Annotated in this window: 32 protein-coding genes and 1 pseudogene; 14 read left to right on the top strand and 19 right to left on the bottom strand. The window is 72.1% G+C overall.

Annotation, left to right across the window (positions count from 1 at the left end; translation table 11 throughout):
• The 12 genes from ACWD6N_RS28655 to ACWD6N_RS28600 form a co-directional block, all read right to left on the bottom strand.
• On the bottom strand, positions 1–1,169 hold a 1,169-nt coding region (locus ACWD6N_RS28655), incomplete at its 3' end, for a LamG-like jellyroll fold domain-containing protein (protein ID WP_450005339.1).
• 28 nt (positions 1,170–1,197) lie between these two features.
• Positions 1,198–2,259 (bottom strand): hypothetical protein, encoded by a 1,062-nt coding sequence (locus ACWD6N_RS28650; RefSeq protein WP_354966763.1) that lies wholly within the window; start codon positions 2,257–2,259, stop codon positions 1,198–1,200.
• A 63-nt stretch (positions 2,260–2,322) separates the two neighbouring features.
• Positions 2,323–2,955, bottom strand: coding sequence for a hypothetical protein (locus ACWD6N_RS28645; protein ID WP_354966764.1), 633 nt, complete (start codon positions 2,953–2,955; stop codon positions 2,323–2,325).
• A gap of 24 nt (positions 2,956–2,979) precedes the next feature.
• Complete coding sequence (locus ACWD6N_RS28640) at positions 2,980–6,165, bottom strand: family 43 glycosylhydrolase (RefSeq protein ID WP_450005337.1); 3,186 nt, start codon at positions 6,163–6,165, stop codon at positions 2,980–2,982.
• A gap of 68 nt (positions 6,166–6,233) precedes the next feature.
• Positions 6,234–10,949, bottom strand: coding sequence for a galactose-binding domain-containing protein (locus ACWD6N_RS28635; RefSeq protein WP_450005335.1), 4,716 nt, complete (start codon positions 10,947–10,949; stop codon positions 6,234–6,236).
• Positions 10,950–11,068: 119 nt separating this feature from the next.
• Positions 11,069–12,991, bottom strand: coding sequence for a glycoside hydrolase family 127 protein (locus ACWD6N_RS28630; RefSeq protein WP_354966766.1), 1,923 nt, complete (start codon positions 12,989–12,991; stop codon positions 11,069–11,071).
• 2 nt (positions 12,992–12,993) lie between these two features.
• Positions 12,994–13,905 (bottom strand): carbohydrate ABC transporter permease, encoded by a 912-nt coding sequence (locus ACWD6N_RS28625; protein WP_450005332.1) that lies wholly within the window; start codon positions 13,903–13,905, stop codon positions 12,994–12,996.
• Between the two features lie 5 nt (positions 13,906–13,910).
• Complete coding sequence (locus tag ACWD6N_RS28620; protein WP_354966768.1) at positions 13,911–14,828, bottom strand: carbohydrate ABC transporter permease; 918 nt, start codon at positions 14,826–14,828, stop codon at positions 13,911–13,913.
• A gap of 115 nt (positions 14,829–14,943) precedes the next feature.
• On the bottom strand, positions 14,944–16,239 hold the full coding sequence (locus ACWD6N_RS28615) for an ABC transporter substrate-binding protein (RefSeq protein WP_450005330.1): 1,296 nt from the start codon (positions 16,237–16,239) through the stop codon (positions 14,944–14,946).
• A 576-nt stretch (positions 16,240–16,815) separates the two neighbouring features.
• The gene (locus tag ACWD6N_RS28610; protein WP_354966770.1) at positions 16,816–18,276 is read right to left on the bottom strand and encodes a GTP-binding protein; all 1,461 of its coding nucleotides are present in this window, start codon (positions 18,274–18,276) and stop codon (positions 16,816–16,818) included.
• Entirely contained in the window at positions 18,273–20,129 is a 1,857-nt protein-coding gene (locus tag ACWD6N_RS28605) for a dynamin family protein (RefSeq protein ID WP_354966771.1), read from the bottom strand. The genes ACWD6N_RS28610 and ACWD6N_RS28605 overlap by 4 nt, the downstream gene beginning before the upstream one ends.
• Positions 20,130–20,244: 115 nt before the next feature.
• A complete protein-coding gene (locus ACWD6N_RS28600) occupies positions 20,245–21,135 on the bottom strand; it encodes an IniB N-terminal domain-containing protein (RefSeq protein WP_354966772.1) in 891 nt (296 codons plus the stop codon).
• A gap of 300 nt (positions 21,136–21,435) precedes the next feature.
• Between ACWD6N_RS28600 and ACWD6N_RS28595 the strand changes: the two genes are divergently transcribed.
• From ACWD6N_RS28595 to ACWD6N_RS28540, 12 genes are all read left to right on the top strand, one after another.
• Positions 21,436–22,701: an Hsp70 family protein gene (locus ACWD6N_RS28595; protein WP_354966773.1), complete on the top strand. Its 1,266-nt coding sequence runs from the start codon at positions 21,436–21,438 to the stop codon at positions 22,699–22,701.
• A gap of 5 nt (positions 22,702–22,706) precedes the next feature.
• Positions 22,707–25,283 (top strand): LuxR C-terminal-related transcriptional regulator, encoded by a 2,577-nt coding sequence (locus ACWD6N_RS28590; protein WP_450005329.1) that lies wholly within the window; start codon positions 22,707–22,709, stop codon positions 25,281–25,283.
• A gap of 43 nt (positions 25,284–25,326) precedes the next feature.
• Positions 25,327–27,318, top strand: a complete 1,992-nt coding sequence (locus tag ACWD6N_RS28585; RefSeq protein ID WP_450005327.1) for a nitrate- and nitrite sensing domain-containing protein — start codon at positions 25,327–25,329, stop codon at positions 27,316–27,318.
• The gene (locus ACWD6N_RS28580) at positions 27,315–27,764 is read left to right on the top strand and encodes a roadblock/LC7 domain-containing protein (RefSeq protein WP_354966776.1); all 450 of its coding nucleotides are present in this window, start codon (positions 27,315–27,317) and stop codon (positions 27,762–27,764) included. Before ACWD6N_RS28585 ends, ACWD6N_RS28580 begins: the two co-directional genes overlap by 4 nt.
• Positions 27,742–28,122, top strand: a complete 381-nt coding sequence (locus ACWD6N_RS28575; RefSeq protein WP_354966777.1) for a DUF742 domain-containing protein — start codon at positions 27,742–27,744, stop codon at positions 28,120–28,122. Before ACWD6N_RS28580 ends, ACWD6N_RS28575 begins: the two co-directional genes overlap by 23 nt.
• 106 nt (positions 28,123–28,228) lie before the next feature.
• Positions 28,229–28,930 carry a cellulose binding domain-containing protein gene (locus ACWD6N_RS28570; protein ID WP_387326521.1) on the top strand — a complete coding sequence of 234 codons (702 nt, stop codon included), beginning with the start codon at positions 28,229–28,231 and terminating at the stop codon, positions 28,928–28,930.
• Between the two features lie 106 nt (positions 28,931–29,036).
• Entirely contained in the window at positions 29,037–29,789 is a 753-nt protein-coding gene (locus ACWD6N_RS28565) for an ABC transporter ATP-binding protein (RefSeq protein WP_354966779.1), read from the top strand.
• Positions 29,789–32,326, top strand: coding sequence for an ABC transporter permease (locus ACWD6N_RS28560; RefSeq protein ID WP_449940687.1), 2,538 nt, complete (start codon positions 29,789–29,791; stop codon positions 32,324–32,326). Before ACWD6N_RS28565 ends, ACWD6N_RS28560 begins: the two co-directional genes overlap by 1 nt.
• A gap of 102 nt (positions 32,327–32,428) precedes the next feature.
• On the top strand, positions 32,429–33,646 hold the full coding sequence (locus ACWD6N_RS28555) for a sensor histidine kinase (RefSeq protein ID WP_354966781.1): 1,218 nt from the start codon (positions 32,429–32,431) through the stop codon (positions 33,644–33,646).
• Complete coding sequence (locus ACWD6N_RS28550) at positions 33,646–34,290, top strand: response regulator transcription factor (RefSeq protein ID WP_354966782.1); 645 nt, start codon at positions 33,646–33,648, stop codon at positions 34,288–34,290. The genes ACWD6N_RS28555 and ACWD6N_RS28550 overlap by 1 nt, the downstream gene beginning before the upstream one ends.
• 109 nt (positions 34,291–34,399) lie before the next feature.
• Complete coding sequence (locus ACWD6N_RS28545) at positions 34,400–36,316, top strand: glycerophosphodiester phosphodiesterase family protein (protein ID WP_449940690.1); 1,917 nt, start codon at positions 34,400–34,402, stop codon at positions 36,314–36,316.
• Between the two features lie 144 nt (positions 36,317–36,460).
• Positions 36,461–37,519, top strand: coding sequence for a zinc-dependent alcohol dehydrogenase family protein (locus ACWD6N_RS28540; RefSeq protein WP_354966784.1), 1,059 nt, complete (start codon positions 36,461–36,463; stop codon positions 37,517–37,519).
• On the opposite strand, the gene ACWD6N_RS28535 is transcribed toward ACWD6N_RS28540, so the two are convergent.
• Together ACWD6N_RS28535 and ACWD6N_RS28530 are read right to left on the bottom strand one after the other, a co-directional pair.
• Positions 37,494–39,146, bottom strand: coding sequence for a glycoside hydrolase family 10 protein (locus tag ACWD6N_RS28535; RefSeq protein WP_354966785.1), 1,653 nt, complete (start codon positions 39,144–39,146; stop codon positions 37,494–37,496). The two genes, ACWD6N_RS28540 and ACWD6N_RS28535, sit on opposite strands and share 26 nt — an antisense overlap.
• A 215-nt stretch (positions 39,147–39,361) precedes the next feature.
• Entirely contained in the window at positions 39,362–40,438 is a 1,077-nt protein-coding gene (locus ACWD6N_RS28530) for a glycoside hydrolase family 19 protein (RefSeq protein ID WP_354966786.1), read from the bottom strand.
• Between the two features lie 180 nt (positions 40,439–40,618).
• Here ACWD6N_RS28530 and ACWD6N_RS28525 point away from each other — a divergent pair, with 180 nt between their 5' ends.
• A complete protein-coding gene (locus tag ACWD6N_RS28525) occupies positions 40,619–40,951 on the top strand; it encodes a putative quinol monooxygenase (RefSeq protein ID WP_354966787.1) in 333 nt (110 codons plus the stop codon).
• Positions 40,952–41,105: 154 nt separating this feature from the next.
• On the opposite strand, the pseudogene ACWD6N_RS28520 reads toward ACWD6N_RS28525, so the two are convergent.
• The 3 genes and pseudogenes from ACWD6N_RS28520 to ACWD6N_RS28510 all read right to left on the bottom strand — a co-directional run bounded on the left by ACWD6N_RS28520 (position 41,106) and on the right by ACWD6N_RS28510 (position 43,160).
• Positions 41,106–41,725 (bottom strand): annotated as a pseudogene (locus ACWD6N_RS28520) (serine protease).
• Positions 41,726–42,062: 337 nt separating this feature from the next.
• Positions 42,063–42,803 (bottom strand): GNAT family N-acetyltransferase, encoded by a 741-nt coding sequence (locus tag ACWD6N_RS28515; protein WP_354966789.1) that lies wholly within the window; start codon positions 42,801–42,803, stop codon positions 42,063–42,065.
• 63 nt (positions 42,804–42,866) lie between these two features.
• Positions 42,867–43,160, bottom strand: coding sequence for a substrate-binding domain-containing protein (locus tag ACWD6N_RS28510; RefSeq protein ID WP_354966790.1), 294 nt, complete (start codon positions 43,158–43,160; stop codon positions 42,867–42,869).
• Between ACWD6N_RS28510 and ACWD6N_RS28505 the strand changes: the two genes are divergently transcribed.
• Entirely contained in the window at positions 43,098–43,469 is a 372-nt protein-coding gene (locus ACWD6N_RS28505) for an AbfB domain-containing protein (RefSeq protein WP_354966791.1), read from the top strand. The two genes, ACWD6N_RS28510 and ACWD6N_RS28505, sit on opposite strands and share 63 nt — an antisense overlap.
• A 97-nt stretch (positions 43,470–43,566) precedes the next feature.
• On the opposite strand, the gene ACWD6N_RS28500 is transcribed toward ACWD6N_RS28505, so the two are convergent.
• On the bottom strand, positions 43,567–45,084 hold the full coding sequence (locus tag ACWD6N_RS28500) for a VCBS repeat domain-containing M23 family metallopeptidase (protein ID WP_354966792.1): 1,518 nt from the start codon (positions 45,082–45,084) through the stop codon (positions 43,567–43,569).
• Between the two features lie 20 nt (positions 45,085–45,104).
• On the bottom strand, positions 45,105–45,450 hold a 346-nt coding region (locus ACWD6N_RS28495; protein ID WP_449941709.1), incomplete at its 5' end, for an FG-GAP-like repeat-containing protein.

Genomic DNA, 45,450 nt, shown 5'->3' with positions numbered 1-45,450 from the left:
GCGGTACCACCCTCCTCCTCGAACCGGTACCAGGCGATCGACCCGCCGGCGGTGCTCCCGGTCGGCGAGTCCAGCATCGACCGGACCTCCGCCTGGCTCAGGGCCCGGTCGAAGATGTGGAACTCGTCGATGCTCGCGTCCAGGAACGCATCGCCGTACTGCGACCGCCCGATCCACCGGTTACCGGGATTCCCGAGGTTGGCCGGGCTCAGCGTCATGGCCGTGTTCTGGCCGGCCTGCTGACCGTTCACGTACAGCGTGCCGGTCTGCTGGGTGAGCGTGACGGCCAGGTGCACCCACTGGTTGGTCGGCAACGCCGCGTTACCGTCGATCCGTTGCTCGCCACCGCTGCCGCTGACCGTGATCGCGAACCGCGGCACGTTTCCGGTGACACCGGCACGCGGAGTCAGGAACATGTTGACCGTGGTGTTCTGACCGAAGTCGAACAGCCGGCTCCAGTTCTGGGTGGCCGCGAGGTTCACCCAGGTGGCGATCGTGAAGTCGGCGAGCTGGCTGATCGCCTCCTGCGGAAGGGTCACATGCTGCGCCCGGCTGGGGCCATTCAGGCGGAGCGCGCTGCCGAAGCGGCCCGGCACCCGGCCGATCTGCGGCTCCTGCGGCTCCTCACCGCCCGGGCCGCCATCGCCCATCCGCGCGGTGATCGCGGCCTGGCACGCCGCGAGTTCGCCGACCATCCAGTCGAGCTTGGTCTTGAAGATCGGCTCGCCAAGGTCGGCGTAGCCCTGCGCCAGGGCCGTCATGAAGTGGCCGGCCCAGTGGCCGCTGAGCAGACCGCCGTCCTCCCACCCGCCAGGGACGGAGACGCCCGCCGGGTTCGGCCGACCAGCCTGGTTGTTGAACAGCACAAGGAAGCGCCGCTCGTCGAACTGCCGGAGCCAGGCCTTCATGCGGTCGCGCTTCTCCTGGAGCAGTCCGTCGCCCAGCTTCACCTCCCGCAGCTGGAACGGCCTGACCGGGGCGGTGCCGCCGGGACCGGGATCGGCCGGGGTCGCGCCCAGGGCGGTCGCGCCGGTCGTCGTCCCGGTGGCTGTCGCCGCCTCGGCGGCGGTCGCCGGGAGCGCGCCCGCGGTGGCCACGGCGGCGGCGCCAATGGCCGATGCCTGAAGTACCTGACGTCGGCTGACGGGCATCTTGTCGGATTCCACCATTGCGGATCGTCCTTTCGGGCAGGGGGATTTACGGGGCCTTCGGCGCGTTGCCAGCCAGTGCCGAGGTCCGGGCTTCCGCCCGGCCCTCGTTCCGGGCGTCGGCGAGCAACTGCACGAGTCGCCGCCGGCGTCGGCGGACGGTGCTCCGGAGGGCAAACGCGAGGGCTGCGAGGGCTGCGGCCAGGGCCAGTTGCGGCCACGGCAGCGCCCAGATGGTGACGGTGGCGGTGGCGGGCCTGATCTCGGCGCCGGCGGGGCCACCACCGAGGACGGCCGGGGTGAGGTCGACGCGGGTCTGGAGCCGTCCCACCGCCCACACCCCGTCGAGGCGGGCCTCGACCTCCCGGGTGCCTCCGGGAAGCGTCTCCTCGACGTTCGTCGCGATTCGCCGTGTGGCCAGGTCGAACGGACCGGTGGCCGCCGTCCGGCCGGTGCCGGTCACCGCGACGTTGCCGTCGTTCGTCGTGGTGTACCTGAGACGGACGGTGCCGGCCGAGAAGGGATTCCACGAGCGCTCGTACCTGGCGGTGAGGCCGCTCACCGCCAGAGACGCGGTGACCGTGCCGCTGGCCCGCAGCATGACCCGGAACCCGACCCGACTCTCGACGGCGACCGTGCCTCCCGTGCTCGTGACCGCCGCCGCGATGCCGGCCGGGTGGTCCCCCGGCGTGGCGTCGCGGGGCACGGCGATGGTGAACGGCACCACCTTCGTCTGCCTCGGCCCGACGCTGACCGTCTCCTGCACCCTGATCCAGGTGCCACCGTCCACCGACTTCCGGTTGGACGGGAGCATGTTGAAGCGTCCCTTGTCGGTGAGGTAGCCGTCGGCCGCCTTCAGCGCGAAGACCACCGTGCCGTCGCTGAGGTTCCGCACGGCCAGGTGCTCGGTCACTACCTGGCCCGGGTCGAGCGTGCGCTCGACCCACCGGCGGCCGTCCGGGCCCTGCTGACTGGCCGGCTGGACCGCCCAGGTCAGCGTCGGGCTGGTGGGTTCCGCCACCGCGGTGGCGGGTGCGATCGGCACGGCGACGAACACGGCGGCCAGCACGGCGAGCAGTCGCAGCGGCGTCCGCGGCAAGGTCCGGATCATCGGGGTCCTTCGACGGAGGGATGTGATGGTGGGGGCCACGGCGACGCGGCCCCCACCCGTGCGTCACTCGAACAGCGAGAGGGTCAACGTCGAGGTGTACGAGCCGGCGGCGACATCCGCCGGGGTCCGCAGGTACAGGTCGGCGTCCACCGAGTACGCGTCGCCGGTGACCGCCTCGGAGTCGAACGTCGACACCAGCAGCTCCTGGTCGACGAGGCCCACGTTGTTGCCGGGCTGGGTCGGCTCGTCCAGGACGGTCACCACCTCCTCGCCTTCGGTGACCAGGCCGCTGTCGCCCCCGTCGAGAAGGCGCGGCTTCCAGCCGAGATGGCCGGCGCTGATCGGCGCCTGGCCGGCGCCGCCGACGAAGTCGGTGGCGCTACCCAGCACGGCCCAGGCCGCGTTGTCGGGCACCTCCTCGGCCGTACGGGTGTCGGTGACCGTCACCGTCGGCAAGCTGCCGACGAACTGACGGACCAGCAGGGTCGAGCCGTCCTCGGACAGCGCGACGGAGTTGCCGGCGATCGACATGGCGAGCACGCCGGGTTCGGCGATCTCCTCGATGTCGACCGTCACCCGCACGTCGGCGCTGTCGCCGGGCTCGGCCTGGACCGGCGCCTGCAACGCCACCGTCCCGACCAGCACCGCACCCGCGGCACCGGCCGCGAGCAACCGCCTACGGTTTCCTGTGTTCATCTGCTACTCCATCGTCGCTAGTGGTTACGGGGCCTGACGGGGATCGCCGGCACAATCGGCGCCGGCGTGGTCTGCGGTGCGGACGGTCGTCACGTCCACACCGTTGATGGGCCCGGTGGCGCGGACGGTCGCCGAGCCGGCCGGCACCGAGGGCGTCCGGGTGGCGAACGACTGGTAGGCGTTCGCACCGGGTGCCACGTCGGCGACGGAACGCTGGCCGTAGGCCGTCTCCAGGACGATGTCCACGGGCGCGTCGTGCTCGTTGCGCGCCTGCACGGCGACGTACGCCCTACCGCCGACGCACCGCGCCTGGACGCTGACCGTGACGGGCAACGCGGGTTGGACACCCGGGTCGTCGGCGACGACCCGCCACTCCGTGATCGCGACCGCGGAGTAGGTGGTGCCGTTCCCGTCGGCCCGGATCGTCGCCCGCACCCGAGGTGTGGTGACCGGATCGAAGGTGACGGTGTTGAACGCGGTGGTGCTCGTGCCGTAGGCGGACGCGCCGGTCACGTCACGCCAGGCCGAGGTCCCCTCGTCCCAGTACTGCAGCACCCACCCGTCGGGTTCGGCGACGCCGTCGCCGGTGCCGCGGTTGGAGTCCCGCCAGAACTTCAGCTCCGTCCCGGTGACGCGCACCGGTCGGGCCCAGTCGTACTGGACCCACTGGGTCGCCGGGCGGGTCCCGGACCAGGTGCCCCAGAGCTGCGCCTGGCTCGGGTTCGCCGGGTCGGCGCCGTCGTTGAGGGCGGTGAGGCTGTTCCAGCCCGCCGTGTAGGACGCGCTCGGGGTCGCGATGGGCCCGATGTTGCCGGTCAGCGGCCCGGACAGGTCCGCCGGGATGGTGACCGTCTTCGCGGTCTCCTGGTTCCCGGCCGTGTCGAGCGCGCGGAACGACACGGTGTGCCGGCTCGAGTCGGGCGCCGCGATGGCGCCGCTGTAGGCCGTCCACGGGCCGGCGTCGATGGCGTACTCGACACGGGCGAGACCGGAGGTCGCGTCGCTCGCGGTCACCGTGACCGCCCGGGTCGTGCTGTCCACGGTGGCCGTGCTGACCGGTGCCGTCGCGTCGATGCGTACGGCCAGGCTCGCGGGCTCCGAGGTGTTGCCCGCGCGGTCGGTCGCGGTCGCCCGGACCGCGTGCTGACCGTCTCCGGAGACGGTCACGTCGACGGACCGCACGGCGCTCGCGACGACCGGCTCGCCGTCGTCCACCCGCGACTCGATGGTCAGCCGACCGCCACCGTCGTCGACACCGGCGATACGCACCCGCACGGCGGACCGGAACCAGCCGGCACCGCCGGCGCTGCCGCTGGGTGTGAGCGTCAGCGTCGGCGCCGTCTCGTCGCCCTCGGTGTCATCCGGTGAGATGACCCTGACCTGGGCGGAGACGCGACCGGCGGCGTAGCCGAGCACGCTGCCCCCGATCGTGAACGTCCCGGGCGTCGCGACGTCCTCCGGCGTGACCGGGTCCCAGAAGACCGGCACCCGCAGCGTCTCGGCGCCGAACGACACCGGGAGGCTGTCGGGCAGCTCGGTCTCCCCCACCTCCACCGTCATTCCCGGCGGGGTGACGGACTCGGGCTGAGTGGCGAGGATCTTCCACTCCTCGACCGCCACTCCGGAGTAGGTGCTGCCATTGGTGGACGCGTCGAACACGGCGCGGACCTGCGTCGTGCTCACCGGGTCGAACGTGGTGTCCTGGAAGCCCTGCGTGCCGGTCGGGAAGCCGCTCGGGCTCGGCACGTCGGCCCACTGTCCGCTGTCGAGATTCCAGTACTGGAGGCGCCAGCGGGCGGGGGCCGCGACGCCCGCGCCGGTGCCCTGGGGCTGGTCGTTCCAGAAGTCGATCTGCGACCCGGAGATCCGCATCGGCTGGTCCCACGTGTACTGCGCCCACTGCTGGGGCGGGTTGTTGCCGGTCCAGGTGCCCCACATGTCCGGTGGCAGCGGGTTCGACCGGACGATCTCGTCGTTGAGCGCCTTCACCCAGTACTGCGTGGGCACCGGCACGTTGGAGACAGTGACCGTCGCCTCCTGGGCGATGTTCGCCCGCGGGGTGCGATCAGGCCCCCTGACCGGCGTCGGCGTCACGAGCTTCAGCCTCGGCGGGTTCTGCGTGTCGTCCCACTCGACGGGGTCGATCGCCACCGAGCGGCGGAAGTGGCCGCCGCCCACAGCGTCGGCGGTGTGGTACGCGATGTACCACCGGCCGTCGAACTCCAGGATGCCCGGGTGGCTCGTCGTCGAGGAAACCGGCCGGAGCATGGTGCCCCGGTAGGTCCACGGCCCCTCCGGCGACGACGCCGTCGCGTACGCGATGCAGGCGTGGTAGTTCGCCGGGGTGCACTGCGAGGTCGGACCGGCGTTGTTCCCGGCGTACGCCATGTAGTAGGTGCCGTTGCGCTTGAACGCCCAGGCCGCCTCGAAGAAGCCGGTCAGGCCGGTGACCGAGCGCTGGGTGGTGACCGGGGTCTTCATGTCCTGCTGGAGCTCGATCATCCGCAGCTGGCTGAACGAACCCCACCAGAGGTACACCCGCTGGTTCGGTGCCGTGCCGTCGACGAGGATCGTCGGGTCGATGTTGTGGATGGTGTTGGGCGTGGGCACCCGCTGCGAGATGATCGGCCCGCCCGCGTGGTCGGTCCACGGGCCGGTCGGGCTGTCCGAGACGGCCACGCCGATCGCGAACTTGTCCGAGGCCGGGCTGTCCCGTTCGTTGATCGGTACGTACCAGTAGTAGCGTCCGTCCACGCCCCGGACGACCTGGCCGGCGTACGCGCGCCCCGGCGTCGCCCAGGCGAAGACCTGTTCCGGGCGCATCAGCGACGGGTAGTGGGTCCACTCCCCCGCCTCGACGTCCGTGGTCCGGAAAGCGCCCCACTCGTTCATGACGAAGTCGTTGGTGGACGGCCCGGCCTGGTCGTGGCCGGTGTAGATGTAGAGCTGGTCCTGGCCGCTGTCGTTGCCGGGTGCGCCGCTCGGCACGACGACCGGCGCCGGGTCGGCGGAGTAGTAGCTGCCGTCGCCGAGGATCGGGTTGACGGTGTTGGTGAAGGTGTACGAGTCGGCGGCGTGCGCGGGCGCGGCGACCCCGACCAGGCCGGCGGCGACGAGCCCGGTGACCGCCGCCGCGGCGACCACCCTGCGGAGCCGGCGCACGGGCCGGCGGGTTGGTGGGGCGGCGCCGCGCACCACGGTGGTGTTCACGGTGTCGATCTCCTCACTGTTGTCCGGAGGTGGTGGCGGCGCCGGTGCGGCGCCGCCACCACGAAGGGTCAGCCGCAGGCGAGCGCGCCGAACGGCGCCTCGAACGCCGCCGTCACCGGCTGGCCGTCCACGCTGCCGGTGGCCTTCACCGTCGCGACCCCGGCCGGCACCGACTCGGCGCGGGTGGTGAACGCCTGGTAGGCGGACTTGCCGGGGGCGACGCCGGACACCGTGCGCGAGCCGTACGGCGTGATCAGCTCGATGGTGAGCGGCACGTCCTCGGCGTTGCGCGCGTTGACCGAGACGTAGGCGCGGGTGCCGATGCACTGGGTGCGCGCCTGCACCTCGACGTCCCACGTCGGGGTCTCCGGGGGGTCGCCCACGGTGAGGGTCAGCGTGGTCCGCGTGGCGCCGGCCTGGCTGACGTAGTCGGGCAGGATCAGGTTGCCGATGATGGTGTAGCGGCCGGGGGTGTCGACGATGTCCTCGTCGAACTCCCAGTCGACGCCGATGGCCTGGTTGTCGCGGGAGCCGTCGTTGTAGGAGACCTCCACCTTGTCCGGCAGGTGGGGCAGCTCGCCCACGTCGACGGAGCGCTCGAACGTCTCCGCGCCCTGGATCGAGATGCCGCCCGGGGCTGTCTCGGGACGCACGTACACGCGGGCCTCGGCGATCAGGCCGTACGCGTCGTTCGTGCCGTAGACCACGAACGGTTCGACGTTGGTCTCCGCGACCATCGCCGGCGTGATCTCCTGCCAGTTGAAGGCGACGGTGCCGCGCGCACCGCTGGCGTAGACCGCGTCGAGCGTGCTCGGCAGGGTGGGCACAGCGCCCACGGTGGTCCGGATGAGCACCGGAGAGCGCACCGAGTCGACGGTCTCGCCGTTGGCACGCCACCGCAGCACGCCGGTGCCGGCGCCGCTGCCCATGAGGCCCCAGATGCGGATGCGCAGATAGCTGGTCGTGACCGGTTGGAAGTCGAAGTGGTTGTAGGTGTTGGTGGCGAGCCCGTCGGCGTACGTCGAGTCCCCGGTGAGGGTGACCGGCGTCCAGGTGGTGCCGTCCGCGGAGCTCTCGATGGCGTACGTCGTGCCCGTGGGCCGGCGGGTGCCACCGTTGTCGTCGTACCAGTAGATGTCGGTCGACGACAGCCGCACCGGTGCGGTCCACCGGTACTGGATCCACGCCTCCCGCTCCGGGCTGGTGCCGTTCTGTGTCTGGCCCCAGTTGCCCCAGCCGTTCCCGGCACCCGGGTTCGAGCTGTTCGGGGTGGTGCTCTCCTTGACCCGCTGGTGGTTCTCCCACGACGCGGTGCCGCTGGTGCTGACCGTCGCCGAGGAGCCGAACTCGGCGACCACCTCCCGCTTGGCGAGGGTCACCGCCACGGTCGCCTCCGACCGCTTCTCGCCGTCGCTCGCGAAGAGGCGGAACACGTAGTCACCCTCGACCGTGCCGGTCACCCGGGTCGTCAGTGCCTTCGGGTCGGAGAAGATGACGCCCGCTCCGGGCGGGGCCGAGACGGTCTCCCAGCCGAAGGTGAGCTCGCTGTCGTAGGGGATGCCGTCGTCGGACGCCGTGCCGACCAGCCTGGTGGACAGGTTGCCGTCCGCCGAGCCGTCGCGCGCGGCGGTGACCACGGGGGCCTGGTTGGAGACCTCCGGTACGTCGCGTCCCGAGTCGAAGACCTGGACCTCGGAGATCGCCGTGTAGAACGTCGGGTTGTTGGTGAAGGCGATGCGCAGTTTGCTCGACGTCACGGTGTCGAACAACGCCTCGTTGAACTTCGCCGACGGGACGGTCGGGTTCTTGAACTGGCCCGGTACCTCCTTCCAGCCGCCGTCGCCGTCGGGCACCTGCACCCACCAGCGCGCGGGCTCGCGGTAGCCCCCGGCCTGGCGGTCGCTGACGGCGTACACCTTGACGTTGTCGAAGGATTTCGCCGACCCGAGGTCCAGCTCGATGTAGCCGTTCTTGTCGGTCGTGCCGTAGTTGCCCCAGTACGGCTCGTTGGCGGTGACGCCGTCGGTCACGGCCGCGAGCGACACGGGCCGCTCGGTCTCCTTGATGGCGCCGGGTGTGTAGTTCATCGAGGTGGTGCTCCAGCCGGGCGTGTGGAACTGCCGCCACGGCGTCGGCCGCACGCCCTGCTGGCTGTACGACGAGCTGAGGTTGGCGCCCGCGGCCAGGTTCGGCGCGTCCTCGGTGAGGTCGATGCCGGCCGTCTTCAGGTACTCGACGACGCGGGTGTCCTCGATCGGGGTGTCGACCGCGCTCGGGACGTCGGCCCCGGTCGTCGCGGTGAACGTGACGGTCAGGCCGGCCTCGGCCTGGACCTGGTTGGTGCGCGGGTCGTAGGTGAGCTTGCCGATCTTGTCGGTGCTGACCTTCTTCTCGCCGTTGAGGAACAGGCTGTAGCCGGCGCCCAGGCCATACTTGCTGCCGTCGGGGTCCCAGACGATGGTGACGTCCTGCCCGTGGTAGCGCAGGTTGTTGGCCATGAAGTGGTCGTAGCCGAATTTGATCGGCGATAGCTCGATCTTGTCGTCGGAGCGCGGCTGGAGGCCGGCCATGTCCTCGACGAAGATGTAGTTCATGTTGCCGAGCATCACGTGGTTCGGGTTGTTGCGGTTGTAGGTCTTCGCGGTCGGGTTCCAGTTGGAGTAGTACTCCGCCTGGTTCGGGGCGCGCAGGTCCGCGTTGGGGTAGATGCTCCAGGCCATCCAGTCCAGCAGCCGCTTGGCGTACGCCGGGGTGATGTACTTCTGCTCCGGGTCGTAGTGGCGCAGCGCCGAGCGGACTCCGCGGTACTGCACGGTGAAGTTGATGTTGGAGAAGTTGTTGGAGCCGCCGATCCCGTAGGCCGTCCGGTCGTACTGGTTGGCGGTGTAGAACGGGAAGATCGGGAAGTTGTCGCCGTAGGTCAGGAAGCGGTACCCGTCGACGTAGTTCTGCCACTGGTCGTACGGGATGAGGTTCTCGGCGTAGACGTCGTAGAGGTTCGACTCCCGGGCCGGGATCAGGTCGCGGGACGTCGCGGGCAGCGGGTTGGGCCGGCCGTTGGCGCTCGCCGCGCTGGTGGCGCCGTGGGAGGTGCCGGCGAGGAACATCCGCATGTCGGGGCTCCACAGCCGGTCGAGGATCGCCGCGCGGATCGCGTCGGCGCCGCCGGCCATCTCGTCGACCTTGCCCTGGTCGGCGCCGGCGAGCTGGTAGAGCTGGCGGGCGGCGTCCAACGCGCCCCACACGTACGCCGACTCGGGGCGCTCGATGGTGCGCGCCCCGGGTGCGCCGGCGTTGCTCTTCGGGTAGCCGAAGGTGATCGCGTCGGCGTCGTTGCCCGGCATGTAGTTGGTGTCGTAGGCGATGAGCTTGTCGTCGTTGCCGTCGTAGTGCTCGAGCTGACCGACGCCGTCGCCCTCGAAGTAGCGGGCGAACTTCCGGGCGATCTCCTTGCCGCCGCCGTGCACGTTGTAGGCCTCGAGCCCGGCGGTGCCGATGTACTGCGAGTAGTGGTTGTTCCAGCTCGTGTGCCCCGGGCTGTCGAGGAAGGCCGACGAGCCGGACAGCTCGCCGATGTTGAGGACCTGGCCGTACGGCAGGTAGGGCGTGCGCAGCCACTTGGTGTCCTGCAGGTGCATCGGCTGGGTCAGCGCCACGGCGTTCTGGTAGAGGTTCACCCCCTCGATCGTCGTGGGGTACTGGTAGACGTGGCCGGGCGCGTTGGCGTCGAGGGTGTTGTACCGCTCGCCCCACCAGCGGTAGACGATGGCCTTCTCCAGCGCGGGATCGGGCACGTTGATGTAGGGCACGTCCTGCGCCCAGCGGCGGTTGAAGGCGGTGATGCCGGTGCGCACGGCCGTGGCCGGCGACATCTCGGCGTACTCCTGGTAGCTCTGCACGGCCCTGGTCAGGCTGGCCGAGGAGACGGCGCCGACCACGGACAGCGACACCGAGCCGCCGGCCGGCACGGTGATCTCGCGGTCCAGGTTCGCTCCGGTACGACTGAAGCCGGCACCGGTGACGTCGACTCTGATCGAATCCCACGCCGTGTCGACGAGCCCGTTGTTGGCGCCACTGGTGATGGTGCGCGTGCCGGTCAGCGCGGCGGCGCCCGGTCCGGCCTGGGTGGCCAGCGGGGACGCGGCGCGGACGGTGAAGGTGGCCGACGCGTCGCCGGGGTTGTCGAAGTCGAGGGCGGTGACGGCGACGTTGTCCTCGGTGATGAACTTGGTCTGGTTGGCGGTGACTCCGGTGGTCCCGATCGTGTACCGGCTCTTCGCGTGGCTCGGCGCGTTGAACCGGTTGGCGTTGACCTCGGCGACGGTCTGCCCGGGCACCGTGACGGTGTACAGGTTGCCGAGGTTGTTCGGGCCACCGACGTACGCGCTGCCGGCGAAGCCCATGACGGTGAAGTTGTTGTTGCTCGCGCCGCGCATGTAGAGAGAACGGCCCCGGCTCATCAGCACCGCCGACCCGATCGTTCCGGGGACGCCCAGCACGCGGTCGAGGTAGTAGTCCGTGCCGCCGGCGGCCAGGTCCTTCTCGAAGATCGACTGGTGCATGTTCCCCGCGGTGAACGGCACGCCGGGCTTGAGCTGGTTGGCGACGTCACCGACGTTGCTGTAGGTCGGGTCGCCGATCTCCATGGCATGGTTCTGCCCGTTGGTGTAGACCCCGACGTCACCCTCGTTGCCCGGCAGGACCGGGCTGGCGGCGTGGGCCGGAGACGGTACGCCGACCGCCCCTCCCAGCACCAGCGCGCCCAGGGCGGCCCAGAGGGGCACCCTCCTCACTCTTCTATGGATCATGTCGTTTCCTCCCTGTCGTCGGTGCGGCTGAACGGGCGAGGCGCGTACGGGCGTTAGCGCTAACATCAGGGAGCCGGTCGGCCCCTGACATCTCGTCAATGCTCTGTCGGGAGCCAGACGCGCATGGTCGAGGGCCCTCGGTTGGCCCAGTCGTGGTACTCCACCAGCGCCACCTCGTCGACGCCCTCGTCGACCACCGGCGCCGACTCGGCCGCGTCGGTCCGGTACGGCCAGTCGTGCTCGCGTGGATGGACGCGCCGGCATTGCACGGTGACGCGGCCGTCGACGAGGCGGGGCGGTTGGCTGGTGTCGACGCGGAGCTCGTCGACCGTCTCGACGTCGGGCACGTCCACCGACTCCAGGGCGAGCACGAGGGGGCCGTGCTCCACCGCGACGCAGCCACGGACCGCGTCGATGCGGGCGTCCGGGTAGGTGAACCGGGGCGCCATCGGCAGGGACAGAACGACCTCGTCGTCCCGTCGCCACGTCCGGTTCTCCGTGACGAGGCCGGGACCGACCGCACGGGTTTCTCCGTCGACGGTCAGCGTCGCACCCTGGCCCGCCCAGCCGGGCACCCGCAACGACAGCGACCAGGGGCGGTCGTCGTCGCTCTCGATCCGCACCCGGACCTGCCCGCTGTGCGGGTAGTCGGTCGCGATGCGCACGCACAGGTCGCGCCCGTCGGCGAGGCGGTGCTCGACGGTGCCCGGCAGGTACTGGTGCAGTTGCAGACCCTCGTCGTCGGACGTCGCGACGTAGGCCGCCAGGCTGGCCAGGGTGCGGGCGACGTTGGTCGGGCAGCAGGAGACCTCGAACCAGGGCGCCCGCAGCGAAGCCGCCGCGCGCAGGCTGGGCCGGTCGGCGTCGGGAAGGCTGCCGAGCTCGCGGCGGTGCAGCGTGTTGGTGTAGAAGAAGCTCCGTCCGTCGGCCGACGGCGAGGTCGACACCACGTTGAACAGCGTCCGCTCGATGACGTCGGCGTACCGGGGGTCGCCGTCGGCGAGCAGCAGCCGCCACGCGAGCATCACCGAGCCGACGCCGGCGCAGGTCTCGGAGTAGGCACGGTCGGGAGGCAGCACCCAGTCCTCGCCGAACGCCTCGTCCTGATGCCGGGAGCCCTGCCCGCCGGTGACGTACGTGCGCCGGGCCAACCCGTTGCTCCACTGGGTGCGCACCGCGTCCAGCAGGCTGGCGTCCTTCAGTTCGACGGCGACGTCGGCGGCGCCGGCCGCGAGGTAGTTCGCCCGTACCGCGTGCCCTCGCAGGACCGTCGCCTCCCGGACGGGCCGTTCGTCCTGGAAGTACTCCCGCCCGAACTCCACATCGCTGAGCCGGCCGTGACCCCGCCGGTCGACGAAGAGCGCGGCCTGGGTCAGGTAGCGGTCGTCACCGGTGACCCGGGCGAACTCCACCAGCGCGGTCTCGATCACCGGGTGCCCGCAGATGCCGTCGACGCCGTCCGGCCCGAAGGTCTCGCAGACGTTGTCGGCGGCACGGCGGGCGACCTCGAACAGCCCGTCGTCCGCACCCGGACGCGTTCGGGCGCGGGCGACCGCGGCCTGCAGGAGATGACCGACGCAGTAGAGCTCATGACCCCATTCGAGGTCGGACCACCGGGGCGCCTGCCCCGGGCGACCGAACCTGGTGTTGAGGTAACCGTCGGCCTCCTGCGCCGCGGCCACCCGTCGCACGAAGGCGCGAAACCGCGACTCGAGCCCCGCATCGCCGGTCCGGCCGATCTCCCACGCCGCCGCCTCCAGGAACTTGTAGATCTCCGAGTCGGAGAACTCGCGTCCACGGCGATCGCGTGACAGGTCGCCCCGCACGGCACGGTCGAAGTTGCCGATCCAGCCCGCACGCTCGAGCCAGTGCGCGATGTGCGGCAGAGTCGCGGCGGCGTTGATCGACTGACGCTCGGCCCAGAATCCCCCCGTGATCCGGACCTGGTCCAGCCCGAGCGGCCGGAGCCGGCCACGGATCGGCAGGACAGGGGCGGCCGTAGGTGCGGTGCCGCTCATGGTCATCCTTTCATCGCGCCGGACATGAAGCCGCGCACGTAGTGTCGTTGGAGCAGCAGGAACAGGACGATGCACGGAAGGGCGAGAACGACGACGCCCGCTTCGGTCGCCCCGTAGTCGACGACACCCTGGACCTGGCCCCGCAGGTTGGACACAGCGAGCGGAAGGGTCATGCGCTCGCTGTCGTTGATGAGGATCAGCGGTGCCATGAAGTCGTTCCACGCGGTGAGGAACGCGAACAGCCCGACGGTGATCAGGCCCGGCTTCACCGCGGGCAACAGCACCCGCCACAGAGCGCTGAACGTCGAGCACCCGTCGACCATCGCGGCCTCGTCCAGTTCACGTGGCACCGCCTCGAAGGAGATACGCATCAGGAAGGTGGAGAACGGCAGCTGGAACATCGTGAGCACGAGGGCCACGCCGACGAGGGAGTTCTCCAGCCCCACCTGGTTGAGCAGCACGTAGAGCGGGATCAGCAACGTCGCGTACGGGACCATCAGGATGGCGAGCGTGACCAGGAACAGGATGTTCTTGCCGGGGAAGCGGAACCGGGCGAACGCGTAACCACCGAAGAGCGAGATCAGCAGCGTCAGGGCGACCGCGAGCAGGGCGACGAAGGCCGTGTTCGCGAGGTAGCGCCAGATGCCGGCCTGATAGTTCGCCAGCGTCTCGTAGTTGCCGAAGCCCCAGCCGTCCACCTGGTTGGTGCCGGCCCGCGGGCCCACCGAGGCGACCGCCGTCCAGAGCAGCGGAGCCAGGAAGATGAGGCCGACCGCGCCGGAGAACACCCAGTACGGCGTGCGCAGCGCGATGCCGGCGATGGTGACGCCCCTGGGTCCGCCGCGGCGACCGGGCGCCGCGGCGGGTGGCGGAGCTCCGCCGGGATCGACGCGGGAACGGGATACGGCGACCATCGGGGTCAGCTCTCCTCGGATCGGAAGGCGCGCAGTTGCAGCGCGTTGATGAGGACCAGGGCCAGCAGCACGATGAGGGAGAGGGCGGCCGCCACACCGAGGTCGTTCTGACCCTGGAACGCCACCATGTAGATGAGCTGGACGACGGTGATCGTGCTGTTGTCCGGACCGCCCTTGGTCAGGATGTAGAACTGCTCGAAGGCGAGCAGGGAACCGGTCACGCACAACACGGTCGTCAGCGCCAGGGTCGGACGCAGCAGGGGCAGGGTGATCTTCCGAAAGGTCTGCCAGCGGGTGGCACCGTCCGCGCGGGCGGCCTCGTACACGTCCGCCGGGATGCCCTGGAGGCCGACCAGCATGAGCACCATGTAGAAGCCCGCGTAGCGCCACACGATGAGGAAGGTCGTCGAGATGAGCGCCGCGGTCGGTGAACCGAGGAAGGTGACGCCGAGACGGTCCATCACCGGCGCCAGCGGGCTCGCGTACGGCGAGTAGAGCACGTAGAACAACAGGGACGCCGACGCCAGCCCGAGCGCGCTGGGAATCAGGAACGACGCACGGAGCAGGTTGTTCCACCGGCTCGACTCCTGCACGAGCAGGGCCAGCCCCAGGCCGAGGGCCAGGAGCAGCACGGTGGCGAGCACGGTGTACTTGACGGTGAACACCACCGAGTCGGTGAAGAACCGGTGGTTGACCGCCTTCACGAAGTTGTCGGGAGCGTTGATCCCCTGGTCGCCGGTCAGCAGCGGCCATCTCGACACCGACATCCTGATGACGAGCAGCAGCGGTACGGCGAACAGCGCCACGACGAACACCGCGGTCGGTGTCGCGTAGAGCCAGCCCAGCAGGGCCTGCCGGCCGCGTGGGCGGGCACGGCCCCGCGTCGCCGCACTGGGCGGGCGAGACGGTGCGGTGACTCTCATGGGAACCTCTCGGTCGGTCGACGGCGGGCGGTCGTGGACACGCGGGGACGTGTCCCGCCGCGGGCGTGTGCCGGCCCGGGAAAGCCGTTGGTCGGCACACGCCCGCGATGGGCAGCTACTGCTTGAGCACGGCGGTGATCTCGCCGTTGTCCTTCTGCAGGTCGCCGCTGCCGTTCAGCACCTGATTGCGGACGAGGGTCAGCCATGGGCTGTTCGGCGCGTTGAACGCCTGCTGGAAGTTCAGCGCGACGGGGGTGTCGCCCTTGCCGGCCGCCTCGTTGATGGTGACCAGTCGCGGGTCCTCGGCGGCGTACTTGTTGGCCGCGAGGTCGGCGCGGGACACCACGTCCTTGTTCTTCGCCAGCACCTCGACCTGGGCGTCCTCGGACATCATCCAGCCGAGGAAGTTCCAGGCCTGAGCCGCCTTCTTCGAGTCCTTCGACACGCCGATGCCGTCCCCGCCCACGAAGGTGGAGCCACCACCGCTGGGGCCGGGGATCGGGGCCACGCCGACGTCGAACGGGGTCGAGGAGAGCAGCGTCGCCGGGTAGAGCATCAGACCGACCTTGCCCTCGGTGAACGGGGCGGTCCAGGTCGGACCCGTCTCACCGGCCGAGGCGGGCAGCACGGCTCCGGACTTCCACAGGTCGTTCCACGTGCGGTAGACCTTCTGGGCGGTGTCGTCGGCGAGCTTGGACTCGGTGCCATCCTCGCTCAGCACCTCACCGCCGCCGGCCCAGACCGACGGGAACCAGGTGAAGACGAGGCAGCCTCCGCAGTTCAGGCCGGTCGCCGTGCCGTAGACGCCGTTCTTCTTGGTCGCCTGGACCGCCTTGGCGGCAGCGGCGTACTCCTCGAGCGTCGCCGGGGCCTTCTCCGGGTCCAGCCCGGCGTCCTTGAACAGCTGCTTGTTCCAGAACAGCATCGACAGGTCCAGCACGAAGGGCAGGACGTGCTTCTTGCCGTCCACCGTTCCGGCCGAGAGGTGCCCCTTGTTGATGGAGTCCTTGAAGCTCAGGCCGTCGATGTTGGCGCTGAGGTCCTGGAAGAGGCCCTGATTCACCCAGTTCGGCACGTAGACGATGTCCGCGGCGAAGAGGTCCGGAAGGCCGTCCGAGCCTGCGGCCGCGCCGACCTTCGCGACGTAGTCGTCGTTGGGAACCACGGTCAGCTTGACCGTGTTCTGGTGGCCGGCGTTGTACGCGTCGACGAGGAGCTTCGCCTGCTTCTCCAGCGGCGCGCGGGTCCACAGGGTGAGCTCACTGCCGTCGTCGACGCCGTTGGGGCCGGCCTCTGCCGCGCTCGTGCCGCCGTCGTCGCTGCTGCACGCGGCCGTGGCCACGGTCAGCGCGGCCACGAGGACTCCTGCCAGTGAACGCAGAGCGGTGCGCCTGCCCAAGGTTCTAATCATGGTTCCTCTCCTAGGGGTTCATCGTTCGGAGAAAGCCGCTACGCGGGTCCCGCGAGCGAGGATCAGTCCGGTTCCTTGGTTCGTTCGTGTCGTCGGGGCGGGCCGCAGCCGCTACACCAGAGCGATGACGTCGGCCACCGCGGTCGATCACGGTGGCCGCCGGGCGGGTCCCGCGGATCGGGTCGGCAGCAGTGCGGACCGGTCCACTACGGACCATCCGGCACGTCGCGAGATCGCTGGTCCTCATCGCGCCCCCCGCCTCCCGCCGGATCCGGCGCGGCTCGTGCAGCACGTCGTTACCGCCGCGACCGGGGTGGTGGATGTCACGTTCCGCCGCTAGCGTCGCGCACGAAAACGGTTTCGGCAAGATGTCAGGCGGGTAAAACCTGAACCGCTTTCGCTGGCGTCCTTACCGTCCTACGTGGGCAGACTGGGCACCTGGCCTGCCAGGGGTCGGAGTCCGCGAGTGACTGTCGGGTTCCCTGAAAAGCTTGCGAAAAGGTTTCGGTAGACCGGCAGGCAGGTCGACCAGGTGTCCGCGGATCCACACGGCTCCGCGTCCCACGCCGTCGGTTCTCACCGACCGCCAGCGGCCAGCTCGGCGAGCATCCCCTCACAGCTGCGGACGACGACCTGCGCGCCGCGCCGCTGGGCCAGTGGGAGCAGCGGGTCCTCGGCCCGGTCCCGCCACCGCCACTGCGCATCGGCGGCGACCTCCCAGAGCCGCTGCACCGTCGCCTCGTGCTCGACGCCGAGGCGGGCCGCCAGCCCGACGCCGTCGCCACCGATCAGCCGCTGCGCCTCGGCGACCAGCTCGGCGTCGAACCCGAGCCGGCTGTTGCGTAACGCCACCAGCAGACGAAGCTCCCGAAACTCGTGCGCACCGGCGAGGATCTGCTCAATCGTGCCGACCAGCTCGTCGGCGCCCCGGACGGGCTCGGCGCGCACCAGCGCCTCCACAGCGGCCAACGCCGACCGGGCCTTCAGCGTGTCGCGGCGATCGATGAAGCAGCGGGTCATCGACTCGCGCAGCTCGGTGAGCCCGCTACGCCGGATGAGTTCGGCGGACAGCTTCACCCGACTGTCGAACCCGCTACGGACCAGGACGGCCGCCAACCGGATCCCGAAGAGCCCGAACCGATCCAGCAGTGCCGCGCGCACCTCGGGGTCCAGCCGTACCGGCAGCTCGCCACCGAGGAAACGGTCGGCGGAGAGCAGGTGCGGCTCCAGCTCCGCTCGGGGCACCCGGGCCAGCGTCGCGAGCGCCACGAAGTCCGACTCGCTGAGCATCCGACCCGCCAGACCGATCGCCCCGCTGCACGCCACCACGTTCACACAGAGCGCGCCGACCCGCGGATCCCGGTGGTGGCGGCGGGCGAGCTGGCGGGCCGTGAGCAGCCCGTCGATCCGGCCACCACCGGTCTCGTCGGCCCGGGACAGCACCATGATCACATTCACCGGCGCGGCCTGCCCGACCGCACTGTCCCGGCCGGACTCCAGCACCCGCAGATCACTGTCGCGACCATCGCGGGTCAGGTACAACACCGCGTCCGCGTCCCGCAGCACCCGGTCCATCACCGGCACGCGACCCTGCTCCCCGGTGCCGGCGACCGCCGGAGTGTCGATCAGGGTCACCTGGCGCAGTGCCCGGGTCGGCCACCGCACCACGATGTCCCGCACCTCCCCCGCGCCCCAGCCGAGGTCCACCCGCATCCCGGTCGCGGATTTGACCACCGTCAACTCCTGCGGAGGCTGGCCGGCCGGGTAGGCGGTGGCGCGCGGTTCGACGCCGTCCTCGTACCAGGTGAAGACGCCGTCGGCTCCCTCGACCGGCGCGACCTCCTCCCCCATCAGCGCGTTCAGCACCGTCGACTTGCCGGAACGCCAGGGACCCGCGACCGCGATCCGCAACGGTTGCTCCAACCGGGCCACCTGATGCCGCAACTGCCCGACGACCCGGGGATTGTCCTGGTAGAGGTCGATGGCCTGGTGCAGCAACCCCCACGCGGCCTCGTCCAACCGCAGCCCGACGGTCACGCCCGAGGCTCCAGCAGCACCGGGGCCGCGCGGGTGCCGCTCAGCTGCTGAGCCTGCTCGTAGAGCGTGGCCAACCGGGTCATCTTCAGCCGGATCTCGCGCTGCCGCTGGTCACGCAGGGCGGCATCGGTGTCCGCCTCCTGCTTTGCGCTGCGGAACGACTGGACGATGGCCTCCTGCAGCTCCTCGGTCAGCCCCGTGAAGTGGTCCCGCAGCATCCGCTGCACCTGCCGGGCGGCGTCCCGGCAGTCCCTGATCATCCGGACGAAGAAGTCGTCGACATGCCGCTGGATCGCCGTCTTGACGGTCGCCTGCCGGCGACGCAGCAACTGCTTGCTCTCGTCGCGGATGCTCTTGCCGCCGAAGAGCGCCCCGATGCCGACCGAGACCGGATTGATCATCGGCATCCCGGCCAACGTCGTCGCCAGACCGAACATCAGCATGCCGCCGTACGAGCCCTTCATGCCGGTGAACAGCTTCTGACCCGTGGTGAACCGGTCGATCTTCGGCCGTTCCAGCTCCGGCAGCCGGCCACCGATGTCCTCCGGCATCGTCATCGACCAGGGCGGCAACACGTCGTAGCCGTACCGGGCGAAGTTGGCGGCCACCCGCCGGGCTATCCAGTCACAGCGCTGGATCAGCCACTCGTGATTCGCCTCCGCCGCCTCCACCAGGCTGCGCTCCAGCCAGTCCTGGAAGGTGTCCCAGGCGACCAGCGGATCGGCCGTGTCGAACGCCTCGTCCACCGTGCGCAGGATCTGCCGGGTCCGGTCGCGCAGGTCGTACTCGATGTCCGAGAGCAGGTCGGCCATCTCGTCGGTGAGGGTGTTCTGCCACCGGGTGGAGCAGCGGCGCAGCTCGTCGACCTCACGCTGTGCCGCGTGCAGCCGGGAGATCGGCCCGGACTGCTCCGCGGCCTCCTGGGTCGCCAGCTCGGCGCGCAGCGGCGCGGCCAGCTGCTCCACCACCGTCCGGGCCACCCCCTGCACCGAGGCCCGGGCCAGCTGATCGGCCTTGCCGGACAGGTCCCGCTGCAACCGGGCGATCAGCGCGGGAAAGCCGGACTCGGCGTTGAGGCCGCGGTCGTCCGCCGCGGCCGCGCGCAGCCGCAGGGCCGCCGAGACCGGGATCACCGGCGCGGGGACACCGGCGTCGGCCAGGTGCTGGCGGTTGCGCTCGGCGATCGCGCGCCAGTCCGCCACGAGATCGGTCTTGCTCTGCACCACGACCACGTTCGGATGCGAACGCATCACGTGCAGCAGCATGTTCAACTCGGTGACCGAGAGCTCCCGCGTGGAGTCGGAGACCAGCAGCACGGTGTCCGCGCGGGTGGGAGCGGCGACCGCAGCGTTGCCGCCCAGCGCGGCGATCTCGTCGGCGCCGGGAGTGTCCACCAGCACCAGTCCGGCACCGAGCAGGGCGCGGGGCAGCCCGATCTCGACGTACGCCGGGCCACCACCGGGCCGACGCCCGACCGCGCCGGCCACCCCCGCCGCGACCTGGTCGAGCGCCACCGGCGATCGCTCGAGGATCGCCGCGGGCGCGGCGCCGGCGGGCCGGCCCGGAGCCGGTGGCGGCGCCTGGATCACGGCCGCGGACGGAACGTCGGCGTGCTGCACCACGGTCGGCAGGACGGTGGTGCGGCCGTCGCCGACCGGGCACGCCGGCGCGTTGATGATCGCGTTGATCAGCTGACTCTTGCCCTGGTTCGGCTCGCCGATGACCAGGACGCGGAGCTTCGGATCCAGCAGTTGGGCGCGCTTCTGCCGCACCGTCTGGAGCAGGTCACCTCGGCCGTGTGCGTTGCACGTGCGGGCGATCTCGTCCAGCACGTCCAACCAGATCCCCGCCATCACCGCACCAAGTGTGCGGATTTCGGCTCAATTATCAAGAGGGACCGGATGTGGAACCGGAGAGGGCCGGACCGCCCAGGGCGATCCGGCCTCCCGCTCCTACCGGGAATCCCCGTCAGAGCAGACCGCCGGTGATGCCCAGCAGTCCGTTGTCCGACGCGGCGTGCCCGCCGTCGTGCGAGTCGCCCAGCACGCCATCGGTGAGGCCGCCGGTCACGTCGCCGACCGTGCCGGTGACACCGGGCACAAGCCCGTCCACCTGGTGCGTAACGCCGCCCACCACGGACGGCACGTCGAGCGGCGGGACCACGCCGCCGACACCGTCACCGTGACCCAGGCCCAGCCCGCCCAGGGTGTCGTCGACACCGAGGGAGCCGACGACGCCGTCGAGCTGACCGCCGGTGCCGGAGAGGAGCCCACCGGTCAGGTCGCCACCGTGCAGGCCCGAGTCGGCGGTGCCGACCAGGCCGGTCGGGTTGCCCACCGTGCTGGTGACGTCACCGAGCACCGGGTCCACGATGCCGTCCACCGGCGCGACCACGTCGGCGTCGAGGGTGTGCGCCACGTCGTTCACACCCGTCAGGTCGGTGTCGAGCCCGTTCGGGCCGACGCCGAGGCCGATCCCGGGCAGCACGGTGACCCCGGCGGCGACCGTTGCCGGATCGACCGCGATGGCGCCCAGCACGCCGGCCTTGACGTCCAGGCCGGTGGGAGCACTGGTGATGCTGATCTGCTGCGCCACGCTCTGGAGCTGGCCGACCACATCGGTGGCGTCGGTCACCAGCGGGTCGAACCCGAGCTGCCCGACCGGGGACAGCGGCGCCAGGCCCTGCCCCGGGGCGTAGTCGACCACCAGCGGAACCACGTCCTGCACGTCGGCCGCGGTGATGTCGGTGAGGCCCGCGGCGTTCAGCGCGCCCTCCGGGTCGAGGTCGAAGGCCGACCGCGCGTCGGGGTTCGTCAGCAGGTCGAGCACGAAGTCGTGGAGGGTCTGGTTCGAGTCCATGTGCCGGTTTCTCCTCGGATGTGGCGTCAGCGACCGTCGTTCGTCGACAGTGACGTTATTGCGGGGAGCCACACCGGACATCGGGGCTCGGCCCGCATCCCGTCCCGCTGCATTAGGGTCTCCGCAGCCTCGTACGTTAGGGGGACTGGGGGAAACCGTCCCGGTCAGATTAGGGTCCCGACCAGGGAGCGATCTCTGGTACGAACGTAGGAGCCCGCGGGGGTTCGCCGGGGGTGGGTCGCCGGGCAGCGCCGAAGCGGTCGCCACCGGCCGGCCAACTCACGGGGAGAGATGAGACGGATGCCGTACGTCCTGGGGATAGACATCGGAAACACCAACACCGCCGCCGCCGTGGCGCGGCGACACGGTACGACCTGGACGCGTCCCGAGGCGGTCCCCCTGCACGCCGGCTCGGCCCTCGTACCGTCGGTGCTGCACCTGTCGGAGGACGGCTCGCTGCACGTCGGAGAGCCCGTGACCGACGACGGCAGCCGCACCACCAGGGACTTCGTCCGCCGGATCGGCGATGATGTCCCGCTGCTGCTCGGCGGCGAAGCGTGTGCGCCGCAGACGCTGACCGCCGAGTTGGCGACGTGGGTGGTGGAACGGGTGTACGCCTTCGAGGGCGGCCCGGCCGACGCGATCGTGCTCAGCCACCCGGCGGGCTGGCGCCCGTACCGGCGGGAGTTGCTGCACCGGGCGCTGTTCGACCTCGGTCTGCGCAACGTGACGCTGCTGCCCCACACGGTCACGGTGGCCGAGAGCCACGCGGCGCGCGGGTTCGCGGGCACCACGGCCGCCGTCTACGCGCTGGGTGGCAACAGCTTCGAGGCGGCCCTGGTGCGCCGCACCCCGCGCGGCACGTACGAGAGCTTCGGCGTCCCGCAGGGTCTCGATCCGATCGGCGGGACCGACTTCGACGAGGCGCTGGCCGGGCACGTACGGACCGTGCTGGCCCGGGAGCTGGCCGGCACCGCACGCCGGGGCGCCCAGGCCGCCCTGCGCGGGCTCCTCGCCGAGTGCGACCGGGTCAAGCGGGAGCTGACCGTCGACCTCGCAGCCGATGTGGTGCTGGCCCTGCCGACCGGCCCGGCGCGGGTCCCGGTGACCCGGGCGCAGTTCGAGGCCATGATCCGCCCGACGGTGCAGGCCACCGTGGACCTCCTGCTCCGGACCGTGCAGGGCGCCGGCCTGGCGCCGGCGCAGCTCGACGGCGTCCTGCTCGCCGGCGGTTCCGCCCGCATCCCGCTCGTCACCGAGCTGATCACCGCGGCCCTCCCGGTCCCCGTCGAGGTGGAGCCGGACGCACAACTCACCGCTGCCACCGGGGCGGCGATGGCCGCCTGCCAGGTGGTGTCGCCGCGCCCCCGCCCGCCGGAGCCGGTACGCGAAGCAGCGCCGACCTCCGGCGCCGGCCGGGCCACCATCCCGGCGACGCGCCGCCCTCACCACGACACCATCGTCCCGGGCGATCCGCCACCCCGACCCCCGGTCCGGATCCTCCCACTGGAACTGCCGAAGGCGTCCCGCCTGGCGCTGGCCCGAAGCCGGGGACGCGAAGGATGACCTTAATGATCATGAATGACGTCGCCGGGTCCCGGCTGGTCCTGGGCAAGGGGCCGACAGCCCTGCTGGAGATGGTCGCCGAGGACCCGACCGGCCCGCTCACCGTCGGCCTGGCCGGGCCGGGCGGCCATGGCAAGACGGCGCTGCTCGCCGAGCTGGCGCGGGTCCACCAGCAGGCCGGCATCGCGGTGCGGATGGGCGTCCCGGAGCCGAGCGAACCGGTCGACCCCGACGCATTGGTGCTGGTCGACGACGCGCACCTGCTCGACGACGCGCGGCTCGGGGCGCTGCTGCGTCTGGTGGCCACCCGCCGGCACCGGCTGGTGGTCGCTTACCGCCCGTGGCCCCGGTCGGCGGCCCTCATGGAGCTGGCCGACGCCCTGCGTCGCGACGGGCGGGCCCTGCTGCTCACCGCGTTCACCCGGGAGCAGACCGCGGCCCACCTCGCCGCCGTGCCCGAGCTGGGCCGGCGGAGTGACCTGGTCGACTTCGTGCACGCACAGACCGCCGGCGTGCCCCGGGACGTCGAGCGGCTGGCCCGCGGACTGCGCGGGCCGGAGAACGGCGCCGGCGTACCGGTCGAACCACCCCGGTCCGTCGTCCTGGAGTTCGGGCCGGACCTGGAGGTCCTGCCGGCCGATGTCCGTCGACTGCTGCTCGCCGTCGCGGCGGGCGTGCCACTGCCGGTGAGCATGCTCGGCGCGCTCCTCGGCCGGGAGCCCGAGGCGGTGGACGAGTTGATCGCGACGACCAGGGCGGCCGGGCTGCTCGGCGCCGATGGCCGGCTCGCACCGATCGTCCGGCGGGCCGTCACCGCGCTCAGCCCGGCGACGGACCGCACCGCCGTCTGGCGCCGGCACACCGAGTTGCAGCTCGCGCGGGGCGGCGCGGTGCTGCCCCTGGTCCGGTCACTGCTCGCCGTCGGCGTGCTCGGTGACTGCCCGGCCCCGACGTTGGCAGCCGCCGCGGAGGAGGCACTGGCCGATGAGCCGGCCTTCGCCGCCGAGTTGTTCGCGGCCGCCAGGGCGGCCGGGTGGCCAGCCAGCGCCCGGCAGGCGCTCGCCGCCGCGCTCGCCGGCAACCTCGACGGCGCCCTGCGGCTGGCGGACCGCCTCCTGGCCGCAGCCGCTCCCGCCGACCGCACCGAGGCCGCCATCGTGGCCGCGACCGCCCTGGCGCACCGCGGTCACGCCGACCGCAGCGTGGAGCTGTACCGGTGGGCGGGCACCTCCTCGTCGATCGCGTTCGCCACCGTTGGGGGGCTCGCCACCGGCGACCTGGCCGCCGCCACCGAGCCGCCGGCGGGCGACCCGGCCGGCGAACCACCCACGCTGCACGCCAGCGCCGCCCGCCTGATGGCCGACGGGGTACGGGAGAGCGTCGCCGGCACGCCCACCGGGGCGCTCTCCGCGCTCGTGCAGGCCGCCGCGCTGCTGGAACCGGACGGGCGGGCCGCGCTCCTGCCGGACAGTCCGGCCGCGCTGGCCGCCCTGACCGCCGTGCACTGCGGTGAGCTGGAGATCGCCGAACGGGTGCTGCACCGGGCCCTCGCGGCCGGTGTCGGCGGCCCGCTGATGGCGCGCCGTCACCGGCTGTTGCAGGCGTGGATCTTGATGGTCCGGGGTCAGACGCTCGCCGCGGCCGAACACCTCGCCACGGTCGCGCTCGACGGGCGACCGCTGGAGTCACGCGACCAACTCTTCGCCGCCGCGCTCCAGATGGGCATCGGCCGGCGCAACAGCGACCTCGGCGCGCTCAAGCGCGGCTGGGGGCAGGCGCTGGAGGCGGTCGTTCGGCACCCCGTCGACCTGTTCGCGCTGCTGCCGCTGGGCGAGCTGACCATCGCGGGCGCCCGGCTGGGTGACCTGGCCCGCCTGGAGCCGTACCTGCGGGAGGGCCGAACGCTGCTCGGCCGGCTCGGGGAGCCGGCACTGTGGAGCGTCCCGCTGCACTGGAGCGGGCTGCACGCCGCGATCCTGACCGACGAGCCGGCGACCGCCGACGAACACGTCGCCGCCCTGCTCGCCGCCGCCGGCCACAGCCGGTACGCGGCCGTGGTCGCCGCGGCCGCCGAGAGCTGGGTGGAGGTGCTGCGGGGTGTGGTCGACCCGGTCCGGGTGGAGGCCGCCGCCCGGGGGCTGCACGACACCGGGCTGTGCTGGGACGGCGCTCGCCTCGCCGGGCAGGCCGCGATCCGCACCTCGGACCGGCGCGCGATGACCAGCCTGCTGGAGTGCGCCCGAGTCCTGCAGGGCCGCCCGGCCGGCGCCAACGGCGGGCAGCGGCCCGCCACCGGCGAGGGCGCCACCCAGGTCGCCGACGCCACCACCGGCCCCACCCAGCAGGGGCTCAGCGACCGCGAGTACGAGGTGGCCGAGCTGGTGCTGGCCGGGCTGACCTATCGGGAGATCGGCGACCGGCTCTTCATCTCGGCCAAGACCGTGGAGCACCACGTGGCCCGGATGCGCAACCGGCTCAACTGCGCCAACCGCGCCGAGCTGCTGACTCTGCTTCGCGCGATGGTCGCCGACCGCGCCAGCAACGCGGCCGGCCAGCCGTGGCCGCAACGGACGGCCCGATGAGGCGGCGACAGGGTCCACGCCGGCCGGCCGAGCGGAGCGGAACGTGACGGGGCCCGAGGACCGGCGGACGCGGACCCGGCTCGTCGCGCTGGCGGCGATGCTGGTCACGCTCTGGTCGTACGCGGCCTACCTGAGCGTCCAGGACGCGGCTGACCTGCTGCGGGTTCGGGCCCTGGCGGACACGCTGGGCCAGCCCATCGACCGGCTGATCCTGAACCTGCAGACCGAGCGTCGGCTGACCGCCGAGACGATCGCCGGCGCTGAGGGGCCGGGGACCGCGCTGGCCGGGGCACGTGCGGGCACCGACCGGGCGGCCGCCGAGGTCCGCGCGTTCATCGAGGGCCGTGACCTCCGGCTGCTCACCGCCGGCGCGGTCCGCGACCGGGCCGACGAGCTCGGTCGACGGCTGAACGGCCTGGGCGCCGTCCGGTCCCGGGTGGACGCCGAGCGGCTCGACCGCGCCGAGGCGGTCGACGGGTACGACCAGCTCGTCGACGCGGCCTTCGCCGTGTACGGCCCGGAGTGGGGCGCGTACGAGAGTGCGCTCGCCGCCGACACCCGCGCGGTGATCGGCCTGGCCCGCGCCCGGGAGCTGCTGGCCCGGGAGGACACCCTGGTCAGCGCCGCCCTGGCCGGCGACCGGATCTCACCCGACGAGCGGCGCCGCCTGGCCGAACTGGTCGGCAACCAGCGGTACGCGGGCGCCGAGGCGACCGTCGGGCTGCCGGCCGACGGCCCGGGAGACCATCAGCGACTCACGCAGGGCCCGCGGTTCGCGAACCTGCTCGCCCTGGAGGACGTGCTGCTGCGAACGGGCAGCGCGAACCCCCTGAGCGGAATCACCGGGCCGGCCTGGCGGGCGGCCGCGGACGCCGCCCTCGGCGCGCTGCACGAGCTGGTGACGACGACCGCCCGCAGCAGTGTCGAGCGGGCCACGCCGGGTGCCGCCGTGATCGTCGCGCGTACCGGCGCCGTGGTGGGGCTCGGCCTCATCGCGGTGATCGTGGTCCTGCTGGGCTGGGCCGCCGCCGTCCGCCGGCTGACCGACCAGCTGGCCCGTTCGGGCATCGACCGCCGCTGGCCGGAGCCACCGGCCGGCGCGGCGCTCGCCGGCCCCGACCCTTCAGCGGGCGTCGAGACCTCGGCCCGGCCCCGGGGTGCCACGGCGACCGAGCACGCCACCCGGGACCTGTTCCTGCGGCTCACCCGACGCAACCAGGTCCTGCTACGTGATCAGCTCGGTCTGCTGGACGGTATGCAGCGGCGGGAGCGGGCCGCCGAGGAGGCCGACGAGCTGTTCCGGCTCGACCACCTCACCACCCGTGTCCGGCGCAACGTGGAGAAGCTGATCGCCCTGGCCGGCGCGGCGCCGGCCCGCCGGTGGCGGCATCCGGTGCCCCTGCTCGACGTCGCGCGCGGTGCGGTCGCCGAGGTGCCGGACTACCACCGGGTCCTGATCGCGCCGCACTGGCCCTGGTCGCTCGCCGGCCCCGCCGTCACGGACGTCATCCACCTGCTGGCCGAGCTGATCGAGAACGCCCTCGCCTTCTCGACGACGGAGACCACCGTCCGGGTCGCCGGCGAGCACCGGCCGCAGGGCTGCGCCATCCTGGTCGTCGACGACGGCCCAGGCCTCGACGCGACCGCGCTGGCCGGGGCCAACCGGTTGCTCGGCAACCCGCCCCCGGGCGGCCCGCCCGCCGGCCAGGCCGGGCTGTACACCGTCGCCGTGCTCGCCGCCCGCTGCGGCGCACGGGTCTTCCTGCGTCACAGCCAGCGCGGTGGGACGACCGCGGTCGTGCTCCTTCCGGCCAGGCTGGTCACGGTCACCGGAGCCGTCGGCGGACCGGCCGCGCCGCCCCCCGACCCCGCGCACCGACCGGCCCGGGCCGGAGCCGACGGGCCGGGCCCGGGCGACCACGGCGAGCTGCCGGTGCGGACCCGCCAACCCGGTCCGACCGGGCCCGAACCCGGCACCCCCGGCCCCGAGACCGTCGAGTTGCCGGTCGCGAGAGCAGCAAGGAGACATCGATGACGCATGCAGTGGTCACCGGAGACAGCCTGACCGGCGCCCTGGACCGCCTGGTCGCCCGGGTGCGTGGCGCGGAGTTCGCCGTGGTGCTCTCTCCGGACGGGCTGCCGTTGGGCGGGTCCCGGCATGTCGAGGCGAAGCTGGCCGAGCAGATCTCCGGCGTGGTGGCCGGCCTACTGGCGCTGGGTTTGGCCGCCACCCGGACCTGCGACGCGGGCGGCCTGCGCCAGATCGTGGTGCAGATGTCGCGGGCGTTCCTGTTCGTCGCCACCATCCGCAACGGGACCATCCTCACCGTTCGGATCGCCGGAGACGAGGCCGAGATCGGGGACATGGCGTACGAGGTGGCGCTGTTCGTGGGGCAGGCCGAGCGGCACCTGCCCGTCACCCTGGAACCAGCCTCCGCGGCGAGGAGCGGGGACACAGGTGCACACCTCCGACACCGCTGACGAGGCCTGGTACGACGACGACGCCGGCCCGGTGGCGCGTCCCTACACGATGACCGGCGGGCGCACCGCATCCGATCGCGGGCGATTCGACCTGATCTCACTGGTCGTCGCCCGGCGGGGCGTCACACCCGATGCGCCGCTCTTCCCCGAACAGGCGCGGATCGTCGAACTGTGCCACCATCCGATGTCGGTGGCTGAGGTCGGCGCCGAGTTGGACCTGCCCCTGGGGACCGTCCGGGTTCTCCTCGGTGACCTGCTCGCGGCCGGGCTGATCGAGACGCACGAACCGCCGGCGCTGTCGGAGCTGCCGACCGCGGACCTGCTTGAGGCGATACTCGTCGGGCTTCGCGCGCTGTGAACTGGACGGTTGGCCCCCGACCGGGGGGCGCAGGCGCGTGTCCGGTGACGAATTGAACGGGAGACCTGTAGTGCCGGCAACACCGCCCCAGCCACGGCGAACTGTGGTGATCGTTCTGCTGGACCGGATCGTGGCCGTCGCCGCGTCCGTACGGCTGGTGCTCACCGGCCGGGGCGACGTTTCCCGGGCCACCTGGGTGGCCGTCATCGCGGCCCTCGGGGTGCTGATCGCCACGGCGGTCTCCGTCATCGGGGTGCTGCGCACGCCGGAAGGGCTGACACCGGTGGCCCTCGACCCGCCGCCATCCGCCGACCAGGTGGGCACTATGCCGACCGACACGCCCAGGGCGGGGCAGGCGAGACCGGCGGCCACCAGCCCGACGAGGCCGGTGCCCCCGCAGGCCACGGCAGCCCCGCCGACCCCTGAGCCGTCGACGAGCACGACCGCGCCGACCCCCGTGACGGCCCCACCCACACCGGCCGCCCTGCGCGCCGACTTCGCCATCGCGGAGAACGCTCTGCTCAGCTACGGCGCCGCCGTGACCATCAGCAACCCCGGCGAGGCGCCGGTGGCGCGGTGGAAGCTGGCCATCACCCTGCCCAGGGAATCGCTGCGCGTCAGCTCGGTCGAGGGCGCGACGGCCAGCCAGGACGGTGCGGTGTGGACGTTCGTGCCCGACGGCAGCGCCGGGCAGGTGCCCGGCAGCGCCTCGGTACGGGTGACGTTCCGGGTCAACGGCTCGTCGATCGGCTCCACCCCCACGGCGTGCACCATCGACGAGGTCGCCTGCACCGGCCTGCCGCACTGACCGGCCTTCCCGGAGGCGGGCCGGTCCCTCGGTAGGGGTTTCCCCACCGCCGAGATCATGGGTCGCCGTGTGGTCCGGAAACGTCGCCTCGACCAGGCTTTCCGCTATGCGAAACAGCGATGTGACCCCCGCTCGCGGGCTGGTCGTCGAGGTGCTCGACGTGACGAAGACCTATGCCGGCGGGGGCGGTGTCCGGGCGTTGAATGGCGTGTCGGTCGCCTTCGAGGCCGGTTCGTTCTGCGCCGTGATGGGCCCGTCGGGCTCGGGCAAATCGACGCTCCTGCACTGCGCGGCGGGCCTGGATCGGCCGGACAGCGGCCGCGTGCTCCTCGCCGGTCAGGACATCGGCGGGCTGCGTGAGCCCCGGCTCACCGAGGCACGGCGGCAGCGGGTCGGGTTCGTCTTCCAGTCGTACAACCTGATGGACTCGCTGTCGGTCTGGCACAACGTCCTGCTCCCACAACGGCTGGCCGGAACACGACCGGACCGGGACTGGGCGCGGGAGGTGATGCGCCGCGTCGGGCTCACCGGGCGGGAAGACGACCGGCCCGGCCAACTGTCCGGCGGTCAGCGGCAGCGGGTCGCGCTCGCCCGCGCGCTCGCCAGCCGGCCGGAGGTCATCTTCGCCGACGAGCCGACCGGCGCGCTGGACCTCTCGACCGGCCGCGAGGTGCTCGGTCTGCTGCGTGAGGCCGTGGACCAGACCGGCACGACGATCGTCATGGTGACGCACGACCCGGCCGCCGCGGCGTGGGCCGACCGCGCGGTGTTCCTCGCCGACGGGCGGATCGTCACCGAACTCGCCGACCCGACCGCCGAGAAGGTCGCGGCGCAGATGACGGCGGTGACCGTCCGATGATGCGGCTCGCTCTCGGCACCCTGCGCCAGCACCGTGGCGCCTACGCCGGCACGTTCTTCGCCGCGCTGTTGGCCGTGGCCCTGCTCGCCGGCGGCGGCCTGCTGCTCGCCTCCGTGCTCACCGCGAAGCCGCCGGCCGACCGGTTCGCGGCAGCGCCGATCGTCGTTTCGGGCGACCGCGACGTGACCCTCGAGAAGGTCACCACCAAGCAGAAGAAGGACAAGGCCAAGGTCAAGCGGAAGGTCAAGTCCGAACGGCTCACCGGGGCCGGCTCGCTGCCGGTGGACCTCGCCAGCCGACTGGGTGGCCTCCCGGGTGTCGCGGCCGCGGTCGCGGACGTCGCCTTTCCGATCCAGGCGAGTACGCCGGACGGACGTCCACTGCACGGCGCCGACGAGGCTCCGGTGATCGGACACGGCTGGGCCTCCGCACCGCTGACGCCGTACGCGCTGCGCGTCGGCGAGGCGCCCGGCCGGGGCCAGGTGGTCATCGACGCCGACCTGGCTCAGCGGTCGGGCACCGTGGTGGGTGGGCGTCTCGTCGTCACCACGAAGACCGGGGTCCACACCATGGTCGTCTCCGGCGTCGCCGCGCCGGCCGGCCGGGACGGGCTGCCCGCCCAGGGCGCGCTGTTCGTCGCCGACGGCGAGGTGGCCGCGGTGTCCGGGCTGCCCGGTCCGACCGCGGTGGCCGTCCTCACCCGACCCGGCACCGACCCGGTCGCGCTCCGCGACGCCGTCCGGGGGGTTGCCGGGAACGCCAAGGTGCTCACCGGCGCCGACCGTGTTCGGGCCGACCTGCCCGGTGCTCTGCCGGACTACATCGGACCCATCTCGATCTTCGGGTTCGTCATCGGCATCACCGCGTTCGCGGCCGTCTTCGTCCTCACGGGCACGGTCACGCTCGGCGTCCGCCAGCGGCTGCGCGAGCTGGCCCTGCTGCGCACGGCCGGCGCGACTCCCGGTCAGTTGCGCCGCCTCCTCGGCGTGGAGAGTCTCCTGCTCGCCGGGGCCGCCGCGCTCCCCGGCGCGCCGCTGGGTGTGGTGTTCGCCCACGTGGTGGCCGCCCGGTTCCGCGAGCTGGGCGCGGTGCCGGCTCAGTTCGTCGTACGGACCAACGTGATCGTGCTCGTCGCCGCCGCGGCAGCCGGGATGCTGGTGACCTTCATCGGTGCCCGGATCGCCGGACGTCGAGCGGTGCGGATCGCCCCGACGCAGGCACTCGCCGAGACCGCGAGCGCACCGACCGGCGGACTGGTCCCCCGGACAGGCGTCGCGCTGGTGACCACGGCCGGCGCGATCGCCCTGCTCACCTTCGTTCCGCTCGACGGGCCGCTCGGAATGGGCATGACCTTCGTGTCGTCCGCCCTGCTGCTGTGCACGGTCGCGGCCCTCGGACCGCTGCTGGTCCGGGCGCTGACGACGCCCGTGTCCCGCCTCGTCGGCGCCGGCGGCGCGACCGGCTGGCTGGCCGGCCTGGTCACCCGGGCCGAGCGGCGACGGGTCGCGGCGGTCGCTGTCCCGCTCGTGCTCATGTTCGCGATCAACGCCACCATGCTGCTCAACAGCGCCCTGCTGGGCCAGCTGGCCGGGCGGGAACAGGCGGAGCGGACCGCGGCCGCGACGGCGCAGGTGACCGCACCGGGCGGGCTTCCGCTCGGTACCGTCGAACGGCTCGTCGCTCTCGACGGGGTGACCGGTGCGGCGGCGACGCTGCCGACCCGGGCGATCGTCGAGCAGGGTGGCAAGCCCGAGGACTTCGCCGGCCAGGGCCTGCTGATCGCCGGCACCGAGGCCGCGCTCGACCTCGACCTGCGCGCCGGGACGCTGCCCGGCACGGGCACGTTCGCCGCCAGCGAGTACCTGACCGGTCAGTACGGCTGGCGGATGGGCGACGACGTGCGGATCTGGCTCGCCGACGGCCACCAGGTCGACCTGCGTCTCGCCGGGGTGTACGCCCGGGCTCGTGGCTTCGGCGACCTGGCGCTGCCCGCGGACCTGGTGGCGGCACACGACCCACGCGGACTGGTCAGCACGGTCGGGCTGCGCTACCGAGGCGACGTCCCGGGCCGGATCGCCGCCTCGTGGCCCGGCCTGCGGCTGACCCCCACGCTCGGTGCGGCACCCGCCGGTGACGCGCAGAACCAGCAGGGCGCCTGGGAGCTCATGGTGGTCGTCTCCCTCGGCTTCACGGCGATCGCGGTCGTCAACACCTTCGCCATCGCCACCGTCGCGCGCCGCCGCGAATTCGCTGAGCTGCGGCTGGCCGGGGCGACGACCGGGCAGCTGCACCGGCTGGTCGACCGCGAGGCGGTGATCACGGTCACCGTCGGGCTGGTGCTGGGCGCACTGGTCACCGGGATCGTGGTCGGCGCGTTCAGTGCCGCGCAGGACGGCACGTTGCGGGTGTTCGTCGACGCTGGCACGTACGCGGGGATGCTCGGCGGTGTCGCGGCACTGGGGCTGGTCGCGGGTGCCGTGCCGGCCCGGGTCCTGCTGCGGCGGCGCAGCCTGCCGGCCCTGAACGACGGACGCTGACAGGTGCTTCCGAACGGATCGCCGCTCGGACCCGTCCTCCGGATCGTCCGGGGCCGGGTCCGGCCGGTGGCCGTGGGGGGTGCCGCCGATAGGATCGCCAGGATGATCCGCACAACCGCGTCGGCGCTGGCGTACCTGCTCAGCAGCCTCGTCGCCGGTGTCGTCGGCCTCGCCTGGAGCCTCGCGTCCACCCTCGCCGTCGGCCTGCTGTCGGTCACGCAGCTCGGTGGCCCGGCGTTCCTCGGCGCCACCTGGGTCACCCGGCGCCTCGCGGACCTGGAGCGGCACCGGGCCGGTTGGGTGCTCGGCTCCGCCATCGCCGCGCCGTACCTGCCGATCGAGGGCGGCAGCGTCCGGCAGCGGGTCCGCGCGGTCGCCGTGCAACCGGCCACCTGGCGTGACCTGGCCTGGCTGGTCGCGGTTTTCCCGCTGGGCCTGGCGGGCGGCATCGCCACCATCGTGGTCACCGTCGTCGATCTCGCCGCCGTCGTGGCGCCGGCGTGGGCGTGGGCCGTGCCGAACCCGCACGCACCGTTCCCGATGCGTCCGCTCATGACGACGGTGCCGGGCCGGTTCGGTCTGACCGTCCTCGGCGTGCTGCTGTTGCCGGTCACCGCGTGGTTTCTACGGACCGCCGGACGCGCCCAGGCCCGCGCGGCCCGGGGCCTGCTGGCGCCCGGCGCGCACCGACAACTCGTCGAGGAGGCCGCTCGCCTCGCACAGACCCGCCGTCGGGTCGTCGACGCCCAGGCGGCGGAGCTGCGTCGGATCGAGCGGGACCTGCACGACGGCGCCCAGGCCCGGATCGTGGCCGCCGGAATGACGCTGGCGCTGGCCGCCCGCAAGCTGCGGACCGGTGCGCCCGCCGCATCCGACGTGGACCTCGCCCGCCGGCAGCTCGACGACGCCCTCACCGAGCTGCGCCGGCTGGTGCGCGGCATCCACCCGCCGATCCTCACCGATCGGGGGCTGCACGCCGCTGTCGCCGCCCTGGCCGGCGACAGCCCACTCGCCGTCGAAATCCGGGGCGACCCGGACGACCGGTTTCCACCAGCGGTCGAGTCGGCGGCCTATTTCGTCATCGCGGAGGGTCTCGCCAACGCGGGCAAGCACGCCGAGGCCCGGACCTGCGTCGTCACCCTCGCCCGAGGCGCCGGTACGGTCACCGTCACGCTCACCGACGACGGGCACGGCGGCGCCGACCCGGCCGGCTCCGGGCTCGACGGCCTGCGGCGCCGCGTCGAGGCACTCGACGGCCGGCTCACCATCACCAGTCCACCCGGCGGTCCCACCGTCCTGTCCGCGGAGCTGCCCCACTGATGCGTATCGTGATCGCCGAGGACCTGTTGCTGCTCCGGGACGGCATGGTGCGGCTGCTGACCGACACCGGCCACACCGTCGTCGCCGCCGTGGACACCGCACCCGCCCTGCTGGCGGCCGTCACCGAGCACCGGCCCGATCTGTCCATCGTCGACGTTCGGTTGCCGCCCGGCTTCCGCGACGAGGGGCTCCGCGCCGCCCTGACGCTGCGGGCCACGGACCCGGACTCCAAGGTGCTCATCGTCTCCCAGTACGTCGAACGGGCCTACGCCGTGGAGCTGCTCGCCGACGGCCGGGGCGGCGTCGGTTACCTCCTCAAGGACCGGGTCACCGCCCTGGACGACTTCCTCGACGCGGTGCAGCGGGTCGCCACCGGTGGCACCGCCCTGGACCCCGAGGTGGTACGGCAACTGTTCACCCGCAACAGCCGCAACCACGGCATCGACGGGCTCACCGCACGGGAACGTGAGGTGCTCGGCCTCATGGCCCAGGGCCTGTCCAACGCGGCCATCTGCGCCGCGCTCGTCCTGGCGCCGGTCTCGGTGGAGAAGCACATCACCAACATCTTCGCCAAGCTCGACCTGCCGCCGGCCGAGGACGCCAACCGACGTGTCCGCGCGGTCCTCGCCTACCTCAACCACTAGCGACTCCCCGCGGGCCCCGGCCCCCGCTCCCGGTCGGTACATCCAGCGTTCGGGCGGCAGCCACGCTCGATTGATCATGAGTTCGGGTCCGCTTCGTACCGTCCCGAGCATGACTGTCCTATCCGCATCATCGCCGCTCGGCCGCGCCGCGACGAGGCTCGTCGCCGTGCGTAGCCGGACCACCGCCACCATCGCCGCGCTCGCCATCACCGGCGCTGCCGTCGCGGTGGCCGTCGCGACGTCGTCGCCCGCCACCGCGGAGCCGGGCAACGTCGTCGTCTCGGAGAACTTCTCCTCCGGGTCGCTGCCCGCCGGCTGGAACGCGGTCGACGGCGCCTGGAAGGTGGAGAACGGCCGGCTGTACGGAACCTCCGCCAGCTCGGGCGAGAACAACAAGATCACTTTTGGTCGGCACCTGGCCGACTTTCGCCTCGAGGCGACCATGCGCTTCGAGTCGGTCTCCGCCGCCACCCGCTGGGCGTCGCTCGGCATCGACGTCCCGGCCGACGGCGCCACCCCGTGGTGGATCGCCACCATGCGCAGCGGCACCACCGCCGCCAACGGTCTCGAGTTCGCGCAGCGGACGACGGCGAACGCCTGGGTCGTGACGAACACCGCCTCCGCCCCGTACGCCGCCGGCACAGGTCGGGACGTCCGCGTCGCGGTCGAGGTGCACGGCAACCAGGCCCGCTGGATCTTCGACGGGCGGGAGGCGATGCGCACGAACAGCCTCCAGCGCTCCGCCAACGGCGTCCAGGCGCTCTTCGTCAACGGCGGCACCGTCTCGTACGACGACGTCACCGTCACCGAGCTGCCGCCGAACGGCTACATCCGCCCCGAGGGCAGCCCGTTCACGGTGATCGCGCACCGCGGCGCGTCCGCCGCCGCGCCGGAGAACACCCTGGTCGCGCAGGAGATCGCGCGCAAGGGCGGCGCCGACTGGATCGAGAACGACGTCCAGCCGAGCAAGGACGGCATCCCGTTCATCCTGCACGACGGCACGGTCGACCGGACCACCGACGGGACCGGCAACATCCGCGACCTGACCGCCGCGCAGATCAAGGCGCTCGACGCCGGCTCCTGGTTCGGTCCGCACTATGTGGGCGAGCGGGTGCCGACCCTGGCCGAGCAGCTCGCGGACCTGCGTACCCGGGGCGGCAACCTGCTGCTGGAGATCAAGGGCCGGCACACCCGGGACGAGGTCGCGACGATCATCCAGGTGATCCGGGACGAGCAGATGATGGGCCGGGTGTTCGTCCAGAGCTTCGAGGTCGACGCCCTGAAATACACCTACGAGCTCGCCCCCGAGCTGCCGCTCGGTCTGCTCCGCAGCAGCCTCGACGCCGATCCGGTGGCGATCTCCAGGGAGCTGCACCTGACCGCGTACAATCCGGACGGCAACGCGCTGCTGGCCAAGCCGGAGGTCGTCGCCCCGCTGCACGCCGCCGGGGTCGCCGTGATGGCCTGGACGATGGACTCCGCCGGCCTGTGGCAGCGGTTGGAGCGGATCGGCACCGACGGTGTCATCACCAACCGGGCGTCCGAGCTGGTCGGCTGGAACTCGGCGTTCATACAGCGGGCCTCGGCTGATCCGACCGTGCAGATCACGTCGCCGGTCGACGGGGCGCGGCTCGACCGGGCCCAGTCCCCGGTGATCGCGGTCGCCGCCACCAACGCGGACACCGTCACCGTCACGCTCGACGGCAGGAAGTCGGCCGCCGGGCACAAGCTCGACCTGGGCACACTGACCGCGGGCAGGCACACCGTCCGTGCCGAGGTGACCGGTCCGGAGGGCACCGCGACCGCGACCAGCACGTTCACCGTGACGGTGAGCCAGGCCGGCCTCGGCTACCTGGTCCTCACCTCGGGCGCCGAGCCGGCCGCGATCAACGCCATGACGGTCAAGCTGGTGCACGCGCAGTACGCCCAGCTGGCCACCTACGCCGAGCGGCAGGCCGGCAAGCTGGTGCCGGCAGCGGTCGCCAGTGTCATCGCCGCCGACGCTCGGACCCTCGCGTTGAAGTAGTCCGTCGCCACACCGGGTGTCCCCGCCGTCGCGACGGCGGGGACTCCCGTCGCCGGGGCTGGCCGATGCTGCCGTGATCCAGTCCGGCCGGCGACAGGTGGGGCGGGGAACTCCTCGTGCCTTCGGCGTGTGAGGATGCGGCGCATGCGTGCGGTGATCTTCGACGAGTTCGGTGCCCGACCCGAGGTCCGCGACGTCCCGGACCCGGCGCCGCCGCCCGGGGGCGCGGTCATCCGCGTCGAGGCGACGGGGTTGTGCCGCAGCGACTGGCACGGTTGGCAGGGACACGATCCGGACATCCGCCTGCCGCACATACCCGGTCACGAGTTCGCCGGCGTGGTCACGGCGGTCGGCGCCGGCGTGCGCGGCTGGCGGCCCGGCGATCGGGTCACGGCGCCGTTCGTCTGCGCCTGCGGGCGGTGCCCGGCCTGCCTCGCCGGCGATCAGCAGGTCTGCGAGCGGCAGACGCAGCCGGGCTTCACCCACTGGGGCTCGTTCGCGGAGTACGTGGCGGTGCGGAACGCCGACGTCAACCTGGTCCGGCTTCCCGACGAGCTGGACTACCCGGCCGCGGCGGCGCTCGGTTGCCGCTTCGCCACGGCGTTCCGGGCCGTGGTCACCCAGGGGCGCGTCGCGGCGGGCGAGTGGGTGGCGGTACACGGTTGCGGCGGGGTGGGCCTGTCCGCGGTGATGATCGCGGCGGCCTGCGGCGCGCGGGTGGTGGCGGTCGACGTCAGCCCCGGCGCGCTCGAGCTGGCCAGGAACTGCGGGGCGGCGGTCTGTCTGGACGGCAGCACCCTGACCGGGCCCGGCGCGGTGGCCGCCGCCGTTCGGGAGGCGACCGGCGGCGGCGCCCACCTGTCACTCGACGCGTTGGGCAGTCACGGCACCTGCGCCGCGTCCATCGAGAGCCTGCGCCGGCGGGGGCGGCACGTGCAGGTCGGGCTCCTCCCCGCCGCGCAGGGCCGACCGGCCCTGCCGATGGATCTCGTGATCGCGTTCGAGCTGGAGCTGCGGGGCAGTCACGGCATGCCCGCGCACGCCTATCCGGAGCTGCTCCGGCTGGTCACCGCCGGCGTGCTGCGCCCCGCCGAGCTCGTCACCCGCACCATCGGCCTCAGCGAGGTGCCTGACGCGCTGGCCACGATGGACCGGCCCGCCCCCGGCGGGATGTGCCTCATCCGGCCGACGACGCCGCGCTGAGTGGGCCCTCGTTCCCGCTGCGATCCAGCGCGGACACGCAGTAGGTGAGTGCACGGTCGGCCGGGGCGGTGCGGTCGACCCAACCCGTACCGCGGGCGGTGCCGACGAGCCGGGCCCCGTCGCCGTCCACCCGGTAGACGGCGAAGCTCGTGGCGTCGTCGCCACGCCAGCTCAGCTCCATTCCGGTGTCCGCGCGCCGTACGCCGGTGACCTCCGGCGCGGCCGGGGGCGCCGCCGGCAACCGTGCCATGGTGGGCACCAGCGCCGGGCCGGCGTAGTGCGCCGCGCTGTACCGGCTGACCGCCCCGAGCTTGTCCGCGCGCACCTGCCGGGCGCTGAAGTGCACACTTCCCTGCACCCCGTACCGGCGGTTCAGGGCGAGCTGGCGGTCCAACTCGGCCGGGTCGCGCCACGCGCCGCGCTCGCCCACCCGGTAGTCGGCCTGGCCGATGTAGAGCTGCACCCGGGTGCCCTTCACGGTGGCCGCCCACCACGGCAGGAGCTTGGCGTAGTCGGCCTTGTCGAACCCGATGTGCCAGTAGAGCTGCGGCACGATGTAGTCCAGCCACTGCTCCCGTACCCAGAGGCGGGTATCGGCGTAGATGTCGTCGTAGCTCTGCAACCCGGCTGTCGCGGAGCCGGCCGGGTCGTTGCGCTTGTTGCGCCAGATGCCGAACGGGCTGATGCCGAACTTCACCCACGGCTTGATGGCCTTGATCCGCTCGCTCATCTCCCGGACCAGCGTGTTCACGTTGTCGCGGCGCCAGGCGTCCCTGTTCGCGAAGCCTCCGCCGTAGCGGGCGAACGCCGCGCCGTCCGGGAAGTCCTGGCCGGCTTCCGGGTACGGGTAGAAGAAGTCGTCGAAGTGCACCCCGTCGACGTCGTACCGCTGGACGGCCTCCAACATCGAGTCCTCGACGAAGGCGCGCGCCTCAGGGATTCCCGGGTTGAAGTAGAGGCGGCTGCCGGGCCGGTCCGCGCTGGGGTAGGTCACCACCCAGTCGCGGTGTCGCCGCAGCGGGTGTGTCGGCGCGAGCTGGTCCAGCTTCGGACCCGGCCCGCCCACCGTGGCCGGCTGCCCGCCGCGGTACGGGTTGAACCAGGCGTGGAACTCCAGGTTGCGGGCGTGCGCCTCGGCGACCATGAACTCCATCGGGTCCCAGCCGGGGTCGCGCCCGTCGCGGCGTCCGGTCAGCCACTCCGACCACGGCGCGTAGCTGGACGGCCAGAGCGCGTCCCCGCTCGGCCGCACGTGCGCGAAGACGGCGTTGTGGTTGCGCCGTACGGCGAGGTCCAGCCAACCCCGGAACTCCGCCCGCGCCGTCTCGGCCGGCAGTCCGCGGCGGCTCGGCCAGTCGATGTTGTTCACGGTGGTGATCCACATGCCGCGCAGCTCGCGGGGCGCCCGGGCCGGCTGGCCGGCACAGGTGGGGATGCCGTCCGCCCGGCCGGCGCCGGGTGCCGGGCTCACGGCGGCCGCGCCGGCCGGCCGCGCGTCGCCAGAGACCCGATCCCGCAGTGACCAGGCGCCGATCGCGACGGCCACGGCGATCGCGGCGACCACGGCGATGAACACCTGGACGCGAGGGCGGCGAACGGCGGCAGCGGGCGGATCGGCGGCGGGCATCGGCTCAGTCTGCCGAGTCCGCCGGCCGGGTGAAACCGGTGACCCGTTACTTAACGGTCAGCTAAGGCTGGCCGGCTGCCGGGGGTGGGCGGCGCCGGGCGCGGGGGGCCCCCCCCGGGGGTGGTGGCCCCCGGTCCATCTTATCATTCCGGCTCGTCTCGGGCGGGGGCGCGCGCGCCCCGCGCCGCGCCGCGCCCCCCCCCCCCGCCCGCGTGTCAGCAGTAGAGGTTGGCTCCGGCCGGCACGCCCAGGATGCCCACGAACTGCTGGTACCTGGTGACCCGGCTCTGCACCTGGCCGGGGTTTCCGCCGTTGCACTCGATCGAGCCGTTGATGCTGCGGATGGTCTCGCCGAAACCGGCGCCGTTGACCATCGCGTTGTGGGCGGTCATGCTGCCCGGCCCGTTCTGGGTCATCCAGTACCAGATGGCGGTCTTCCAGGCCACCGCGGCATCGTTCTGCACCAGCCACGGGTTGGTCAGCAGGGGCAGTCCGAGGGCGTTTCCGGCGGCGTTGTAGTTGAAGTTCCAGCTCAGCTGGATCGGCCCGCGCCCGTAGTAGGCGGCCTGCCCCGCCGGGCAGCCGTACGGCTGGCCGGGGTCGCAGTAGTGCGGGTAGTTCGCGGTGTTCTGCTCCACGACATGGACGAGTCCGCCGGTCTCGTGGTGCACGTTCGCCAGGAAGGCCGCCGCCTCCTGGCGCTGGACGGTCGCGCTGCCGGTCCTGGTGAACGCCGAGTAGGCGCTGAGGGCGGCGACGAGCCCGGAGTACGTGTAGAAGGGGTTGCGGCCTGGGAACATCTGGTTGAACTGGGCCTCGCTGACCACGAAGCCGCCGGGGTTGGTGGGCGGGTTGGTGGGCGGCGTCCCGCTGCAGGTGTAGGGCTCCCAGTACCAGGTGCTGATGACGGGGTCGTAGCCGGGATTGTCGTGCTCGGCGATGTAGTACAGACCGTTGGTGTACCGCACGATGCTGCCGGTGGCGTACCAGGTGCCGGCGACCCAGTTCGGGTGGTTGCAGCTGCCCGTGGGCGGCGGTGTGGTGCCGCCCCCGCAGGCGCCGAGGTCCTGCCATACGCCGGTGGTGCCCGGCGGCGCCTCGTTCTGCGTCCACCACTTCGCCTGGTAGTTGCGGCCGTTGTGGGAGACCTGGGCGCCTCCCGTGTAGACGGCCGAGGCCTGCCACGACGCTGCGCAGGCCGCAGCGGATGCGGCGGTCGCCGGGATGATTGCCACCAGTCCGCCGGCGACGACCAGTGCCGCAAGTGCGACCAGGGCCCGCAGTCTCGACATGGGATCACTCCTTCCTGGGATACCACGTGCCGATGACTCGGCAGTACATCGACAGGAGTGACTGTAACACCTACTGTTCACAATCCTTACTAATTCCCGAGGCGAACCACCGCACGGACCGGGCACGGGCGCACGGGATGGCGGCTGCCGATCCCCGGTGGTCTGGGTAGCCTGGACGCCATGATCTTCATTACCGCCAAGTTCCGGGTTCTGCCCGAGCACGCTGACCGGTGGCCGCAGATCGCCGCCGAGTTCACCGGGGCGACCAGGGCCGAGCCGGGCTGTCTATGGTTCGACTGGTCCCGCAGCCTGGACGACCCGACCGAGTACGTGCTGGTCGAGGCGTTTCGCGACGACGAGGCCGGCGCGGCGCACGTGCAGTCCGCCCACTTCCGCAAGGCACAGCAGGACCTGCCGCCCCACCTGGCCGAGACGCCGCGCATCGTGAACGCCACCGTGCCGCAGCAGGACTGGTCGCTGCTCGGCGAGATGGCCGTCCCCGAGGGTCGCTGATCACCACCGGCGCACCGCCGCTGCCCCGGCGTGTGTCCCACGAACGCGCGGAGCAGCGTCCATCGCCACGCGTTTCCGGGCCGGCAGCCAGGGCGGTGACGGCGCACGCGGGTGGCCCGGCCGTCGCCGGCCGGGCCACCCGCTCGGCGTACGGTCAGCCGCCGAGACTCGCGGCGGCCGAGGCGATCGTCGAGGCGAAGTAGCTCACCTGGGTGTAGACGCCCGGGTAGTTGGGCCGGGCGCAGCCGTTGCCCCAGCTGACGATCCCGACCTGGACCCAGGCGTTGCTGGCGTCGCGGCGGAACATCGGGCCGCCCGAGTCTCCCTGGCAGGTGTCCACGCCACCGCTGGCGTAGCCGGCGCAGATCTCCTGTGCGGGGATGATGTCCCCGCCGTAGTAGGAGTTGCAGGTGGAGTCGCTGACAACGGGACGGTCGCCTTGAGCAGGTACCGCTGTTGCGAGCCACCCTCGCGGGCGGCGCCCCAGCCGGCGACGGTGAAGGTGCCGCTGTCGTACGCGGTGGTGTTCGCGATCTTCAACGTGCTCAGCCCGGTGACGGGGGTGGCCAGCCGGATCAGCGCCCAGTCCCTGCCGTTGCCGTTGTAGCCGGGAGCCCGGTAGACGTAGTTCGACCGGACGGTGATCCGGCTGGACGACTGGAGGTCGACCACGCCGAGCGTCGCGGTGATGCTGGTGTTGGTGCCGGTGGCGCCCACGCAGTGCGCCGCGGTGAGCACCAGCCGCGAGCTGTACAGGGCCCCGCCGCACCCCATCGAGAGCCGGACCATGAAGGGGAACTCGCCCTGGGCGGCCCGGGTGCCACCGACGACGTTGGGCGTCGGAGTGACGTCGGCCGCGGCCGCCGGGGCCGCGACAGTGAGGCTGCCCGCGGTCACCGCGGCCAACACGGTGGCCAGGAGGCCGGTGAGGGTACGCCAACGGACCATGCATTCCTCCGCATCAGGACGGCACGCCTCGTGAGCGCACCTGATTCACGATGCGGTCATCATATTGAGATCAATGGATCGGATAGGACATCCTCTCTGGGTCGTACCGCCGGCGCTATGGATCCCGGCGGGGCCGGCCGCTCCGATCCATCCACAACTCCGGTCAGAGCCGGTGGCGGACCCACACGTTCGGTTCGACGTAGACGCCGTGGTCATGCTCGACGTCGCAGCGGACCGGGACGAGCGCGCCCGGCACGCGCACCGGGCCGGTGCGGTCGAACGGCAGGCCGGTCCACCGCCGCCACTCCTGCAACGTGCCCGGGATGGTCATCGACCGGGGCGCCACGGACTCGATCACCCCGCCAGCACGGACGTGCGTACGCAACCACGGGTCCACCGGCAGGCCGTCGTCGCGGACCCGGAAGGCGTACCGGTCCATCGGCTCATCGGGAACCGCGTGCTTGCCGCTGGGGCGTACCGGCGCGACCAGGGTGTGGTAGCCGAGCCGGCGGGCGTTCTCGCGCATCGCGTCGAGCATCCGGGCGGACAGTCCCCGACCGCGAGCCTCGGGGCGGATGCAGATCTCCAACGCGGACACCGTGTTCGTCGGCATGCCGGCGAGGCGGTTGATCGTCGCCCGCTGCACGACCCGGTCCCATCCGCCCGGCGGCAGTCCCTCCTCGGTCCAGGACAGCGGCACGCTGTAGGCCCGTGCCAGCGCCCGGCCGGGCTCAGCGGGGTCGATGGCGAGCAGGACGAACTCCGGGTACAGCTCGTTGGCCACCGCGTAGTACAGCGAAGCCATCGGATCCCAGCCCATGAACTCCGGCCAGGCGCCGTCGAAGTCGTCCAGCAGCGGCGCGAGCTCGGGGCGCTGCGCGACCGTCACGATTTCAAGATCCATCCGGCGGACGATAGCGGACCGACAGGGCGACAGCACCCGAGTTTTCTCCCCGCGGGTGCACGCTCACGGACGTTGGTGAGGCGTGCCGGTGCTCTCTCGGCGGATCAGCCGGAACGGCGTCTGCACGGTCAGCGGCGCCGTGACCTCGGTACCCTCGATCCGGGCGACGAGGCGGCGTACCGCGAGACGGCCGATCGCTTCCTTGTCCGGCGCGATGGTGGTGAGGGTCGGTGTGCTGAAGCGTCCCTCCTCGATGTCGTCGATGCCGATGAATGCGACGTCCTCCGGCACCCGGTGGCCGGCCTCGGTCAACGCCCGCAGCGCGCCGACGGCGACCAGGTCGTTGTAGCCGAACACCGCGTCCGGGGCTACTCGTTCGAGTCGGTCAACTCTCCCGGGCAGTACCTGCGGCACCAGAACTCGCGGGTACGCAACTCGCCGAACGACGGCTCCGCGCTCACCCGCGCCGACGCCACCTGGTGCGCACGGGTGGGCTTGACCGGCACCGGCGTGTCGCTGGGGTCGTACAACTTCCGGGGCAGGTACCTGCGGCACTACAACTCGGAGGTATGGCTCAGCAACGGCGCCGGCGGCGACCCGTACAACACGCCAACGCTGTGGGCCGCCGACAGCACCTGGACGATTGCCGCCCCCTGGGCGCCCTGACCGGCCAGAGGCCGCGACAGGGTCGTCGCGGCCTCCGCTGACCGGGGGGTCCGGCCTTGCCGGACCCCCCGGTCAGCCGGCCACCCGCGCGCGGCGGTCAGAGGGTCGTCTCGTTGGGCAGGCCGAAGAAGTCGTGCCACTTGACGCCGCCGAGGAAGGCGGTGCCGGCCGAGAGGCCGACGTAGACGTCGTTGAGGCTGCCCCTGGTGAAGGCGATGATGTCGTCCCTGCCGTCGCCGTCGTAGTCACCGAGGTAGGGGAACTCGCCGGCCAGGCAGAAGAAGTCGTTCCACTTGACGGTGGTGCCGGCGAAGGAGGTGCCGGTGGAGACGGCCGCGTAGACGTCGGCGTCGGCGTTGCAGGTCAACGTCACGATGTCGTCGCGACCGTCACCGTTGATGTCCCCGACTCGCGGCTGTTCCGTCCCGACGGCGAACAGGTCATGCCACGTCTGCGCGGCGCCGAACGAGGATCCCGTGGACAGGGCGACGATCACGTCCGAGGCCGTGGCCGGCCCCTGGGTGAAGGTGATGATGTCGTCCCTGCCGTCGCCGTTGACGTCGCCGAGGGCCGGATACTCGCCGGCGATCGAGAAGTACTCGTGCCACTTCAGCGCCGTACCGGTGAACGACGACCCGGCGGACAGCGCGACGTACACGTCCCCGGCGCCGTCGTGCGTGAAGGCGATGATGTCGTCGCGGCCGTCGCCGTTGACGTCCCCCACCGCGGCGACCTCGGTGTTCGGCGCGAACCAGTCGTGCCACTTCGTGGCGCCCGCGAACGACGACCCGGTCGACAGTGCCACGTACACGTCGGCGAGCGAGCCGTGGGTGAACGCCACGACGTCGTCGCGCCCGTCGCCGTTGAAGTCCCCGGACAGCAGCGTCTCGTCGCTCAGCCCGAAGAAGTCGTTCCACTTCACCGACGTCCCGGCGAACGAGGTCCCGGTGGACGGCGACACGTACACGTCGTTCAGCGACCCACGGGTGAACGCGACGATGTCGTCGCGGCCGTCCCCGGTGAAGTCGGTCGGCGAGCCGGCCAGGTACCGGCTGCCGGGCGACCCGCCGCAGTTGTCACTGACCAGGTACTTCTGGTTGTACTGCGAAGGGTAGGGGGCGAGCGAGACGCCGTTGATGGCGATCGTCTGCCCGACACCGTTGTAGAGCTGCTCGTAGTGGACGTGCGGCCCGGAGGAGTTTCCCGTGCTGCCCGTGATGCCGATCTGCTGGCCCTGCTGGACGTACGCGCCGTTGGGCACGGAGTAGGCGCTGAGGTGGAAGTGGTAGGTGGTCCAGCCGCCGCCGTGGTCGATGACGAGATAGTTGCCGGCTCCGCTGGGCTGCGAGTAGTGCCGCGCCACCCCCGCGGCGGAGGCGACCTGCGGGGTGCCTCCGGTGGTGGCGCCGTCGGCGCGGACGAAGTCCAGCGCCTGTCGGACCTCGGCGCTGCGGTGGTCGTACGTCCACCGCTGCCCGCAGGGGAACGGCGCCTTGAAGGTCGGTGCGGCGAACGCGGGCGAGGGCGACGCCACCACGGCGGCCAGGACCGCCGCGGCCAGGGTGAGAAGCGCGACCAGGGCGCTACGCGCGGGGGTACGCGAATGCCGGATCATGGCGTGACTCCTGTCGGGGCTCAGAGGGTCGTTTCGCCGTTGAGGCCGAAGTAGTCGTGCCACTTGGTGCCGCCGAGGAAGCCGGTGCCCGTGGAGAGCCCGACGTGGACGTCGTTGGTGGCGCCCCTGGTGAAGACGATGATGTCGTCCCTGCCGTCGCCGTCGAAATCACCGAGGTAGGGGAACTCGCCGGCCAGGCAGAAGAAGTCGTTCCACTTCACCGTGGTGCCCGCGAACGAGGTGCCGGTGGAGACCGCCGCGTAGACGTCGCCGTCGGCGTTGCAGGTGAACGTCACGATGTCGTCCCTACCGTCACCGTTGATGTCCCCGACACGCGGCTGCTCGGCGCCGACGGCGAACAGGTCG

Source organism: Micromonospora sp. NPDC005163 (assembly GCF_053599835.1).
The sequence above is the reverse complement of the archived record's forward strand: the minus strand, read 5'-3'. Positions and strand labels throughout refer to the sequence as shown.

Coding starts and splice junctions, on each gene's coding strand:
- ACWD6N_RS28650 (WP_354966763.1), bottom strand. CDS start 2,259: ATGATCCGGACCTTGCCGCGGACGCCGCTGCGACTGCTCGCCGTGCTG.
- ACWD6N_RS28645 (WP_354966764.1), bottom strand. CDS start 2,955: ATGAACACAGGAAACCGTAGGCGGTTGCTCGCGGCCGGTGCCGCGGGT.
- ACWD6N_RS28630 (WP_354966766.1), bottom strand. CDS start 12,991: ATGAGCGGCACCGCACCTACGGCCGCCCCTGTCCTGCCGATCCGTGGC.
- ACWD6N_RS28625 (WP_450005332.1), bottom strand. CDS start 13,905: ATGGTCGCCGTATCCCGTTCCCGCGTCGATCCCGGCGGAGCTCCGCCA.
- ACWD6N_RS28620 (WP_354966768.1), bottom strand. CDS start 14,828: ATGAGAGTCACCGCACCGTCTCGCCCGCCCAGTGCGGCGACGCGGGGC.
- ACWD6N_RS28615 (WP_450005330.1), bottom strand. CDS start 16,239: ATGATTAGAACCTTGGGCAGGCGCACCGCTCTGCGTTCACTGGCAGGA.
- ACWD6N_RS28605 (WP_354966771.1), bottom strand. CDS start 20,129: ATGGCGGGGATCTGGTTGGACGTGCTGGACGAGATCGCCCGCACGTGC.
- ACWD6N_RS28600 (WP_354966772.1), bottom strand. CDS start 21,135: ATGGACTCGAACCAGACCCTCCACGACTTCGTGCTCGACCTGCTGACG.
- ACWD6N_RS28595 (WP_354966773.1), top strand. CDS start 21,436: ATGCCGTACGTCCTGGGGATAGACATCGGAAACACCAACACCGCCGCC.
- ACWD6N_RS28590 (WP_450005329.1), top strand. CDS start 22,707: ATGATCATGAATGACGTCGCCGGGTCCCGGCTGGTCCTGGGCAAGGGG.
- ACWD6N_RS28580 (WP_354966776.1), top strand. CDS start 27,315: ATGACGCATGCAGTGGTCACCGGAGACAGCCTGACCGGCGCCCTGGAC.
- ACWD6N_RS28565 (WP_354966779.1), top strand. CDS start 29,037: ATGCGAAACAGCGATGTGACCCCCGCTCGCGGGCTGGTCGTCGAGGTG.
- ACWD6N_RS28560 (WP_449940687.1), top strand. CDS start 29,789: ATGCGGCTCGCTCTCGGCACCCTGCGCCAGCACCGTGGCGCCTACGCC.
- ACWD6N_RS28555 (WP_354966781.1), top strand. CDS start 32,429: ATGATCCGCACAACCGCGTCGGCGCTGGCGTACCTGCTCAGCAGCCTC.
- ACWD6N_RS28550 (WP_354966782.1), top strand. CDS start 33,646: ATGCGTATCGTGATCGCCGAGGACCTGTTGCTGCTCCGGGACGGCATG.
- ACWD6N_RS28545 (WP_449940690.1), top strand. CDS start 34,400: ATGACTGTCCTATCCGCATCATCGCCGCTCGGCCGCGCCGCGACGAGG.
- ACWD6N_RS28540 (WP_354966784.1), top strand. CDS start 36,461: ATGCGTGCGGTGATCTTCGACGAGTTCGGTGCCCGACCCGAGGTCCGC.
- ACWD6N_RS28535 (WP_354966785.1), bottom strand. CDS start 39,146: ATGCCCGCCGCCGATCCGCCCGCTGCCGCCGTTCGCCGCCCTCGCGTC.
- ACWD6N_RS28530 (WP_354966786.1), bottom strand. CDS start 40,438: ATGTCGAGACTGCGGGCCCTGGTCGCACTTGCGGCACTGGTCGTCGCC.
- ACWD6N_RS28525 (WP_354966787.1), top strand. CDS start 40,619: ATGATCTTCATTACCGCCAAGTTCCGGGTTCTGCCCGAGCACGCTGAC.
- ACWD6N_RS28515 (WP_354966789.1), bottom strand. CDS start 42,803: ATGGATCTTGAAATCGTGACGGTCGCGCAGCGCCCCGAGCTCGCGCCG.
- ACWD6N_RS28500 (WP_354966792.1), bottom strand. CDS start 45,084: ATGATCCGGCATTCGCGTACCCCCGCGCGTAGCGCCCTGGTCGCGCTT.